The organism is Nocardia sp. NPDC049149, from assembly GCF_043197455.1.
Taxonomy (GTDB): domain Bacteria; phylum Actinomycetota; class Actinomycetes; order Mycobacteriales; family Mycobacteriaceae; genus Nocardia.
In genome coordinates, this window is sequence record NZ_JBICTD010000003.1 from 1 (window position 1) to 55,393 (window position 55,393).

General features: G+C 67.2%; 55 protein-coding genes and 1 other RNA gene (1 of these 56 cut by a window edge). 27 read left to right on the forward strand and 29 right to left on the reverse strand.

The genetic code is table 11. The features are described 5' to 3' along the window. Window positions 1-163 precede the first annotated feature (163 nt). The gene (gene glnA / locus ACGFNJ_RS10905; RefSeq protein WP_393445951.1) at window positions 164-1,600 is read right to left on the reverse strand and encodes a type I glutamate--ammonia ligase; all 1,437 of its coding nucleotides are present in this window, start codon (window positions 1,598-1,600) and stop codon (window positions 164-166) included. 287 nt (window positions 1,601-1,887) lie between these two features. Here glnA and ACGFNJ_RS10910 point away from each other — a divergent pair, with 287 nt between their 5' ends. Then, on the forward strand, window positions 1,888-2,343 hold the full coding sequence (locus ACGFNJ_RS10910; protein WP_393445953.1) for an RDD family protein: 456 nt from the start codon (window positions 1,888-1,890) through the stop codon (window positions 2,341-2,343). Window positions 2,344-2,369: 26 nt separating this feature from the next. Beyond that, a complete protein-coding gene (locus tag ACGFNJ_RS10915) occupies window positions 2,370-2,738 on the forward strand; it encodes a YrdB family protein (protein ID WP_393445955.1) in 369 nt (122 codons plus the stop codon). A gap of 235 nt (window positions 2,739-2,973) precedes the next feature. Here the strand turns inward: ACGFNJ_RS10915 and ACGFNJ_RS10920 are convergent, their stop codons facing one another. Together ACGFNJ_RS10920 and ACGFNJ_RS10925 are read right to left on the reverse strand one after the other, a co-directional pair. Continuing rightward, window positions 2,974-3,708 (reverse strand): DUF4191 domain-containing protein, encoded by a 735-nt coding sequence (locus tag ACGFNJ_RS10920; RefSeq protein WP_393445957.1) that lies wholly within the window; start codon window positions 3,706-3,708, stop codon window positions 2,974-2,976. 76 nt (window positions 3,709-3,784) lie between these two features. Continuing rightward, window positions 3,785-4,234: a hypothetical protein gene (locus ACGFNJ_RS10925; RefSeq protein WP_393445959.1), complete on the reverse strand. Its 450-nt coding sequence runs from the start codon at window positions 4,232-4,234 to the stop codon at window positions 3,785-3,787. Between the two features lie 449 nt (window positions 4,235-4,683). On the opposite strand from ACGFNJ_RS10925, the gene ACGFNJ_RS10930 reads away from it, so the two are divergent. Both ACGFNJ_RS10930 and ACGFNJ_RS10935 read left to right on the forward strand, forming a co-directional pair. After that, window positions 4,684-5,400, forward strand: a complete 717-nt coding sequence (locus ACGFNJ_RS10930; protein WP_393445961.1) for a DUF2334 domain-containing protein — start codon at window positions 4,684-4,686, stop codon at window positions 5,398-5,400. Between the two features lie 46 nt (window positions 5,401-5,446). Further along, window positions 5,447-6,562 carry a glycosyltransferase gene (locus ACGFNJ_RS10935; RefSeq protein WP_393445963.1) on the forward strand — a complete coding sequence of 372 codons (1,116 nt, stop codon included), beginning with the start codon at window positions 5,447-5,449 and terminating at the stop codon, window positions 6,560-6,562. 598 nt (window positions 6,563-7,160) lie between these two features. On the opposite strand, the gene ACGFNJ_RS10940 is transcribed toward ACGFNJ_RS10935, so the two are convergent. Next, window positions 7,161-8,105: a DMT family transporter gene (locus ACGFNJ_RS10940; RefSeq protein WP_393445965.1), complete on the reverse strand. Its 945-nt coding sequence runs from the start codon at window positions 8,103-8,105 to the stop codon at window positions 7,161-7,163. Between the two features lie 561 nt (window positions 8,106-8,666). Between ACGFNJ_RS10940 and ACGFNJ_RS10945 the strand changes: the two genes are divergently transcribed. Together ACGFNJ_RS10945 and ACGFNJ_RS10950 are read left to right on the forward strand one after the other, a co-directional pair. After that, window positions 8,667-10,043: a M20/M25/M40 family metallo-hydrolase gene (locus ACGFNJ_RS10945; RefSeq protein WP_393445967.1), complete on the forward strand. Its 1,377-nt coding sequence runs from the start codon at window positions 8,667-8,669 to the stop codon at window positions 10,041-10,043. Beyond that, entirely contained in the window at window positions 10,040-10,930 is an 891-nt protein-coding gene (locus ACGFNJ_RS10950) for an alpha/beta hydrolase (protein WP_393445969.1), read from the forward strand. The genes ACGFNJ_RS10945 and ACGFNJ_RS10950 overlap by 4 nt, the downstream gene beginning before the upstream one ends. A 3-nt stretch (window positions 10,931-10,933) precedes the next feature. On the opposite strand, the gene ACGFNJ_RS10955 is transcribed toward ACGFNJ_RS10950, so the two are convergent. The 4 genes from ACGFNJ_RS10955 to ACGFNJ_RS10970 form a co-directional block, all read right to left on the reverse strand. Further along, complete coding sequence (locus ACGFNJ_RS10955) at window positions 10,934-12,382, reverse strand: metallopeptidase (protein ID WP_393445971.1); 1,449 nt, start codon at window positions 12,380-12,382, stop codon at window positions 10,934-10,936. Between the two features lie 170 nt (window positions 12,383-12,552). Further along, complete coding sequence (locus ACGFNJ_RS10960; RefSeq protein WP_393445973.1) at window positions 12,553-13,497, reverse strand: endonuclease/exonuclease/phosphatase family protein; 945 nt, start codon at window positions 13,495-13,497, stop codon at window positions 12,553-12,555. A 489-nt stretch (window positions 13,498-13,986) separates the two neighbouring features. Continuing rightward, on the reverse strand, window positions 13,987-14,676 hold the full coding sequence (locus tag ACGFNJ_RS10965) for a cysteine hydrolase family protein (protein WP_393445975.1): 690 nt from the start codon (window positions 14,674-14,676) through the stop codon (window positions 13,987-13,989). A gap of 9 nt (window positions 14,677-14,685) precedes the next feature. After that, complete coding sequence (locus ACGFNJ_RS10970; protein ID WP_150408215.1) at window positions 14,686-15,012, reverse strand: hypothetical protein; 327 nt, start codon at window positions 15,010-15,012, stop codon at window positions 14,686-14,688. Window positions 15,013-15,120: 108 nt separating this feature from the next. Between ACGFNJ_RS10970 and ACGFNJ_RS10975 the strand changes: the two genes are divergently transcribed. Next, complete coding sequence (locus ACGFNJ_RS10975) at window positions 15,121-15,465, forward strand: winged helix-turn-helix transcriptional regulator (protein ID WP_393445978.1); 345 nt, start codon at window positions 15,121-15,123, stop codon at window positions 15,463-15,465. A 56-nt stretch (window positions 15,466-15,521) separates the two neighbouring features. Here the strand turns inward: ACGFNJ_RS10975 and ACGFNJ_RS10980 are convergent, their stop codons facing one another. The 3 genes from ACGFNJ_RS10980 to ACGFNJ_RS10990 all read right to left on the reverse strand — a co-directional run bounded on the left by ACGFNJ_RS10980 (window position 15,522) and on the right by ACGFNJ_RS10990 (window position 21,581). Then, window positions 15,522-18,533: a bifunctional [glutamine synthetase] adenylyltransferase/[glutamine synthetase]-adenylyl-L-tyrosine phosphorylase gene (locus ACGFNJ_RS10980; RefSeq protein WP_393445980.1), complete on the reverse strand. Its 3,012-nt coding sequence runs from the start codon at window positions 18,531-18,533 to the stop codon at window positions 15,522-15,524. A gap of 76 nt (window positions 18,534-18,609) precedes the next feature. After that, entirely contained in the window at window positions 18,610-19,950 is a 1,341-nt protein-coding gene (locus ACGFNJ_RS10985) for a glutamine synthetase family protein (RefSeq protein ID WP_069165852.1), read from the reverse strand. 95 nt (window positions 19,951-20,045) lie between these two features. Continuing rightward, on the reverse strand, window positions 20,046-21,581 hold the full coding sequence (locus tag ACGFNJ_RS10990) for an alpha/beta hydrolase (protein ID WP_393445982.1): 1,536 nt from the start codon (window positions 21,579-21,581) through the stop codon (window positions 20,046-20,048). Window positions 21,582-21,776: 195 nt separating this feature from the next. Between ACGFNJ_RS10990 and panB the strand changes: the two genes are divergently transcribed. Then, entirely contained in the window at window positions 21,777-22,631 is an 855-nt protein-coding gene (gene panB / locus ACGFNJ_RS10995; protein WP_393447792.1) for a 3-methyl-2-oxobutanoate hydroxymethyltransferase, read from the forward strand. A gap of 20 nt (window positions 22,632-22,651) precedes the next feature. Beyond that, window positions 22,652-23,512, forward strand: coding sequence for a phosphotransferase (locus ACGFNJ_RS11000; protein ID WP_393445984.1), 861 nt, complete (start codon window positions 22,652-22,654; stop codon window positions 23,510-23,512). Between the two features lie 146 nt (window positions 23,513-23,658). Here the strand turns inward: ACGFNJ_RS11000 and ACGFNJ_RS11005 are convergent, their stop codons facing one another. Further along, complete coding sequence (locus ACGFNJ_RS11005; RefSeq protein WP_393445986.1) at window positions 23,659-23,865, reverse strand: hypothetical protein; 207 nt, start codon at window positions 23,863-23,865, stop codon at window positions 23,659-23,661. Between ACGFNJ_RS11005 and ACGFNJ_RS11010 the strand changes: the two genes are divergently transcribed. Genes ACGFNJ_RS11010 through ACGFNJ_RS11020 form a run of 3 tightly spaced genes read left to right on the forward strand, consistent with a single transcriptional unit; the run spans window position 23,864 to window position 25,958 of the window. After that, entirely contained in the window at window positions 23,864-24,094 is a 231-nt protein-coding gene (locus ACGFNJ_RS11010; protein WP_393445988.1) for a hypothetical protein, read from the forward strand. The genes ACGFNJ_RS11005 and ACGFNJ_RS11010 overlap by 2 nt on opposite strands. A 17-nt stretch (window positions 24,095-24,111) precedes the next feature. Continuing rightward, window positions 24,112-25,074 (forward strand): prolyl aminopeptidase, encoded by a 963-nt coding sequence (pip, locus tag ACGFNJ_RS11015; protein ID WP_393445990.1) that lies wholly within the window; start codon window positions 24,112-24,114, stop codon window positions 25,072-25,074. A 2-nt stretch (window positions 25,075-25,076) separates the two neighbouring features. Next, a complete protein-coding gene (locus ACGFNJ_RS11020; protein WP_393445992.1) occupies window positions 25,077-25,958 on the forward strand; it encodes a CHAD domain-containing protein in 882 nt (293 codons plus the stop codon). 92 nt (window positions 25,959-26,050) lie between these two features. Here the strand turns inward: ACGFNJ_RS11020 and ACGFNJ_RS11025 are convergent, their stop codons facing one another. After that, window positions 26,051-27,484 (reverse strand): RNB domain-containing ribonuclease, encoded by a 1,434-nt coding sequence (locus tag ACGFNJ_RS11025; protein WP_393445994.1) that lies wholly within the window; start codon window positions 27,482-27,484, stop codon window positions 26,051-26,053. A 16-nt stretch (window positions 27,485-27,500) separates the two neighbouring features. After that, entirely contained in the window at window positions 27,501-27,830 is a 330-nt protein-coding gene (locus ACGFNJ_RS11030; RefSeq protein WP_393445996.1) for a hypothetical protein, read from the reverse strand. Window positions 27,831-28,263: 433 nt separating this feature from the next. Between ACGFNJ_RS11030 and ACGFNJ_RS11035 the strand changes: the two genes are divergently transcribed. After that, window positions 28,264-28,644, forward strand: a complete 381-nt coding sequence (locus ACGFNJ_RS11035; RefSeq protein WP_393445998.1) for a hypothetical protein — start codon at window positions 28,264-28,266, stop codon at window positions 28,642-28,644. Window positions 28,645-28,840: 196 nt separating this feature from the next. On the opposite strand, the gene ACGFNJ_RS11040 is transcribed toward ACGFNJ_RS11035, so the two are convergent. The 3 genes from ACGFNJ_RS11040 to rnpB all read right to left on the reverse strand — a co-directional run bounded on the left by ACGFNJ_RS11040 (window position 28,841) and on the right by rnpB (window position 30,993). Next, window positions 28,841-29,713 (reverse strand): slipin family protein, encoded by an 873-nt coding sequence (locus ACGFNJ_RS11040; RefSeq protein WP_393446000.1) that lies wholly within the window; start codon window positions 29,711-29,713, stop codon window positions 28,841-28,843. Window positions 29,714-29,892: 179 nt separating this feature from the next. Beyond that, on the reverse strand, window positions 29,893-30,324 hold the full coding sequence (locus ACGFNJ_RS11045; RefSeq protein ID WP_393446002.1) for a hypothetical protein: 432 nt from the start codon (window positions 30,322-30,324) through the stop codon (window positions 29,893-29,895). A 253-nt stretch (window positions 30,325-30,577) separates the two neighbouring features. Continuing rightward, window positions 30,578-30,993, reverse strand: an RNA gene (rnpB, locus tag ACGFNJ_RS11050) — RNase P RNA component class A. 76 nt (window positions 30,994-31,069) lie between these two features. Here rnpB and ACGFNJ_RS11055 point away from each other — a divergent pair. Together ACGFNJ_RS11055 and ACGFNJ_RS11060 are read left to right on the forward strand one after the other, a co-directional pair. Further along, window positions 31,070-31,957: an alpha/beta hydrolase gene (locus tag ACGFNJ_RS11055; RefSeq protein WP_393446004.1), complete on the forward strand. Its 888-nt coding sequence runs from the start codon at window positions 31,070-31,072 to the stop codon at window positions 31,955-31,957. Window positions 31,958-32,025: 68 nt separating this feature from the next. Next, window positions 32,026-32,541, forward strand: a complete 516-nt coding sequence (locus ACGFNJ_RS11060; protein WP_393446006.1) for a TrmH family RNA methyltransferase — start codon at window positions 32,026-32,028, stop codon at window positions 32,539-32,541. 832 nt (window positions 32,542-33,373) lie between these two features. On the opposite strand, the gene ACGFNJ_RS11065 is transcribed toward ACGFNJ_RS11060, so the two are convergent. Further along, window positions 33,374-33,994, reverse strand: a complete 621-nt coding sequence (locus ACGFNJ_RS11065) for a TetR/AcrR family transcriptional regulator (protein WP_393446008.1) — start codon at window positions 33,992-33,994, stop codon at window positions 33,374-33,376. A gap of 40 nt (window positions 33,995-34,034) precedes the next feature. On the opposite strand from ACGFNJ_RS11065, the gene ACGFNJ_RS11070 reads away from it, so the two are divergent. The 7 genes from ACGFNJ_RS11070 (at window position 34,035) to ACGFNJ_RS11100 (ending at window position 38,366) form a co-directional block, all read left to right on the forward strand. Next, window positions 34,035-34,769, forward strand: coding sequence for a hypothetical protein (locus ACGFNJ_RS11070; RefSeq protein WP_393446010.1), 735 nt, complete (start codon window positions 34,035-34,037; stop codon window positions 34,767-34,769). A 167-nt stretch (window positions 34,770-34,936) separates the two neighbouring features. Further along, on the forward strand, window positions 34,937-35,344 hold the full coding sequence (locus ACGFNJ_RS11075) for a hypothetical protein (RefSeq protein WP_393446012.1): 408 nt from the start codon (window positions 34,937-34,939) through the stop codon (window positions 35,342-35,344). Between the two features lie 104 nt (window positions 35,345-35,448). Further along, the gene (locus tag ACGFNJ_RS11080) at window positions 35,449-35,778 is read left to right on the forward strand and encodes a PadR family transcriptional regulator (protein ID WP_393446014.1); all 330 of its coding nucleotides are present in this window, start codon (window positions 35,449-35,451) and stop codon (window positions 35,776-35,778) included. A gap of 2 nt (window positions 35,779-35,780) precedes the next feature. Then, a complete protein-coding gene (locus tag ACGFNJ_RS11085; protein ID WP_393446016.1) occupies window positions 35,781-36,143 on the forward strand; it encodes a DUF1048 domain-containing protein in 363 nt (120 codons plus the stop codon). Window positions 36,144-36,152: 9 nt separating this feature from the next. Continuing rightward, the gene (locus ACGFNJ_RS11090; protein WP_393446018.1) at window positions 36,153-36,956 is read left to right on the forward strand and encodes an ABC transporter ATP-binding protein; all 804 of its coding nucleotides are present in this window, start codon (window positions 36,153-36,155) and stop codon (window positions 36,954-36,956) included. Further along, complete coding sequence (locus ACGFNJ_RS11095) at window positions 36,953-37,714, forward strand: ABC transporter permease (RefSeq protein ID WP_393446020.1); 762 nt, start codon at window positions 36,953-36,955, stop codon at window positions 37,712-37,714. The genes ACGFNJ_RS11090 and ACGFNJ_RS11095 overlap by 4 nt, the downstream gene beginning before the upstream one ends. 79 nt (window positions 37,715-37,793) lie before the next feature. Continuing rightward, the gene (locus ACGFNJ_RS11100; protein WP_393446022.1) at window positions 37,794-38,366 is read left to right on the forward strand and encodes an NUDIX hydrolase; all 573 of its coding nucleotides are present in this window, start codon (window positions 37,794-37,796) and stop codon (window positions 38,364-38,366) included. A 99-nt stretch (window positions 38,367-38,465) separates the two neighbouring features. Here the strand turns inward: ACGFNJ_RS11100 and ACGFNJ_RS11105 are convergent, their stop codons facing one another. Both ACGFNJ_RS11105 and ACGFNJ_RS11110 read right to left on the reverse strand, forming a co-directional pair. After that, entirely contained in the window at window positions 38,466-39,689 is a 1,224-nt protein-coding gene (locus tag ACGFNJ_RS11105) for a hypothetical protein (RefSeq protein WP_393446024.1), read from the reverse strand. Between the two features lie 220 nt (window positions 39,690-39,909). Continuing rightward, window positions 39,910-40,398 carry a GNAT family N-acetyltransferase gene (locus ACGFNJ_RS11110; protein WP_393446026.1) on the reverse strand — a complete coding sequence of 163 codons (489 nt, stop codon included), beginning with the start codon at window positions 40,396-40,398 and terminating at the stop codon, window positions 39,910-39,912. A gap of 250 nt (window positions 40,399-40,648) precedes the next feature. Between ACGFNJ_RS11110 and ACGFNJ_RS11115 the strand changes: the two genes are divergently transcribed. Next, complete coding sequence (locus tag ACGFNJ_RS11115; RefSeq protein ID WP_393446028.1) at window positions 40,649-41,983, forward strand: DoxX family protein; 1,335 nt, start codon at window positions 40,649-40,651, stop codon at window positions 41,981-41,983. A 122-nt stretch (window positions 41,984-42,105) separates the two neighbouring features. On the opposite strand, the gene ACGFNJ_RS11120 is transcribed toward ACGFNJ_RS11115, so the two are convergent. From ACGFNJ_RS11120 to ACGFNJ_RS11135, 4 genes are all read right to left on the reverse strand, one after another. After that, a complete protein-coding gene (locus ACGFNJ_RS11120) occupies window positions 42,106-42,810 on the reverse strand; it encodes a S1 family peptidase (protein ID WP_393446030.1) in 705 nt (234 codons plus the stop codon). Between the two features lie 518 nt (window positions 42,811-43,328). Then, window positions 43,329-44,468: a bifunctional RNase H/acid phosphatase gene (locus ACGFNJ_RS11125; protein WP_393446032.1), complete on the reverse strand. Its 1,140-nt coding sequence runs from the start codon at window positions 44,466-44,468 to the stop codon at window positions 43,329-43,331. A 34-nt stretch (window positions 44,469-44,502) separates the two neighbouring features. Continuing rightward, window positions 44,503-45,240 (reverse strand): zinc ribbon domain-containing protein, encoded by a 738-nt coding sequence (locus ACGFNJ_RS11130; protein WP_393446034.1) that lies wholly within the window; start codon window positions 45,238-45,240, stop codon window positions 44,503-44,505. Window positions 45,241-45,346: 106 nt separating this feature from the next. Next, the gene (locus ACGFNJ_RS11135; RefSeq protein WP_393446036.1) at window positions 45,347-45,988 is read right to left on the reverse strand and encodes a hypothetical protein; all 642 of its coding nucleotides are present in this window, start codon (window positions 45,986-45,988) and stop codon (window positions 45,347-45,349) included. 138 nt (window positions 45,989-46,126) lie between these two features. Between ACGFNJ_RS11135 and ACGFNJ_RS11140 the strand changes: the two genes are divergently transcribed. Beyond that, on the forward strand, window positions 46,127-46,420 hold the full coding sequence (locus tag ACGFNJ_RS11140; RefSeq protein WP_393446038.1) for a hypothetical protein: 294 nt from the start codon (window positions 46,127-46,129) through the stop codon (window positions 46,418-46,420). Window positions 46,421-46,508: 88 nt separating this feature from the next. Here the strand turns inward: ACGFNJ_RS11140 and ACGFNJ_RS11145 are convergent, their stop codons facing one another. Together ACGFNJ_RS11145 and cobC are read right to left on the reverse strand one after the other, a co-directional pair. Beyond that, a complete protein-coding gene (locus tag ACGFNJ_RS11145) occupies window positions 46,509-47,630 on the reverse strand; it encodes a Nif3-like dinuclear metal center hexameric protein (protein WP_393446040.1) in 1,122 nt (373 codons plus the stop codon). Between the two features lie 349 nt (window positions 47,631-47,979). Next, the gene (gene cobC / locus ACGFNJ_RS11150; protein ID WP_393446042.1) at window positions 47,980-49,020 is read right to left on the reverse strand and encodes an Rv2231c family pyridoxal phosphate-dependent protein CobC; all 1,041 of its coding nucleotides are present in this window, start codon (window positions 49,018-49,020) and stop codon (window positions 47,980-47,982) included. A 294-nt stretch (window positions 49,021-49,314) separates the two neighbouring features. Between cobC and ACGFNJ_RS11155 the strand changes: the two genes are divergently transcribed. Continuing rightward, window positions 49,315-49,833: a low molecular weight protein-tyrosine-phosphatase gene (locus ACGFNJ_RS11155; RefSeq protein ID WP_393446044.1), complete on the forward strand. Its 519-nt coding sequence runs from the start codon at window positions 49,315-49,317 to the stop codon at window positions 49,831-49,833. Beyond that, window positions 49,833-50,699, forward strand: a complete 867-nt coding sequence (locus ACGFNJ_RS11160) for an SURF1 family protein (protein ID WP_393447794.1) — start codon at window positions 49,833-49,835, stop codon at window positions 50,697-50,699. The genes ACGFNJ_RS11155 and ACGFNJ_RS11160 overlap by 1 nt, the downstream gene beginning before the upstream one ends. A 185-nt stretch (window positions 50,700-50,884) precedes the next feature. Here the strand turns inward: ACGFNJ_RS11160 and ACGFNJ_RS11165 are convergent, their stop codons facing one another. Continuing rightward, complete coding sequence (locus tag ACGFNJ_RS11165) at window positions 50,885-51,823, reverse strand: cobalamin biosynthesis protein (RefSeq protein WP_393446046.1); 939 nt, start codon at window positions 51,821-51,823, stop codon at window positions 50,885-50,887. A gap of 232 nt (window positions 51,824-52,055) precedes the next feature. On the opposite strand from ACGFNJ_RS11165, the gene sigJ reads away from it, so the two are divergent. Next, window positions 52,056-53,018, forward strand: coding sequence for an RNA polymerase sigma factor SigJ (gene sigJ / locus ACGFNJ_RS11170; RefSeq protein ID WP_393446048.1), 963 nt, complete (start codon window positions 52,056-52,058; stop codon window positions 53,016-53,018). A 398-nt stretch (window positions 53,019-53,416) separates the two neighbouring features. Here sigJ and ald read toward each other — a convergent pair whose 3' ends face one another. Further along, entirely contained in the window at window positions 53,417-54,532 is a 1,116-nt protein-coding gene (ald, locus tag ACGFNJ_RS11175) for an alanine dehydrogenase (protein WP_393446050.1), read from the reverse strand. Window positions 54,533-54,731: 199 nt separating this feature from the next. Beyond that, a protein-coding gene (locus tag ACGFNJ_RS11180) for an MBL fold metallo-hydrolase (RefSeq protein ID WP_393446052.1) crosses the window boundary here: on the reverse strand, window positions 54,732-55,393 show its 3' portion. Its footprint extends 109 nt past the window's final position; only the last 662 of its 771 coding nucleotides appear in the window; its start codon lies off the right edge, out of view; its stop codon occupies window positions 54,732-54,734.

Here is a 55,393-nt window from a genome sequence, read left to right on the forward strand (position 1 = left end):
CGTTGAACGCCTTCGACATCACCTTCGACGGTCGACTCACCGCCGGACGGAGATAACCCAACCAACCCGAGCTACACCGTTAACTGGACAGACCCCACCGAACGGCCAACGGCCCACCCGCGATTCGCGGATGGGCCGTTGAACGACACTGTGTACGAACGACTTACACGTCGAAGTAGAGCTCGAATTCGTACGGGTGCGGACGCAGGTTCACCGGGGCGATTTCCTGCTCACGCTTGATGTTGATCCAGGTCTCGATCAGGTCGTCGGTGAAGACGTTGCCTTCGGTCAGGTAGTCGTGATCCTGCTCGAGGCGGTCGATGACCGTGGCGAGGCTGGTCGGCGCCTGCGGGATGTTCTTGGCCTCCTCCGGCGGGAGCTCGTAGAGGTCCTTGTCGACGGGGGCAAGCGGCTCGATCTTGTTCTTGATGCCGTCCAGGCCGGCCATCATCATGGCGGCGAAGGCCAGGTACGGGTTGCCCGAGGAGTCCGGCGCGCGGAACTCGATGCGCTTGGCCTTCGGGTTGTTGCCGGTGACCGGGATGCGCACGGCCGCAGAGCGGTTGCGCTGCGAGTACACCAGGTTGATCGGCGCCTCGTAGCCGGGAACCAGACGGTGGTAGGAGTTCACGGTCGGGTTGGTGAACGCCAGCAGCGACGGCGCGTGGTGCAGGATGCCGCCGATGTAGTGCCGCGCCAGATCCGAGAGACCGCCGTAGCCCGCCTCGTCGTGGAACAGCGGCTTGCCGTCCTTCCACAGCGACTGGTGCACGTGCATGCCCGAGCCGTTGTCACCGAAGAGCGGCTTCGGCATGAAGGTGACGGTCTTGCCGTCGGCCCACGCGGTGTTCTTCACGATGTACTTGAAGAGCTGCAGGTCGTCGGCCGCACCGAGCAGGGTGTTGAACTTGTAGTTGATCTCGGCCTGACCGGCGGTGCCGACCTCGTGGTGGCCGCGCTCGAGTTCGAAGCCCGCGTTCTGCAGGTTGGTCGCGATCGTGTCGCGCAGGTCGACGTAGTGGTCGTACGGCGCGACGGGGAAGTAACCACCCTTGTTGCGCACCTTGTAACCACGGTTCAGGGTGCCGTCGGGGTTGGTCTTGGCACCGGTGTTCCAGGAACCGGAAACCGACTCGATCTCGTAGAACGCGCCGTTCATCTTCGAGTCGTAGCGGATCGAGTCGAAGATGTAGAACTCCGCCTCGGCGCCGAAGTACGCGGTGTCGGCGATGCCGGTCGAGCGCAGGTACTCCTCCGCCTTGCGGGCGATGTTGCGCGGGTCGCGGCTGTAGGCCTCCCGCGTGAACGGGTCGTGCACGAAGAAGTTGAGGTTCAGCGTCTTGGCCGCGCGGAACGGGTCGAGGCGCGCGGTGCTGAAGTCGGGCAGCAGCAGCATGTCCGACTCGTCGATCGACTGGAAGCCACGGACGGAGGAGCCGTCGAACGCTAGCCCTTCCTCAGCGAGGTCGGTGGTGAATGCCTTCGCCGGGATCGAAAAGTGCTGCTGCACACCGGGAAGATCGCTGAAGCGGATGTCGACATATTCGACCTCCTCGTCGGCGAGATATTTGATGACCTCGTCGGCCGTGCTGAACGTCACTTGTTCTCCTTACGGATCGGTTCCCAGCCAGTGTCGATTGCTGGCCTTTTCGAGCAACCTGCAAACAGTCGCTACGCGCGGGTTCGTCGCGTCCAGACGCTATGGACGCGGTGTTTCCCCGCAGTCAAGGTTGTGTTTCGCCAGTGTTACACGTGCCGGTGAAGAGGTGAGGAGTCCCACCTGGTCTCCTACGACATGCTAATCCTGCCATCCGACCTGGGACGCGCCGACGTGAACTCCCCTTATGCGGTGCCGGGTAGTGGATCGGCCGCCCTTATTGTGGGGTCATGGCACGCATGACGGGATCGTGGCTCTCCGGCCCTTCGGAGGGTTCCGGCGATCAGGCAAACCCCGAGTTCCCCGGCGCACTATTGGGTCTGCCGAAGTCCGGTGCCGGGTCGCTGGCCGGGATGATGCGCCGGATCGCCGCGCTGTTCGTCGACTGGATGATCGCGCTCGGTATTTCCGCGGTGATCACGCGCAGCGCCTCCTCGTCCACTTTGACGTTGCTGATCTGGTTTGTGATCGGCGTTGCGGCGGTGACGCTGTTCGGGTTCACGCCCGGTCAGTATTTCCTGCGGCTGCGCACCGTCCGGATCGATGCGCCGGTGCCGGTGGGCATCGTGCGAGCGCTGGCCAGGCAGGCACTGCTGGTTTTCGTGGTGCCCGCGCTGTTCACCGACAGCGACGGCCGCGGCATGCACGATCGCGCGACCGGCACCGCACTAGTCCATTCCCGCTGACGGCCCTGGCGGTTACGCTCCGCCAGGTGTCACTCAATCCGGCGATGCTCGCGATCCGGTTCCTGCTCGAGCTCGCCGCCATTACTTCCTTCGGTGTCTACGGCTGGCGTGCCTTCGATTCGCCGTGGAAGTTCCTGCTTGTCGCCGTGTTGCCGCTGATAACGGCGGCACTCTGGGGCACCTTCGCGGTGCCGGACGACCCGAGTCGCAGCGGTGCGGCGCCTGTCTCGGTGCCTGGCGCGGTCCGTCTCGCACTCGAGCTCGCGATCCTCTTCGGCGGCACCGCGGCGCTCTGGGCGGCGGGTCTGCCGAGGTTGGCCCTCATCTCCACCGCGATCCTCATCGCCTACCACGCCCTCGCCTACGACCGCCCGCTCTGGCTACTTCGCGCCTAACCAAGATCACCTGACCTCGTCGAGTGGGAACTGACGGCGGAGCGCTCTCGGGCCGATGCCGCCACCAGTTCCCACTCGACGCCACGACTCGGTCTGGCTGGAATGCCTGACCAAGATCAAGGGGTGCTGGTGCAGGCGCGCTCTCGGCCGATGCCTACACCAGTACCCTCTCGATGCCGCGACCACTACGCGAAAGGCCCGCACCAGGTGGCGCGGGCCTTCGGGTTTGTCCAGCTCAGCGGCGGCGGATGGTCCGCTGGACGCCGCGCATCTTGGCGCCCGCAGGCATCGGCCCCTTCGGCATGGCCGGGCCGGTGCGCGAGCTGAGCGCGGTCAACCTGCCCTCGATGAGGTCCATGCGCTTGGTGTCGATGTTGCGGGGCAGCTTGGTGAGGTAGCGCTGCAGTTCCTTCAGCGGCACCTGGCCGTCGTCGTTGCCGATGACGACGTCGTAGATCGGGGTGTCGCCGATCAGTCGCGCGGTGCGCTTCTTCTCCTGCGCGAGCAGCGATTTCACGCGCTGCGGGGAACCCTCGGCGACCAGCACCACACCGGGCAGGCCGATCACCCGGTGCACCGCGTCGAGCTGGGTGGTCGCGGCAATGCCGTTGGTCACCCGCCACTTGCCCTGCAGGTTGTCCAGCACCCAGGCCGCGGCGCCGGCCTGTCCCTCGGCCTTGCCGTAGACGCTCTTCTGCACTCGGCGACCGAAGATGATGAACGCGCCCAATGCGCCGAGCACGACGCCAAGCGGTACCAGGAACCAGGTCAACCCGAAGATCAAGCCGATGACCAGGAAGACGGCAGTGCTGCCGAGCAAGGCGCCGATCATCAACGGCAGCAGCAGCTTGTCTTCCTTGCGCTGCATCTGGAACGCCTGCCAGAGCTGCTGCCTGCGCTCTTTCGACTGCTGCTTGCGGGCCGCCTTCGCGGCGGCCTTCGCTTCCTTGGTGGGCTTACCTGCTGCCATGCCACTCAGGATAGTGCCAACGTGCTGGCTGTTCTGCCACGGGACCTCGGGGATGGCGGTCGGCGGGACGGGTAAGTCAATTCAAGCCGCGACGGGCGATCGAGCCGAGCACGGTGAGATCCAGATCACCGGAGGCTTCGGTCCATCCCATCGCGCGTAACTCCACCGGCGTCTCGACCCCGAGCGCGTCGCGGAAGCCGATGGCCACCGAGCGGGCGAATTCGATCAGGCTGCCCGGGGAGATCGGCCAGAACATCGTTCTGGTCCAATTGTCGACTTCGCGCCGCAGCAGCGGCTCATTCCAGCCGAGGTCACGTAATTCCTGCGCGGCGGCATCCGGAATCGGTTGCGACAGATAATGATTGCCTGCCAGCTCGGCGGATAATTTGATGTCGTATTGCATGAACTGGACATATCGGTTGCCGGGCGCCGCAATGATCAACGTCGCTCGCGAAGGTAGCTCCGACAGACATTGGGCCAGCGCTTGAACGAACTGTTCCCAGTCCGCGGTCACCGGCTCACTCATACTTCCCCCGGGCACTCGCACTGGCCCGATCATACGCCGACGTGCCTCGCACACCACGCGAATCATGTTGTAGCCCCGAATGCTTCGCGGTGACCATAGCGAAACCGAATGGCCTATTTGCGCACTGGAGCGACGCGCGATTTCGTTGGGCCGCGGTCGGCCTCGCACCATCCGCCGGTGCAGTGCCGTGGTCCGTCGTCCCGGAACCTTGCCCGTACGAGCTCGACGCCACCCGTCCGGCGGCATCGTCGCGGCACCCCGTCGTGCAAGGCGGCTGGACCGTGGTCGCCGTCGATGACATCGGCGGCGACGTTATCGGCGCTGCTCCCTCCGCTGCCCGCGCAGCTGCGGAACCCAGCCGCGTCGATCCGTCGGATACCGGCACCGTGTTGTTCAGCTGGTGGCAACCGGGCGGTGTTAGTTTGCGGTGCGTGTGTGCGCGGTTGGTGGTGAGCGTCCATGACGTCGCACCTGCGAGTGCGGACGAGACGGCACAGTGGTGTTCCGACGCCGATGGGTTCGGGATCCCGGTGTCGCTACTGGTCATACCTGGCCCGTGGCGCGGCGCTTCGCTGGCCGATCGACCGGACTACGCGAGTTTGCTACGGGAGCGGCGCGCCGGGGGTGACGAAATCATGGTGCATGGGTGGTCGCATCGGGCCGGGCCCGAAGGGAGCTGGCCGCGTCGAACGCTCGGCCGTGCGGTGGCGCGCGGCGCCGCCGAATTCGCCGCACTCGACGCCGCCGAGGCCGCCGTCAAACTGCGGGCCGCCACCGCGGTCATGACCGAATCCGGGCTTTCCACCACCGGTTTCACGCCGCCGGGCTGGCTGGCTTCGCCCGCGTCGGAACAGGCTCTGCGCGCCGCGGGCTTCTCGCACACCACCGATCACTTCGGCGCGAAGGATCTGCGCACCGGCCGCAGGCACCGCGGTTTCGCGCTCTCGCACCGCCCTGGCGGCGGCTGGTCCGAACGGTTCGGCGCCGCCATGTTCGTCACCATGGCGCGCCGCAACGCCGCAAGCGGCGGCCTGGTCCGGCTCGCCTTGCACCCCGACGACCTGCATCGCCCCGGCCTGCGCGACGCCACCCTCCGCGCGATCGACGCAGTGCTCAGCGCGGGCGCGCGCGCCACCACCTACGCCGAACTGGTCGAGGTCGCCTGATGCGCACGAGCACCCGCTCAGCGACGGTCGAAGCGGTGGTCCACTAGTGCGCATCGTGCAGATCGCGAACTTCTACACCCCGGCGTCGGGTGGCTTGCGCACCTGCGTCGACGAGATCGGCCGCGGCTATCTCGCGGCCGGGCACGAGCGGGTGCTCGTGGTGCCGGGACCGGCCGACGACGACGAGCAGACGCCGTCCGGACGCCGGATCACCGTGCACAGTCCCAAGTTCGGTGCGGGCGGCTATCACGTGCTCACCTCCCGGCGCACCCGCGCCGTCCTCGACCGGCTGCGGCCCGACGTGCTCGAGTGCAGCGACAAGCTGAGCGTCCGGTGGCTCGCGCCGTGGGCGCGCGGCACGGGTGTGCCGCTGGTGTTGTTCTCGCACGAACGCATCGACGCGATCCTGCGCAGTCGAGTGCCACCCGGCTTCCCGCTGACCACGGCCGCCGACCTGGCCAACCGCAGGCTCTGTGTTCGTGCCGAAAAGGTCGTCGTCACCTCGAGTTTCGCGACCGCGGAGTTCGCGCGGATCGGCGCGACCAACGTGCGCCGGGTCCCGCTCGGTGTCGATCTGACCACCTTCCGCCCGACCGAGCACCTCGCCGAAACACCCTCGGACGAGCTCGTGCGCCTGGTGATGGTGAGCAGGCTGTCGAGGGAGAAACGCGCCGAACGCGCGATCGAGGCGGTGCGCGTGCTGACCGAATCCGGCCTGCGCTGCGAACTCTCCGTCATCGGCGACGGCCCGTTGCGGCCACGCCTGCAACGGCTCGCCGCAGGCCTCCCCATCGTTTTCCACGGCCACATGACCGACCGCACCACCATGGCCGACCTGGTCGCCGCCGCCGACATCGCCGTATTCCCCTCCCCCGCTGAAACATTCGGCCTCGCCGTGCTGGAAGCGCTCGCCTGCGGCACCCCGGTCGTCGTCCCCGACGCAGGCGCCGCAGGCGAACTCGTCGACGCCCCCGGCTCCGGCTTCGTCTCCGACGGCTCCCCGCACGGCCTGGCCGACGGCGTCCGCGCCCTGCTCTCCGTACCCGCTCCGCAACGCCGCCACGCCGCCCGCTCCGCCGCCGAACGCTTCCCCTGGTCCGCGACCGTCGCAGGCATGCTCGCCCTCTACGCCGACTACGACTCCCCCGCCCGCACCGCCTGACCACACCACCGTCGGATGTTCAACGCCGACAACGGATCCCGAGCAGATCAGACGTTGGACTGCAGCACTGCCGCTCGATGTCAGCTGACACTGATCGCTCGGCACGCGATTTGCCGACGAGCAGGCACCCGATGCCGGATCGAGGTCGACCTGCCCACGCTCGGTTGCGAGACAACCACCGACACAGGGCATTCGGCGCGGACTCAGGAGTCCACCACGCGCTCAATTGTGAAACAACCGCTGAAGCCGGCACCGGGCTCGGCCCGTCCTGAACGTCCACGCCCACCACCTCCTCGAAACCCGCTCCGTCCTAGGCAAACTCATCCTCCACCCCTCCAACAGCGCATATCCGCCCCCCGGGCGCACTCCAGACCCGCACGACCGCCCAACGAGTGGCACATGGCTGCGGCAAAGTGCGAGTAGCCCACACAGTGGTGTGCCACTCGTCGCCGAATCCCTCCCGCGACGGCAGGCTGATCGTGGGTACGGGACGACCACTGGCACCGGCGTATTCGGCGCGGGCTCGAGAGCTCACGACGTGCTCGATTGTGAAACAACCGCTGGAGCCGGTACCGGACTCGGGCCGTCCTGAACGTGGTTACGGAACAGTCTCTGGCACTGGCGTATTCGGCGCGGGCTCGAGTGTGTGGTCTCGTTCGTCGTGCAGGGTGGGGGAATTCGCGAGGAGGGCAACGCCGGTGATGACCAGGGCGGCGGCGAGGACGAGCAGGGCGGGCTGTGGGCGAATGGTGACCGCGAAGAGGGTGAGGCCTGCCGCGTAGCTGAGGACGGGGTCGGTGATCGTCATGGCGGTGAGCGCGGTGGGCAGTGAACCGCGGGCGTACGCCTCCTGGGTGAGCAGGCCGCCGATGACGGTCGAGATCGGGATGCCGAGCAGCGCCCAGCTGAGCGCGGGCAGCGCGGTGGTGGCGATGACGACCAGCACCGCGGTGGTAGAGAAGCAGCAGCCTGCCGCGACCGCGACCAGCGCCGAACGCAGTTGAGTGGAGCGGGCCAGCCGCGACGCGGCGATCAGCACGATGATCGTCGCGAAAACGCAGGCACCGACGCCGGGCAGCAGTTGCGGTCGCAGATCCGCGTGCCCTGGTGCGCTCTGCCCGACGAGCAGGATCAATCCGCCGCACACGAAAACGGTGCCAGCCCAATCCCGCCGGAGCAGCGCCCGCTTGCGCCGCGCCGCCGCGATCGGCAACGCGAACAGCAGTTGCACCACGAGCAGCGCCTGCACCACCGCGATCGCACCCAACCGCAACGCGACCGCATGCACAACGAACCCGGCCACATTGGCGCCTTGCCCGGCCAGCCAGCGGCGATCGGCGATCAGCCGCCGAGCGATTCCCACGATCATCAGGAACCTGCTCTGCCCGTCATCCACCGCGGCTTGCCGCGCGGCACCCTGCTGCAGCGCCGCCGACACCGCGAACAACAGCGCGGCCAGCAGCGCAAGGGTCACAGTTCCCACCGCGAGCGCGTCAATCGGTGCACTGCCAAGCACGTCGACGGCATCCGGCATACCGCTCATGCTGTCGTCCCGTGGTGAACACCGGGTGGCATCCGCCCGGCGACTCGGCAACACCTAGACCCTCGTGTCCCTTTCCCACGCCGGTCACTCGAGCGGACTGCCCAAGCAAAACTTCCTCGCTGCCGCCTCGTTAGTAGGGCGAGGGTCCGAGTCATCGGCCACACTCGGCGTCGGCGGCATCATGCTCACAACCGGCCCCGAGTTCGACCTCGTCGAGAACGCCGCGCTGCCCCTCGGCACCGCCTGCTCGCCCGGCGACTCGGCAACAGCGAGATCCGTACGTCCCTTCCAATGCGGTCACTCGAGTCGACGGACGCCCCAGCAACTCCGTCGCTGCCCACCTGCTCGGCGAGGATTCGCCGCGGGCCACTTGGATCGGCGTGCGCGTCGTGAACACCGTCCACGCGACTGGCCGGAAGGTCCCGGCCGAACACCGCCGAGTCATGTCTGCACTACCAACACCGCTGTGAACTGGCGAAACAGGCAGCCGATCACGTCTGCTCCCGACATGCTGGACAATGCGACGGTGTCCATGAATTTGCCGAACCGCACCGGTGACCGATGACGCAACCGGTCGACGATCTCACCGCTGAGCGCCTCGCCGCCGCATTGCGCTGCGTGACCATATCCTCCGACGTTCCGGACGAGGTCGAGGACGCAGCGTTCACCCAACTGTCCGCGCACCTCGAGCAATCTTTCCCGCTGGTGCACGCCGCGCTCGACCTCGAACGGTTCGGACACAGCAGGCTCTACCGGTGGCGGGGTGCCGAACCGGACCGGGTCGCGGCGATCCTGCTCGCGCATCAGGATGTGGTGCCGGTGGACGACCCGCAGCGCTGGACGCATCCGCCGTTCGCGGGCGTGGTCGATGACGAATTCATCTGGGGCCGTGGCGCGATCGACGACAAGAGCAGGGTGCTCGCCATCCTGGAGGCGGTCGAGGCGGCGCTCACCGCCGGAATCCGCCCGCAGCACACCATCTTTCTGGCGTTCGGCCACGACGAGGAGGTGTTCGGCGACACCGGCGCGGTCCGGATGGCGCAGCACCTGCGCGAGCGCGGCGTGCGCGCCGACCTGCTGCTCGACGAGGGCGGCGTGATCACCGAGGGGGTCGTCGACGGGATCGAGCAGCCGGTGGCCACGGTCATGCTCGGCGAAAAGGGTTATGCGACGGTGCGATTGTCGGTCAGCGAGGTCGGCGGGCATTCGTCCATGCCGGGCAAGCAGACGGCGGTGGGCCGGATCGCCCGCGCGGTGAGCAGGCTCCAGGATCATCCGATGCCGTTGCGGATGACGCCGGTGACGGCAGACATGCTGTCCAGGGTGCGCGCGGCACTGCCGACGGCCCGCCGCGGTTTGCTCGGCCTCGCAGGCCTCGCGGCGCCGCTGATCACCAGGATGATGGCGGCCCAGCCGCAGACCGAGGCGCTGGTGCGCACCACCACCGCCCCCACCGTGATCCGCGGCGGGGTGAAGGCGAACGTGTTGCCCCAGCACGCCGAGGCCCTCGTCAACTTCCGCATCCTGCCAGGTGACTCGATCGCCACCGTCCTGGAGCACTGCCGGAAGGTGGTGCGCGACAAGGGCGTTCGGATCGAAACCGAAGGCATGTGTTCGGAGCCGACGGCGCACCCACGGACCGGCCCGATGTTCGACATGATCGCGGACATCGCGCGGGCCGTCGTTCCCGGCATCGCGGTCACCACCGGCATCGTGCCCGGCGCCACCGACTCCAGGCACTATCACGATCTGGCCGCAACCCGGTGCAACTTTGCGCCGATCGTGGTCGGCGAACGCGATATCGCCTCGATCCACGGAACCGACGAGCGGCTCTCCCGGGTCAACTACGCTCGACTCATCGAGTTCAACCGCCGGCTGATCGCCGAGTTGGCGCACTCGACGAACAGTGCACCGCAAACTTCAGGAGCCGATGCATGACCGCTGAACCCGATGCCACCGAACCCGGCACCGGAGGCGCCGAGCCGACCGCCGTGTCGATCACCGAGAAGGCCGGTCGTTTCGACGGCGTCGGCAGCGGGATCGCCTGGCGCGCATGGCTGCCCGATACCCCCGCGCGTGCCGTCATCGTCCTCGTGCACGGTGTCGGCGAGCACTCCGGCCGCTACGCCCACGTGGGCAATCGCCTCGCCACCGACGGATTCGCCGTCTACGCGCTCGACCACATCGGCCACGGCAAATCCGCGGGCGGCAACGCCAACATCGGCTCGATCGACGGCGCCGCCGACAATGTGGCTGGCATGCTCGACATCGCGACCCGCGAACATCCCGGCGTGCCCCGATTCCTCGTCGCCCACTCGATGGGCAGCCTCATCGTGCTGCACCTGGCCACCCGAGCACCACTCGACGTCACCGGCGTTGTGGTGTCCGCACCGCCACTGGACATCGCGATCGGCAACGCGGTGCAACGCGCACTCGCCCCGATTCTGACCAAGCTCACCCCGAATCTCGGTGTGCTGGCTATTGATCCGGAGCTGATCAGCCGCGACCCCGCCGTCGTTCGCGCCTACGTGAACGACCCGCTGGTGCATCACGGCAAGCTCCCCGCCAGGACCGGCACCGAGATCCTGCACACCAGCTACCTGGTGAAGGATCGCCTCGACAAGCTCACCGTGCCGCTGCTGGTGCTGCAGGGCACCGCCGACCGCCTTGTCGCACCGTCTGGAGCTGACATCATCGAGCAGCGTGCCGCGTCCACCGATCTGACTGTGCACCGTTACGACGGCCTCTACCACGAGGTCTTCAACGAGCCGGAGCAGGACAAGGTGATCGGCGACGTCATCGAGTGGTTGGAAGCGCACCTGTAGCGCTTAGCGATACCGCGCCATGCACGCGTCCTCGCCGTCGAGCACGCCGGTGCGGAAGGCTTCGAGTCGTGCGAAGCCGCTCGGCACGACCTTGCCGTTCACGTCGGAGGCGGCGAGACCGTCGGCGAGCAGGCCCGATACGGCCTCGTCGAGGTCGCCCGCGGACAGGCGCGGGTCGCTACCAGGCTCGCTCAATCGGGTAGTGAACACCCCGGACAGACAAGCGGTGCGAAGCCCGGCTGTCTCCGCGCCGGTCACCGTCAGCTTGCGATCCTGTTGCACCGCAAGGACATACCGCGACACGAAGACGACGTACGCATTGTAGTCACCGTCCACCATGGCCGAGAGCGGGTCCTCGGCCTTGCTCATCGTCCCGGCGCGCTTGGCAAGGGCGGACACCTCGGTGCCGACCTTGTTCGCACTGGGGCAGTACGAAACAGGCTGCGTCGTAGTGGTATTCGGGCAGTTGCGCACCACTCCCGAGTAGTCGAGCTGCGGCGGGATCGTGGTCGGGAAGACGGTCGCCAACGCCTGGCTGACGCTGGTCAGCGATGCCACCGACACCGGGAGCTGCTCGTATTCCTCGCCGGGAACGAAAGTCTTCGGCAAGCCACCCCTGCGCTTCGAGATCTCCTGCCTGGTGATCTTCTTGCAGCCCTGCGCGCCGTCGGTGTAGCCGATCTGCACGGCCGTCACCCGCTCGAAGGCGGAACCGTGCGTGTTCTTCGGATCGTTCGGATCCTGATCCCTGATGGCGACGGTCGCGCCGAGCACCGCGTTGAGACCGTCGGTGGTGTTCAACGTGAAGTGCGCCGAATTCCCTTCTGCCACATGGCGCAAGAACACGCCAGCCAAACAGTCGGCCTGCTGTTCCAGCACCAGAGCCGGGGTGAAGAACCCGGCGAGCTTCGCCTGGCCCTGAATCGCGTGCCCGTACTCGTGTGCGAGCACCATCACGACCGCCATGTCGCCGAACTTCTTCGCCACGCTCGGCAACAACACCCCGCGGTCCCAGCCGATGGTGTGGTCGCCGCTGCAGTAGGCGGCGTTCACCACCTGGTAGGTGTCGACCTTGCAGAAGGTGATCGACTGCTCCTTGGGCGCGGCAGCGTCCCAGGACAGGAACCTGGTCACCGGCTTGAAGGTGCCGGGAAAGTTCTTGGGGTACTCGGTCGTCCAGAATTCCTGCACGTCGGAAATGGTGTTCAAAGCGAGCTTGTCGATGCGGCCGCCGTCACCGTTCTCCGCACTGAGCGGCGCGTCCGGCACGCCCTTGCGCGGACCATTCGGTCCGGAGGCGGTCATCGAACCGGCCAGCTCCCACTGGTTTTCGGTAGATCGCACGGTATCCGGCGCTGCCGCACGGTCTGCGGTGACCGCGGTGCAGCCGGTCAGCACGATCGCCGCCGCGCAGGTGAGCGCGCCGAACCAGCGCCGTCTCGTCGTCATCATCCACTCGTCTCCCCGAGTACCGCACCGCGCGCCTCCCGCGCGCAGTTGCTCGATGACCGACGCTGGTGCCGATCGGTGAGCGTTCTCATGGTAATCGCGGGCGACCGCGCCTGCGCATCACTTGTGATCGAGAACGGCAGGCGCGGTTACATTTCGGGCACGAAGCCTGTTCAGTTCAATCGCACGCGGGCCAGCAGCGCCCGATGATCCGATCCTGGCACCCGCAACGTGTGCAAATCCTCGGCCGTCGCGTCGGCGAGCAGCACATGGTCGATCCCGATGAAAGGGCCGGTGGGCCAGTCGTCGGGGAAGGTCGGCAGCAGGCCTGCCCCGACCTGATCGGCTGCGGTCTCGAACCGACCGTCCAGCAGTTCGCGGAACGCCGCATGGTCTCGAGTGGCATTGAAATCGGCGCCGACAATTGCCGGACCCTGTTGCGCGTCAAGGATTTCGCGGATCCTTCGCATCTCCACAAGCCAATTCGAGAAGCCGAACGGCGGCGGAATCGGATGAAAGGCGAACACCGCGATCGGCCCGCGCTCCGGATGCTCCATCGTCGCCGACACGTGTTCGAGAATGAACCCGTCGTATCTCTTGCCGTCCCGCAACGGATACCGGCTGTAGATCCCGGTCCCGCCGCCACCGTCGGGCGTCGGCCGCAGATACGAATAGGGCAGCTCGGCGGCGAGCCCCGACCCCGCCAACTTTTCTACCGCGGCATTCGTCAACTCCTGCACGGTCAATACGTCGACCCGGTTGTCCCGCACCTCCCGCACGACCGCGCCGGTATCCGCCCGCCCGAACAGCAAATTCGACTGCATCACCGTCAATTCGGGCCCGGTGGCCGCCCGCCCCTCCGGCACAAACGTCGGCACCAGCGTCCACAACACCACTCCCACCAGCACCCCGGCCACCCCCGCGCTCCGCCATCCGCGCGCGATCAGGAAGAACACCAGCCCCACCAACGCCCCGACCATCAAATACGACGCCCCCGACGCCAGCAGCACCAACGGCCGCTGCTGCCAAGCCACAAAATGCAGCACGATCCCGGCGGCACCCGCCAACAGCGCGCACCACCCCACCCCCAACAGAATCCGCTTCATCCACTTAGCCATACCGCCGAGCCTAGGTCCCGCCTGTGGAGAACTTGTGCCCCCACCGCGCAGATCCCGCACAGTCCCCACCGCCCACCCACGCCCAACGACCGCTCAGCCCTACATCGACGACAGAGGGGTGCCGACCGCCGTTGACGAGAGTCCATTGGTTGCTGGCTTCCTCGGCTCCACGGTCTCCTGTGAATTCGGCAGCCCAGAGTTTGCATCGGATAGCGTGGTGGCGTCGTCTGCCGTACCCGGCTGACCTCCGCAGTCGGGCGCGTGTTCTCTTGTCCCAGCCGGGTCACTTGGCTGTGCTCCCGTTTCGAGAACTTCAAGATCAAAGACGGAGGTTCAAGATCAAAGACGCCCAGCCGCGCACTTTCTGTCTTCCCGCACACGATTTCGCATGCGAAATCGTGTGCGGGAAGACAGAAAGTGCGCGGGAAGACAAGGGGTGTGCGGCTGCGGGGCGAATCCCGAGATGTCCTGCTCACAGGAGACCGTATGTCAAGTGGGGCTGCGGGTCCCGAGGGACGGCAGCGGGTCGACGGCTAGCGGGTCTCGGGTCATGAGGTCGGTCAGGGTCGTGGTGTCAGTGGTCAGGGTGCTTCCGGTGAATTCGAGAGTGGCACGCGATCTTTCGGCGGCTGCAGGGTGCCCTGCACCGCAGGCATCGGTGACGACGATCGGGAGGTAACCGAGGTCGAGGCTGTGCCGGACGGTGGGTTCGATGCCGACCTCCATCGCGATGCCCGCGATGGCGAACGTGTCGATTCCGCAGTCCCGCAAGGCAAAATCGAGCGGGGTTGCCGCGAACGCAGACATGGTGATCTTGTCGAAGACCACCTCGTCTGCGTTCGGACTCAGCTCGGGCACCAGCTGGTACTGCGGCGACCCCTGCGGAAAGCTGACCCGGAGCTCGGCCGGATCGTCCACGCGTTGCCACTGCATGGCGGTGCGCACCTGAGACACACCGGAGGCGGCGATGGGCAGTGACATGTGCCGGGTATAGAAGACCCGAAAACCGCTTTCCCGCGCGGCATCTCGCAATCGCACACACGCCTGCACGATCGCGTCGCCGTCCGGGATCTGCCGGACGATGCCGACCTGCATGTCGTAGATCAGCACCGCCATCCTGGTGGGATCGCAGGCGTCCTCGACGGTTTGCGGGATGCTGAGGCCGAAGGCGTTACGCATGCGACGACCTCACTTGGTCCGGTCGTAGGGCTCGGCGACATCGACCTTCGGATCCATCAGCGCCTCCAGCGGCAGCGGGGCCTGCACCGGGACATACGTCCACTCCAGGTAACCCGCCTTGGTGAGCGGGAAGTCGGCGACGTATTTCTGCGCTTCCTCGACGCTGTCCACCTCGAACACGATCACCACGCCCGGCTCGTCGGCCCTGGCGTAGTTCTCCCGCACGATGCCCGCCTTCCACAGCCGCCATACGTTGGCGACCTCCTCCGGCAGGTACGGGTTGATGGTCTCCAAGGTCACCCCGGGCTTGAAACGGTCGAAAACGATGACCTTCATAGGGTTTCGAACTCCATGTCTGCGGTAGGTACTGTTTGCCCCATCCATGGAATCGCGATGATTACAGTGTTACAAGAACGCACTTTTTGGTGAGTACGGAGGCGAGCAATGCTCGAGAAGCAGTTCCACTGCGCGGTCGAGGTGACCGTCGACCTCATCGGCGGCAAATGGAAGCCGGTGATCCTCGCCCACCTCAAGGAGGGCGTGCGCCGCTATGGCGAACTGCGCAGGCTGATGCCGACCACCAGTGAGAAGATGCTCGTCCAGCAGCTGCGCGAACTCGAAGGCGACGGGCTTGTCCGCCGCACGGCCTTCGACACCGTCCCGCCCCAGGTCGAATACGACCTGACCGAGGAGGGCTGGAGCCTCGTCCCTGTCCTCACCGCCCTCTACGAGTGGGGCGAAAAGCGTGCCGAGCGAACGGGTCTCACCTTCGCCGACGTGTCGCAATAACTCCAGACCGAGACCCGATCGCGGCGCGCCGCGAAATCCGCAGCGACTGTCCCGACTCACTCGCCGAAAACGCGCTCCACCACCGCTTTCGCCCGCCGCGTCACGCGCATGTAGTGGTCGAGGAACTCACTGCCGTCGTCATTGGGCCAGCCAGCGACCTTCGCCACCGCCGAAAGCAGCCTGCCCGGCCCGGGCAGCTGGTCGGCAGGCTTGCCACGCACCAACACCAGCGCATTGCGCGCCCGCGTCGCGGTCAACCACGCATCCCGCAGCAGCGCCACATCGGCCGCGTCGAGCAGTTTCGTCTGTTCGATGACGTCGAGCGACTCCAGCGTTGAGGTGTTGTGCAGCCCGAGCACATCGTGCGCGTGCCGCAACTGCATCAGCTGCACGGTCCACTCGATATCGGCGAGACCACCGCGCCCGAGCTTGGTGTGGGTCGCGGGATTGGCGCCACGAGGTAGTCGTTCGGCGTCGACTCTGGCTTTGATCCGCCGGATCTCGCGCACCGCCTCGGTCGACACCCCGCCCTGCGGATACCGCACCTTGTCGATGACATGCAGGAACCGCACGCCGAGCCCCTGATCACCCGCGACCTGGTGGGCTCGCAGCAGCGCCTGCACCTCCCACGGCTGCGCCCACTGCTCGTAGTACGCGGCGTAGGCGGCCAGCGTCCGGACCAGTGCGCCGTTGCGCCCCTCGGGCCGCAGTCCGGCGTCCACGTGCAGCGGCGGATCGGTGCTCGGCGCACCGAGCAGCTGCTGCACCCGGTCGGCGACGCTGATCGCCCACTTCACGGCCTTGGTCTCGTCCTCGCCCGGCCGCGGATCGCACACGAACAGTACGTCGGCGTCGGACCCGTAGCCGAGCTCCATCCCGCCGAGCCTGCCCATGCCGATCACCGCGAGGTCGGCGGGTGCAGGCGCGCCACGCTCGGCCTCGCTGGCCCGAATCACCGCCGCGAGTGAGGCTTCCAGCACCGCAACCCACACCGAGGACAGCGCGCGGCAGACCTGCCGCACCTCGAGCAGCCCGAGCAGATCCGCCGAGGCCACCCTGGCCAATTCGTGCCTGCGCAGCGAACGCGCCGCGGCCACCGCACGTTTCGGGTCGTCGTAGCGCGCCGCCGCCGTCATGATGCCGCGCGCGACGTCCTCGGGTTGCGGACTCAGCAGCAGCGGCCCGCCCGGTCCGTCCGCATACATGCGGATGGTGTCCGGCGCGTTGATCAGCAGATCCGGCAAGTACTCCGAGGACCCGAGCACGATCATCAGCCGATGCGCGATGGCACCCTCGTCGCGCAGTTCCCGCAGGAACCACGTCTGGTCGTTGAGCCCCTCCGACACTCGCCGGTACGCGAGCAGACCGGCGTCGGGATTGGGTGTGTCACCGAGCCATTCGAGCAGGGTCGGCAGCAGCAGCGCCTGAATCCGGCCCTTGCGCGACACACCACCGGTGAGCGCCTTGAGATGTCCGAGTGCATGTTCGGGCGCCTGATAACCCAGCGCCGCCAACTGCCGGATCGCCGCGTCGGGGCTCAACCGCAGCGCGTCCGGTTCGAGCTTGACCACCGATTCGAGCAGCGGCCGATAGAACAACTTGGCGTGTAACCGCCGCACCCGCACCGCATTACGGCGGATCTCGGTGCCGAGCACACCGACCGCGTCCTGCCTGCCGTCCGGCCGGATGTGCGCGGCACGGGCCAGCCAGCGCATCCCCTCCTCGTCGTCGGTGGCAGGCAGGGTGTGCGTGCGACGTAGACGCTGCAACTGCAGACGATGTTCGAGCAGTCGCAAAAACTCGTAGGACGCAGTGAGATTCGCGGCATCGTCGCGGCCGACATAGCCGCCAGCGGCCAACACGGTCAACGCCTCGACGGTGCCCTGCACGTGCAGCGACTCGTCCACCCTGCCGTGCACCAACTGCAGGAGCTGCACGGCGAATTCGACGTCACGCAGGCTGCCGTGCCCCAACTTCAGTTCGCGCTCACGCAGATCGGCGGGCACCAGGTCTTCCACCCGGCGCCGCATCGCCTGCACGTCGGCGACGAAGTCCGGCCGTTCGGAGGCGGTCCACACCATCGGCATCAGCGCGGCCCGGTATTGCTCGCCGAGCTCGAGGTCACCGGTCATCGGCCGGTTCTTCAGCAGCGCTTGGAATTCCCAGGTCCGCGCCCACCGCTTGTAGTAGGCGAGATGCGAATCGAGCGTGCGCACCAGCGCGCCCGCTTTGCCCTCCGGCCGCAGCGCCGCATCGACCTCGAAGTATGCCGCGCTGGCCACGCTCATCATCTCGGCGGCCAGCCGGGTCGCGGTGGCATCGGCAGGTTCCGCGACGAACACCACGTCGACGTCGCTGACGTAGTTCAGCTCGCGCGCGCCGCTCTTGCCCATGGCGATCACCGCGAGCCGCACCGGCACCGGCCCGTCTTTGCAGACCCGCGCCACAGCCACCGACAGCGCCGCGGTGAGCGCGGCATCGGCCAGGTCGGTGAGATGCCACCCGACCACCTGATACGCGAGCACTGGTTCGTTCTCGACAGTCGCCGCCAGATCGAGCGCCGCGAGCAGCATCAGTTGATCGCGATACCGCTTGCGCAGCAGCGCAACCACCTCGGGACCGGAAGCACCAGCCCGGAACAACATTGGACCCGCGTTTGGTCCCTCTTCCGGCACCGCATCGACCACCGACAGCAGATCAGCGATCAACTCGGCGCGTTCCGGCAATGCCTTGCGGCGCAGGATCTGCCACGCCGCCGGATCGGCGACGAGATGATCGGCGAACGCACTGGACGCGCCGAGCAACGCGAACAACCTGCCGCGCAACGACGTTTCCGCGCGGATCGCCGAATCCAATGCCGCCCACTCGGTTCCGAGCTGCTCCTGCAGCTTGATCAGCGTGTGCAGCGCGAGATCGGCGTCCGGTGCCCGCGACAGCGCCCAGAGCACCGGAATACTTTCGACGTTGTCCCAGCCCAATTGGTGCAACGAGGCAGCGGCGGACGGCTCGAGCAAACCGAGCCGACCGACGCCGGGCACCGCGGAGCGGGCAGTCGGGGGCCGGACCATGGTCTCAAATTACATGCTCTCGGCTAACACTTGATGTGCGCCGGAACGTAGGTTCGGTACCAGTACGGTGCCGACGTCAGAGTCCCAGGTATTCCTTCAGCTCGTACGGCGTCACCTGGCTGCGGTAGTCCGCCCATTCCCGGCGCTTGTTGCGCAGGAAGAAGTCGAACACATGCTCGCCGAGCGTCTCGGCGACCAGCTCGGACCGCTCCATCGCCTGCAGCGCCTCGTCGAGCGTGCCCGGCAGTTCGCGGAAGCCCATCGCGCGCCGCTCGGCCGCGGTCAACGACCACACGTCGTCCTCGGCCTCCGGCGGCAGCGTGTACCCCTTCTCGATGCCACGCAGACCGGCCGCCAACAGCACGGCGAAGGTCAGGTACGGGTTGCATGCCGAATCAGGGCTGCGGATCTCGACGCGGCGCGAGGACGACTTGTTCGGCGTGTACATCGGCACCCGAACGAGCGCGGACCGGTTCGACCGGCCCCACGAGGCCGCGGTCGGCGCCTCGCCACCGTGGATCAGCCGCTTGTAGGAGTTCACCCACTGGTTCGAAATCGCGCTGATCTCCGGCGCGTGCTCCAGGATGCCCGCGATGAACGCGCGCGCGGTCTCCGACAGGTTGATCGGGTCGTCCGGATCGTGGAAGGCGTTCGCCTCGCCCTCGAACAGGCTCATGTGCGTGTGCATCGCCGAGCCGGGGTACTGGGCGAACGGCTTGGGCATGAACGTCGCGCGCACGCCCTCGTCGATCGCCACCTCCTTGATGAGGTAGCGGAAGGTCATCACGTTGTCGGCCATGGACAGCGCGTCGGCGTAGCGCAGGTCGATCTCCTGCTGGCCCGGCGCGCCCTCGTGGTGGCTGAATTCCACCGAGATGCCCATCGATTCGAGCGCGTCGATGGCGTGGCGGCGGAAGTTCGGCGCCGAATCGTGCACGGCCTGATCGAAGAAGCCACCCGAGTCGGCCGGGGTCGGCTGCGAGCCGTCCTGCGGGCCGTTCTCCAGCAGGAAGAACTCGATCTCCGGGTGCACGTAGCAGCTGAAGCCGACGTCGGCCGCCTTGTTCAGCTGGCGGCGCAGCACGTGGCGCGGGTCGGCCCACGACGGCGAGCCGTCGGGCATCGTGATGTCGCAGAACATGCGGGCCGAGTGCTGGTGCCCCTTGCTGGTCGACCACGGCAGCACCTGGAACGTGGACGGATCCGGCCGCGCGACCATGTCGGCCTCCGACACCCTGGCGAAGCCTTCGATGGCAGAGCCGTCGAAGCCGATACCTTCCTCGAACGCACCCTCTAGCTCGGCGGGAGCGATGGCGACAGACTTCAGGTAACCCAAGACGTCGGTGAACCAGAGACGCACGAAGCGGATATCCCGCTCTTCGAGCGTCCGCAGCACGAATTCCTTCTGGCGATCCATGTCCGCGAGAGTAAGCACCCGGCGTTAAATCCGTGTTACATACACGCTGAGTGTGTTGTGCTTGTTGCGGGAAAAAGACATCACCGCCGCAATGTTCAGCAGGTGAGGCCGGATTCGGGCTCCTTAAGGTCGACGAAGTAGTCGATAACGGCCTGGTCGACGCACTTCGATCCACCCGACAACGCGATGGTGTGCCTGCTGCCCTTGTAGGTCACCAGGGCGGCGCCGAGCTGGTCGGCCAGGTCGACACCGGCCTGGTACGGCGTCGCCGGATCCTCGGTGGTGGAGACGACCACCGTCTTCGGCAGTCCGGCCACCGAAATCCGATGCGGCTCACTGGTGTTCGGCACCGGCCAGACCGTGCACTGGTCCAGCGGGGCGGCGCCGGTGCCGCGCCCGTCGTCGAGGAACGGTGCGGCCTTGCGGTATTCGGCGTCCTGCCTGCCGGTCAGCCCACGATCGGTGATGCGCGGATCGTCCACGCAGCGAATGGCGGTGAACGCGTCGGTGGTGTTGCTGTAGGTGCCGTCGTCGCGGCGGCCGTCGTAGAGGTCGGCCAGCTGCAGCAGCGTGTCACCGCGGCCGTCGCGCAGTTCGGAAAGGCCAAGGGTGAGCACCGGCCACAGATCGTTGGTGTAGAGCGCTTGCCGCACGCCGGTGAGCGCGTCGCCGTAGCCGAGCCCGCGCGGATCGGTGGTCGGCACCGGCCTGTCCCACAGCGGATTCACCAGCGCCCGGAAGCGCGACACCGCCTGCGTCTTGTCGGTGCCGAGCGGGCAGTCGTCCTTCTTCACGCAGTCCGCGACGTAGGCGTTGAACACCTTCTGGAATCCGGCCGCCTGCCGCAGCGACTCCTGCACCGGATCCTGCGAGGAGTCGATGGCGCCGTCGAGCACCAGCGCGCGCACGTGCGCGGGAAACTTCTCCGCATACGCCGAACCGATCTTGGTGCCGTACGAGTAGCCCAGGTAGGTGAGCTTCGCGTCGCCGAGCGCGGCGCGCAGCACGTCCAGGTCCTGCACCACCTCGCGGGTGCCGACCCTGGCCAGGAAGTCCTTGCCGGTGCGCGCGGCGCAGCGGTCTGCGTACTGCCGGTTCTCGTCCTCGGCCGCGGTGATGCCGGCAGGCGAGTTGTCCTTCGGCGGCTCCGCCCGCTCGGCATCCTGTTCCTGCGCGGTCTCGCAGACGATGGCCGGGGTCGAGGACCCGACACCGCGCGGGTCGAAACCGACGCGATCGAAGCGCTCGGCGAGCGCGGTCCGGTTGCCGAGCCCCGACATGGTCAGGCCCGACTCCCCCGGCCCGCCAGGGTTCATCAGCAGCGAGCCGATGCGCTTGCCGGTCGCTTTGATCCGAGACACCGCGATCTGGGCGGTCGGCCCGTCCGGCGCGGCATAGTCGACCGGAACGCTGATCCGCGCGCACTCGGCGTTGGGCGGGAAGCGGTCGTCCTTGGTGCCGAAGCCCGCGCAACCACCCCACTCGATGGTCTGGGAGTAGAACTTCGCCAGGTCGGCGGGCGGCGCAGGCATCGGTCCTTTCGGCTCGTCCTTGCCGACGGTGCAACCCGCCGCGACCAATGCCAGCGCCGTGACGATCAGCGCGCCGCGCCTACTCCGAACGAAAGCCATGCACCGATACTGGCAGTTCGCTGGCGCGATCGGGACAACGCACTGGTCACCAGGCGCCAACACGGCCGGTGATGTGACCAATCGCACCGCTCAGCGCCCTTAAACCGGGCCGGTGACAGGTGGGACACTGGACTCGTCAGACGAACCCGGGGACCCGGATGGGCCCCGAGGAGACACCAGACGAAAGGGACGATGATGTCCGTATCCGACTCGGAAACCCCTGCCTACGGCGCGGCGCCGAGCCAGCCCAAGAAGGCACGCAAGACCCGAGTGCAGCACCTGCAGCAAATGAAGGCCGACGGCGAGCGCTGGGCCATGCTCACCGCCTACGACTACTCCTCGGCCCGACTGTTCGAAGAAGCGGGCATCCCGGTGCTGCTGGTCGGCGATTCCGCGGCCAACGTGGTCTACGGCTACGACACCACGGTGCCGATCACCATCGACGAGCTCATTCCGCTGGTCCGCGGCGTGGTGCGCGGTGCACCGCACGCGCTGGTGGTCGCCGACCTGCCGTTCGGCACCTACGAGTCCTCGCCGCAGCAGGCGCTGGCCACCGCGACCCGGTTCATGAAGGAGGGCCAGGCGCACGCGGTGAAGCTGGAGGGCGGTGAGCGGGTCGCCGAGCAGATCGCGCTGATCACCTCGGCGGGCATTCCGGTGATGGCGCACATCGGGTTCACCCCGCAGAGCGTCAACACCCTCGGCGGCTTCCGCGTGCAGGGTCGCGGCGACGGCGCCGAGCAGCTCATCGCCGACGCCATCGCGGTGCAGGAGGCAGGCGCGTTCGCCGTGGTCATGGAGATGGTGCCAGCCGAGCTCGCCGGACAGGTCACCCGCAAGCTGACCATCCCCACCGTCGGCATCGGCGCAGGCGTGGAAACCGATGCGCAGGTGCTGGTTTGGCAGGACATGGCCGGCTACACCAGCGGCAAGACCGCCAAGTTCGTCAAGCGGTTCGGCAATGTCGGTGACGAACTGCGCACGGCCGCAGCCGCTTACGCCGACGAGGTGCGTCGAGGCACCTACCCCGGTCCCGAGCACAGCTTCTAGATCGACAGAGCGACACCTGGATGACTGGTCGAGCGGTGCACGCACCCGTTGCGCTGCTCGGCCAGCCGATCGCACCGCTGGTCGAGTGGGCGGCGAGCGTGCTGAAGGTGCGGGAGATCGAGATCACCGGCGCCCCAACGGAAACCCGGCGCCGCGCCTGGTCGCTGCTCGTGCGCATCCCGACCGAGGCCGGGCCGATGTGGGCCAAGGCGAATGCGCGCGCCTTCGCGCACGAAGGGCCGTTGCTAGAACTTCTTTCGCGACTATGCCCCGACAGTGTGCTGGAACCCCTTGCGGTGCAATCGGATCGCGGGTGGCTGCTCAGCCCGCACGGCGGCGAGACCGCGCGCAATACTGACGCGGAATGGTCCGGCCTGCTCCGCTCATATGTCGAACTCCAGCAATCGCTCGCCGCGCACATCGCCGAGCTGCGCGGCACCGGGACCCCCTACCTCCCGCCGGACCGCCTCGACACCGTCTACCGCCATTACGAGCCACGCATCCCCGGCCTCGGCGCCCGCATCCATGAGGCCGCCGCCGAGTTGGCCGCCTACGGCAGGCTCACCCTGGAACACAACGACGTGCACACCGACAACGTCTTTACGGGCGCGACCCCGGGCCACGGCCGCCTGTTCGACTGGGGTGACGCCGTGCTCACCCACCCGTTGCTCAGCCATCGCCTCCTGCGCGGCCCGCATCGCGACGCCTACCTCGCGCACTGGCGTCGCACCGCCACGATCGCCGACGCCGAGATCGCCCTCGCCGACCGCCTCGCCCCGCTCATCGCGCTCAACCCCTGGCGCACGATCGACACCTCCGCGCCCCGGTTCGCCCGCATCGTCGACGAGTTGCTCGACGAACTACGAGTCGCGTTCCAGTAGCCGGCCTCGCTCGAATCCCCGAGCTGACGAGGACGAAGATCGGGCGGCCCCGGTACCGGTAGTCCTCCCACTGAGAACGGTCGAACTTCGCAGATCGTGGCAGACTCGATGCGGACAATGACGACCCGAGCAGAGGTACCGATGCTTCACAGCCGTTGGATTTCCCGCAGCACCCTGGTCTTGGCAGGCGTTTGTGCCGCCGCCGCCCTCACCGCGTGTGGAAGCGAGTCGAACCCGGCGCCGACCGGCAGCTCGGGCTCGACCACCGCGTCCGCCACGAGCAAGCCGAGCAGCGCCCCCAAGCCGGCCACCCCCGAGATTTCCGACGCCGCGGCCGCGCAGCTGTGCGACATGATCCGCCCCGAGCTGTCGAACTGGCGGGTGCAGGGCCCGACGCTCGGCAAGATCGGCCTGAACGCGCTGGTGCACGAGTGGGCGCTGCGCAACGGCGGCATCAACGGCGCCGTGCTGTCCGACAAGCCCGTCATCGACCGCCTCACCACCAAGAGCTGCTCCGATGTTCGCCAGCAGGCGATCGAGGCGCTACAAATTTCCGACCTGGCCGCTGGCCTGGCGTTCTGAGAGGACACAACACACCGATGCGCACGCTCTACCCGGAGATCGAGCCCTACGACACCGGGATGCTCGATGTCGGCGACGGCCAGTCGATCTACTGGGAGGTCAGCGGCAATCCCGATGGCAAGCCCGTGGTCTTCCTGCACGGCGGCCCCGGCGGCGGCACCTCGCCCTATCACCGGCAGTTCTTCGACCCGGCGGCGTACCGGATCGTGCTGCTCGATCAGCGCGGCTGCGGGCAGTCCACTCCGCATATTGCCGAGGGCGCGAGCCTGGAGACCAACACCACCCAGCATCTGATCGCCGATATCGAGGCGCTGCGAACGCATCTCGGCATCGAACGCTGGCAGGTGTTCGGCGGCTCGTGGGGTTCGACGCTGGCGCTCGCCTACGCCGAAGCCAACCCGGAGCGGGTCACCGAGCTGGTGCTGCGCGGCATCTTCCTGTTGCGGCGCAGCGAAATCGACTGGTACTACAACGGCGCTGCCGGCTACGTGTACCCGGACGAGTGGGAGAAGTTCCTCGCGCCGGTGCCGGAGGCCGAGCGCGGCGAGGATCTCGTCGAGGTCTACCACCGTTTGCTGCACTCCGCCGACGAGCAGGTCGCGCTCGCGGCCGCCGTTGCCTGGTCCACCTGGGAGGGTGCGACGAGTTCACTGCTGCCGCAACCGGATCGGGTCGCCGAGACCGCGGAGCCCCGGTTCGCGCTCGCCTTCGCGCGGATCGAGAACCACTACTTCCGCAATGGGGGTTTCCTCGATGAGGGCCAGCTCCTGCGCGATATCGGTACGATTTCCCATATCCCAACGGTGATCGTCCAAGGCCGTCACGACATCGTCTGCCCCCCGGTGAGCGCCTGGGACCTGCACAAGGCATTGCCGAGTTCGGAACTGCACATCGTCGACGACGCAGGCCACGCGGCCAACGAACCTGGCACCACGCACCACCTGGTCGAAGCCACCGACCGATTCGCGAAAGCGGGATAACCATGACGGCCACAGCCGGAAGCGCACTCGTCACCGCACTGAGCGACGATGTCGACCGGCTGTTGGCCGCCGAACCCGAGGTACGTTCCGACGCACCGGATTCGGTGCATCAGATGCGGGTCGCCACCCGCAGGCTGCGCAGCGTGCTGCGGTCCTACCGTGGGCTGTTCCAGAAGGACCCGGTCAGGGCGATGGGTGAGGAGCTCAAGTGGCTGGCCGGTGTCCTCGGCGTCGCTCGTGACGCCGAGGTCATGGCCGACCGTTTCGAAAAGCTGCTCGCCAAACACGGTGCGCAGGGCGAGCATTCGGCCGAGGAACGCGCGGCCGTCACCGCAAGGCTGGTCACCGGCGAGCACGAGAAGTACGCCGCCGCCCACGCCGCCGTGTTGCTGGCGTTGGACAGCGAGCGCTATCGGCGGTTGCGCGAGCAGCTCACAGACTGGCGCAGCGACCCGCCGCTGCGTTCCTCGCGCGCGACAGTCCCTGCCGTGGACTTCTTCGGGGTGGTGCTGGAACGCGACCGCGATCGCGTCGAGGACCTGATCCGGCAGGAGACCACCGTCACCGCCACCGACCGAGTCGAACTGCTGCACGATATCCGCAAGAGCGCCAAACGATTACGGTATTCCTGCGAGGCCGCCGAACCCGCGCTCGGCGACGCGGCAGGCGAACTCGGCAAGAACGCGAAACGTCTGCAGACCGTGCTCGGCGACCATCGCGACGCCGTCGAATCGCAACACGCCATCTACGGCGTCGCCGCGGATGCCGGTGCGGCAGGCGAGGAAACCGGGCTCTACCGAGTGCTGGCCGGAGCCGAAGACCTTGCCGCGCGCCAAGCCCTCAGCGGCTATCCCGACGCCGCGGCAGCGTTGTCCGCTGGCTAACCCCGCAACCAGCCCGGGTACCACAGAGGTTCCGTACGGTTCACAGGGCTTGCAGAGCCTGTGAACCATATGGACGATCTGTGGAACCACCTTCAGGAGGGGTAGGTGAAGGTGATTTTGCGGGTGGTGGGGTCGGCGGAGAGGAGGCGGACTCGGACGGCCGCACCTTCGGGCGGCTCACCCATGCAGGGGCCGAGTACTGGTGGATCGGCGATGAAGATCTCCGCCGCGCGGGTGCCGTTGGCTTCCCGCACCACGACCGCATCGAACTCGGTGCCTGCGCGTTCCGCGAGCAGGGTCGATTCGGTGAGGTCGATGCAGGCGCGTTCGACCTTGCCTGCGATGGTGTCGCTGCGCCGCATGGTGTCGACCGCACCGGCCAGCCCGTCCGTAACCCACTGCGGCACTTCGGTTCCCGCGCATCTGGCCAGACAGATCTCGGTGGCGTAGCGGTCGACCAGCCGCCGCAGCGGCGCGGTGACATGCGCGTACGGTGCGCGAATCGCGCTGTGCTGCAAGCTGTCCGGCGTCGCCGCCACGGCGTCGCCGTTGACGACGGTGTAGGAAGCCCCACGCAACAGGCTGGTCGCCTCCGACATCAGGACAAGGGCGGCAGGCGTATTCGGATCCAATCCCGCCAGCATCTGCCCGACCGGCTGCGCCGCGGGCCACTCGACCCCCAACGCGGCGGCGGTGCGGCGCATGGACTCGATCGCCGACTCGGCGGGCGGCGGCATGGTGCGCAGCAACGCAGGCGCGCCTGCGTCGAGCATGATGCGGGCCGCGCACATTCCGGTCAGCAGCGAAACCTGCTCGTTCCAATCGTCGGCGGCGGTACGTGGTTCGACGATCAGTCGCCAATGTCCGTCGGACTGACCGTCACTGACGATGCTCTGCGCGGGCAGCCGCAAGCCGATGGCGCCGCGGGCGAGTCCGGCCTCGATGCGCCGCTTGCCGAATTCCGGCAGGGCCGCGATCGAAGGGTGCAGCGTGCCCGCGTCCGCGTCGGCTTGCACACCGGCATAGTCGAGCCTGGCGCGGGAAAGCACCAGCGCACGCTCCACCGAAAAGCTTTGTGGTTCCGCGTTTTCGTCGAGTTCGATGGTCCACAGCGCGGCTGGGCGGCGCTGCTCGGGCAGCAGGCTCGCGGTGCCTTCCGACAACACCGGCGGATGTAGCGGCACGGTGCCGTCGGGCAGATAGAAGGTCTGGCCCCTGGTGCCGGACTCCTTGGCCAGCTGGCCGTCGGGATCGATCACGGCGCCGACATCGGCGATGGCGTAATGCAGGAGGAACCCGGTGTCGGTGCGTTCGAGATGGAGGGCCTGGTCCAGATCCATCGCCCCCGGTGGGTCGATCGTCACGAACGGAATGTCGGTGCGATCGTTCCGGTCGCCCGCGAACGCGTCGGACGCGTCGCGGGCTTCCGCGGTGGCCTCGGCGGGATACGCCGAGGCCAAACCGAATTCGGAACGGATGGCGCCGAAATCAACCGGCGCCGAGACGATCCGCTGATGCAATTCCACGCTGTCGGTGCCAGACCTACTGCAGCGCCAGCATGGTGCCGTTCAACGAATCGAGCGGACCGTACACGGTGAAGGTGACTCGTCCACCGACCGCCGACGACACGGTCGCCGCGGCATCGAGCGCCTCACCGAACGACGGCGCGGAGGGGTGGGGCAGAGCGGCGATGGTGCGACCGAAGTGATTCTGGGCGACCCAGGCAGTGTCAGCAGAGCTGAGGTCGACCTGCACCCCACCCGGCAGCGGCGTCACCGCTACGGCACCGGCGGAGCCGGCGCCCAACATGGCGAAAACCGAAGCAGCCCCGGCGATCAACGCGCCGGCGACCAGTGAGCGAACAATCCGCATATGAGTTGAGACCTGCTTTCCCGCATTCGAAGTGTGAAGGGCTCGTCGCGCCCAGCAACGGGCCGTGCCAACGGCACCTACTTTATGACGTCGATCACGGTCCGGCCAGCTCCCGCGAAGATCGGCATGGCGGATGCTCGAACGCGGACCTACGGTCGACATCGCTGCTAACGTAGCCCGCCGGGGCGTGTCCCGCATTCGCTCCACTCATTGCCGAAATGTCCTGTACGTCGACAATTGGGAGTTTTTCCGCTATGTCAACACTCTTGTTCGACTACCTGCTTCCGCTGATCGGAGCAGACCAGGCCGCGTATTGGGCGCACATCTTGGTCATCTCGCCGGTCTGACGCCACAAGCCTTCTGCCACAACATGTCGCCTCCCGTTCACCTGACGGGAGGCGACTTTGGTTCCGGGCCGCTAGCATCCCGCTCCGTGATCAGAACTACCGCCGCCTTCGCGGCCAGCGCTACCCTCTGTGCCCTGCTGCTCACCGGCTGCGGGGATGATAAAGCCACCAGTGCCACCCCCTCCTCCGCAGTGCCTTCGGCCAAGGCGAACGTCGACAGCCAAGTCGTCGACAACGTGAAGGCCAGCGCGTACGTCGTCAACTTCAAGGGCGCGTTCCCGAAGCTCGCCGACGGCAAGGACGACACGAAGATCGCCTCCATCCTCAGCGACTCGTGCAAGGACATCAAGGCGAACAAGCCGGAGAGCGACGTCGTCAGCAACATCGTCAAGCACGCCTCCGGCAAGGTCGAGGCGACCAAGGAAGAGGCGATGGCCCTCTACCAGATGGCGAAGATGATGTGCTGAGCTAGCGCTGTTTCAACCACGGCAGATAGCCGGGCAGGTATTTCAGCAGGTAAGCGATCGCGATCATGCTGATGATGGCGATCACGGGGATGAGCACGGACATCGGCTCTGTCCTTACGTTGTACTACCGATGCGGGACGCACGGCGCCACCCGAAAGGGGCGCACTCCGTACCGTATCGGTATACGCCGATCGCGCTAGGCGCGTGGGCTGTTTCCGTCGTCTCCACCGAGTTGCGACCGACCGGGTTCGAGATCTTTGACAGCGGATGGCTCTGACACCGCGGGCTGTGCCGGCTTCGCGAGCGGCGGCGTGCTGCGCTCCAGGAAGCGAAGCAACTCCACCGGGAACGGCAGCACCAGGGTCGAATTCTTCTCCGCCGCAACCTGTACGACGGTCTCCAGCAAACGCAGCTGCAGCGCCGCAGGCGATTCCGACATCTGCGCGCCTGCCTGCGCGAGCATGTGCGAGGCCTGCAGTTCGCCCTCCGCGGAAATGACGCGGGCCCGTCGTTCGCGTTCGGCCTCGGCCTGCCGCGACATCGAGCGTTTCAGCGAATCCGGCAGTGCCACATCCTTGATCTCCACCCGGTCGATGTGGACGCCCCAGCCGAGGGCAGGACTGTCGATCATGATCTCCAGGCCCTTGTTCAGCTCCTCCCGGTTGGACAACAGGCTGTCCAGGTCACTCTTGCCGATGATCGAGCGCAACGAGGTCTGCGCCACCTGGCCGACGGCGAACAGATAGTTCTGCACCTCCACCACCGCGAGCACCGGGTCGATCACCCGGAAGTACACGACCGCGTCCACCCGCACCGTCACGTTGTCGCGGGTGATGCCCTCCTGGGCGGGCACCGGCATGGTGACGATCTGTGTCGATACCTTGGTCATCCGGTCGACGAACGGAATCAGCATGCGCAGCCCGGGTTCTCGCGTAGCGACCACTTTGCCGAACCGGAAGATCAGCCCCTTCTCGTACTGCGCGACCACTCGCGCACTCGCGGCGGTGAGCGCCCCACCGATCACCGCGCCCGCACCGATAATGCTGCTGAGCACCACCAGAATGTCCATCGTCGGCCCCGAATCGCGCCCGCATGCAACAGGAGCGGGCGCCTGGGCGCTCCGGCCCCGCGGCTACCTCCATCATGGCACCGCTCGGTCGGATACGGGCCGAAAGAAGGGCCCGCCCCGACCAGGTGTCAGGGATGAGCCCTTCGATGTCTCGTTCCGGGATGGCCAAGGCGGCGAAGCTATTTGAGGGTCAGCCTGCGGACGGCGGTACCGCCCTCGATGGTCTCCTTGCCACCGGCAACCAGAGATACGGCCACCCGCACCTGCTCGCCGGCGGCAGGGGTGAACGGCTCGGCATCGGCGATCTTGCCTGCGGTGAGAAGTTCGGTGTGCGGCTTCGCATCACACGTCGCCTTCGTGTTCGCGCCGAGGGTGCGCTCGCCCGCGGCCCCCTCACCGACGCCGCGCACGAACATTACGAGTTTCACCTCCTTGCTGACCGGATCACACTTGTAGGTCACCGACACCGCGACTTCGGCGCCTTTCAGCGCAGCCTCCGCAGCGATGTCGACAGTGCCGGGGGTGACGGGTACGGGATCAGCGTTGGCGACACCGACGCAGGCCAAGACGGCCAACGCTGTTGCGGAAGCAAAGGAACCCGCACGGCGCATGGTGTGAACGTTGATGACGATCTCCTTGTAGTCGAACCTGCGGCCACTCCGAATCGGACACACCGCACAAACATCGGCCGACAATGTACCGGCCTCGCGTGAATTTCCGGGCGGCCAATTGCCCGGCGAGAGTGTCGATCTCGACACGTCGGTGGTGGTGCGAGGTTGCCAGGAGGATGCGGTCCTGGTAGACGGCGGGTGCCGGCGGGCGGGTACGTGCCGGGACGGCAGCCGGCGGAATCGGCAAGCAGGGCGGACGAGTTGGCCTGTAAGCCGGATCCTGTCCCCGGTTCGCACCGGGGGGCGACCATCCATCTGGACACACCGTTGCCGGGTGCCTCGAGCGGTCCACCCGCAGGCTCGGGCGAGCAGCCCTCGAACACCTGCGCAGCCGCACCGCGAGCGATGCGACCTTCGACCTTGCTCCGGGCGGGGTTTACCTAGCCGCCCCGGTCACCCGGGGCGCTGGTGCGCTCTTACCGCACCGTTTCACCCTCACCACACGATCCCGAGAGATCGTGGGCGGTCTGTTTTCTGTGGCACTGTCCCGCGGGTCACCCCGGGTTGCCGTTAGCAACCGCCCTGCTCTGTGGAGTCCGGACTTTCCTCGGCGCCGGGCAGTGACACAAGCGTGCCCGTTCCCGATGCCGCGGTCGCCCGGCCAACTCGTCCGCACTGCCAGACTACTGACTACCCCACACTCCACCAGGGTGCGGGTGCCGGGAACACGGTACGGTTGCGTGCCATGGAACGTGTCGAGGTCGGTTTCCCCTCCGGAAGCGAGCAGTGTGCCGCCTGGCTCTACCGCCCGGACGGCCAGCCGAAGCCGCGCCCGCTCGTCGTCATGGGACACGGTCTCGGCGCCAACAGGGAGATGGGGCTCGACCGGTACGCCCGGCGTTTCGTCGCCGCGGGCATGGCGGTGCTCGTCTTCGACTACCGGCATTTCGGTGCGAGCCAAGGCGAGCCACGGCAGCTGATCCGGATCAGCAGGCAGCGCGAGGACTGGCGTTCGGCCATTGCGTTCGCGCGCACCATCCGTGGTGTCGACGCGACCCGGATCGCGCTGTGGGGCACCTCGTTCGGCGGCGGCCACGTGCTGTCGGTGGCGCCAGACGACGATTATCTCGCCGCCGTTGTCGCGCAGGTGCCGTTCACCAGCGGCCTGGCCTGTGCGTTGGCGAAGGGTCCGATCAGCATGACCAAGGTCACCGCGATCGCCGCCACCGATCTGCTCATCGGGCCGCTGCGGCGCAAGCCTGTCGGCATCCGGTTAGCGGGCCGTAAACGGGCCGCATCGTTGATGAGCGCCGCCGATGTGCCGGAAGGCAACGGCAGGCTCGCCGAGGAAAGCGAAACCTACAAGCCGAAGGTCGCTGCCCGCGTAGCACTCTCGGCACTGTTCGACGCACCGGGCAAACGCGCGAAAGCACTGAAGATGCCGGTCATGTACGCACTCTGCGACGACGACTCGATCACCCCCGTCAAATCCGCGCTCCGCGCCGCAGGCCGCACCAAACACGCCGTCGTAAAACGCTACCCCGCCGGACATTTCGACATCTACTTCGACGAGGTCTTCGAAAAAGCCGTCTACGACCAAACCGAATTCCTGGTCTCGGTACTCCGCCCCTGAACGCAGGCACGTAGTATCGATTCGATGAACACTATTCTGCCTACCGGGAAGGCTATTCCCGTTCGTTCATGACGGCCGCGCGGGTGAAGTCCCGTGCCGAGTTGCGCCGCGAACGTCGGCGGCGGGCCCATGGGTGTTGGGATCACCTGCTTATTGCGCCGCTCTGGCCCAAGCACGGCGTTAATCTCGGGACGCTGCTGCGGACCTGCGATGCTGTCGGTGCTTGCATGGTGGTGCCGCGGCGGCCGTGGATCCCCGATGCCCTCGCGCACGGCAACACTCTTCGAAAACCTCAGTGCGTCCACTGGATTCAGGGGCGGCCCGAACACTGGCTCGAACGCCAGCGCACCAATTCCGCCATCGTCGGCGTGGAACTCACCGACGAATCCATCCGCTTGGCCGACCTCCCCACCGCCCAACGCCGCACCGTCATAGTCCTGGGTCACGAAACCACCGGCATCCCGCCGGAAGGACTCGAACTCCTCGACGTAGCCGTAGAAATCCCGATGATCGGCACCGGCAACAGCCTCAACGTAGCCGTAGCCGGCTCCCTCGTCCTCTACAAAATCGCCGGATTATGCTGACCCACAACCACTCTCAAGCTACATCCGCAAGGAACAACGACCTATGCGACCGCACATACGCGCAGTCCGCAGGGGACCTGCTTGGGTACCCTCCTTCGCGACAGCGGCCATGGCACGTTCTTCGTCGAAGGTGAACCGGTCGCCGACCCGACCGACCGTGCTGGCCCAGATACATCCGCCGCCCGGGAACGCGCAATCGAGGTACCGATGGAAAGGGGAACCGCCCTGACGATGCAGCTACTCACCGCTGATGAATTCGGCAGCCAAGGGTTTGCACCGGATTAGCGTGGTGGCGACGCCTGCCGTACCCGGCTGACCTCCGCAGTCGCTCACGCGTTCTCTCGTTCCAGACCGGGTTGCTTGGCTCCCGTTTTAGAGAACTTCAAGATCAAAGACAGAGATTCAAGATCAAAGACGTTCAGCCGCACACCTTTTGAGTTCCCGCACACGATTTTGCATGCCAGATCGTGTGCGGGAAGACAGAAGGTGTGCTGCTGCGGCGGTTTTCAAGATCGGAGGCTTCGGATTCGCACTCGTTCTGGGGATTCGCACTGGTTCTAGGCTGCTAGAAGGGGTGCGAATCCGCAGACGGGGTGCGGATTTCGGCGTTGGGCGGGGCAGGCCGCGTTTGCCTGCCTCAGGGAGGCCTGCGATCCCGATATGTGGGATCAGAGGGGTGGTTTCGTGCCGAGGGGGAACTGGTGCAGGTGGCTTCGCGAGTAGCCTCCGCCACCAGTGCCCACTCGATCGCGAAGCTGCCCAGTTGATCTCACATGTCGGGATTGTCGGCGGCCCAAGGCGGCAGGATTCGGGCCGCAGGGCGAACGAGGGGTTAGTTGAGGAGTTCGCGGACTAGGAGATTGGTCCACCATTGTTCGACTCGCACTGGGGACCAACCTCGTTCGAGGGTGAGTTCGGTGTACACGTCGATGTTGCAGATTGCGGCGTAGATGTCGAGTGCTGTGGCCATGTCCAGGTCGGTGCGTAGTGCACCGGCCGGCCAGGCGGCCAAGACTTGGTGGTGGGCGTTGTCGGCGCGGGCGCGGGCGTCGCGATAGGTCTGGGCCAGTTCGGGTTCCGTGCGGCCTGCTTCGCGGAGCAGCGCGATGATGTCACCCGCGCGCTCGAACAACCTGCGGTCGTAGCCGACCATGGCTGCCAGTTGCCGTGCGGGATTTGCTGTTTCGAGTTCGGCGAGCAGGCGAGGCAGGTCGGCGGACAGGTCGGCGGCGTCGATCAGTGCGGTGGTCAGGCCGGTCTTGTTGCCGTACGCGGCGTAGACCGTCGGCACCGAGACGCCCGCCTCCCGCGCCACGTCACGGACCGTGGTGGCGGCCCAACCCTTGGCGACGAACAACGCGAGGGCAGCGTTGGCGATTTCCGAGCTCGTCTGCTGCGCCTGCGCGGTGCGGCGCAGCGAGTCGTAGCGGCGACGCGCCGGTTCGTCGGGCATGGGGGTTCCCCTTTCGGTTTACGCTACTTATATTCAATATATGATCGATAAGACAGAGCATAGAACAGCTAGCCAAGCACACCTCGACACCTGGTCGTTCACGCGCATCGGCGGATTCGCCGCGCTCGGCTTCGCCCTGATCATCGTGGGCGCCAACCTGATCATCGCGCCTGCGGGCATGCCCGTGGTCGGCGCCGACATCGACGAGGTCAACACGTTCTTCACCACGAAATCCGGTCTCGCCGAACTCTCCGCGGCCTTCACCCCGATAGCATTCGCGTGCGCCATCGTGTTCGCCGCCGCAGCCGTGGCAACCCTCTGGCCGCGGGAACGAGCCACCGGCTCGGCCTGGTCGCTGATCGGCTTCGCAGGCATGATCCTGCAGACCGCCACCTTCGTCGGCGTCATCGCCGCCCGGCTCGCCCTCAGCTCGACCACCGAGCACAGCGCCGCCGCCACCGCCGGACTCTGGGCACAGCACAACGCACTGTTCTCCCTCAACAGCACCTTCCTCCCCCTCGTCATGGTCGGCTTCTCGATCGGCGGATACCGCACCGGCGTCATCCGGCGCTGGCACGCCGTTCTCGGATTGGTCAGCGCCGCAGGCCAATTCGTCGCCGCCGTGCTCACCCCACTGATCATCGACCATGCGAGCCCGCTCGCCCTCATCAGCTTCGTCGCCTGGCTGCTGTGGGTCGTCTGGATCGTCGCCTACGGACTGGTCCTGCTTCGCGTGCCATCCACCGACCCCGCGGTCCAGCCCGTCTCCGCGTAAAGCATTCAGCGCCACCGAGGTCGGGAACATCTGCACCAACGCAGATTTCACCGACGGCGGTGGCGTTGCGCGTATCAGCGAACGCATCAGATCCGTATCAGGTCGGTGTCAGCGCGGCTGGCGACAGTGTTCCTGTCAGAAAGACAACGAACACAGGAGCACACACCATGTCCATCACCCTCACCGACCAGGACAAGACCACCCTGCGGACCGCCGCCTACGGCGCCGTATCGCTGCTGTCCGCCGCCGACGCCGCAGGCAAGCCGCACAAGATTGCCGCCGCGGGCACCATCGCACTGTCCTCCGCAACCGGCGTGATCGGGCATGTGCTCGCCGCGAAGTCGAAGGACATCCACCTGCAGGGCAAGTCCGTCGCCGAACTCGCCGACCAGGTGCTGCCCGCCTTGACCGCGGCCATGAAACTGCTCGAGCAGCAGGATCCGGCAGAGGCCGACAACTTCCGCGGGACCATCCTCGTCGCCATCGACGCGGCCGGTAGCCCGCACAAGGGTCAGCCGACTCCGACCATGACCGAGATGGCCCGCAAGATCACCGGAGCCCTCGACGCCGCCTGATGGGCTGGCGCACAGCATTTCTGGTCGCCACGGGTACCCTCAGCCCCACTATTCAGTGCTACTATCTACCAGTAGTCAGTAACACTGAATAGGACGGAGGATCCGTGGGCAAACAGATGACGGAGATGCTCAAGGGCACGTTGGAGGGCATCGTCCTTGCGGTACTGGCCGGCCGTTCCGCATACGGCTACGAGATCACGGCATGGCTGCGCGAGCAGGGATTTTCAGACATCGCCGAAGGCACCATTTACGCCCTACTCGTCCGGATCGAGAAGTGGGGCCTCGTCGATGTGGAGAAGGTTCCGTCGGAGAAGGGACCACCACGCAAGGTGTACTCCCTCAACGCACAGGGCCAGGCCCATCTCGACGAGTTCTGGAGGACATGGAGCTTCCTCTCGGAACGGCTCGAACAGCTCCACAAGGGAGGCAAATAGTCATGGCAACAAAGTGGATCGAAATGGTCACCGGGTCATTCGAGGGCAAGAAGCGCTGGCGACAGTACAAGGCGCGCACGAAACAACTTCCGGAGAACTACCGGACCGCTGCGGAGGCGGTGGAGCGGTACTTGATGTTCTTCGGGCGGGTAGACGATGACGCGATGACGATGTTCGACGACCTGATCGACCTGTTCGAACAGAGCGCGGCGGACGAAACCCCGATCCGCGAGCTCTTCGGCGAAAACCCCGTCGAGTTCGTCGAAGACTTCCTGCGCAATTACGAGGCGGGCAGTTGGATCGTCCGGGAGCAAGACCGGCTGAACAGCGCCATCGATCGCGCCGCAGGCGAAATACAAAGGTAGGGAACCTCAATGACGACCCAGCAAGTCCCAGCGATCCAGGTGCGAGGTCTGCAGAAGTCCTACAAAGACCTGGAAGTGTTGCGCGGCGTGGATTTCGATGTGGCGCAGGGCAGTATCTTCGCGCTGCTCGGCTCCAACGGAGCGGGCAAGACCACTCTCGTGCGTATCCTGGCCACGCTACTGAAGGCCGACGGCGGTACGGCCAGCGTCAACGGCTTCGATGTCGCGTCCCAGGCGGCACAGGTGCGCGAATCCTTCAGCCTCACCGGACAATTCGCCGCTGTCGACGAAATCCTCAGCGGGCGAGAGAATCTCGTGCTGATCGCGAAGTTGCGGCGCGTCGAGCAGCCGCGCGCAGTCGCGGATGACCTGCTCGAACGGTTCGCACTGACCGACGCGGCGACACGGAAAGTGGCGACGTATTCGGGTGGTATGCGTCGCCGTCTCGACATCGCGATGAGCCTCATCGGCGATCCGCCGGTCATCTTCCTGGACGAGCCGACCACCGGGCTGGACCCGCAGGCGCGGATCGAGGTGTGGCAAGCCGTCAAAACCCTTGCCGCGCACGGCACCACGGTGCTGCTCACGACGCAGTATCTGGAAGAAGCCGAACAACTCGCCGACCGGATCGCGATCCTGCACACCGGCCGGATCGTCGTGAACGGCACCCTCGCCGAGCTCAAGCAACTCCTCCCGCCAGCCAAGGTCGAATACGTCGAGAAGCAGCCGACCCTCGAGGAAGTCTTCCTCGCCATCGTCGGCGACACCGGCGGCGACCGCGCGACGGCGGGCACGATCAAGGAACAACCATGACCACACACTTCTTCGGCGACACCGCCATCCTGCTCGGCCGATCCCTGCGCCACATCACCCGCAGCATGGACACCATCATCACGACCGCGGTCATGCCGATCGCCTTCATGTTGCTATTCGTCTACGTGTTCGGCGGCGCGATCAACACCGGGTCGGAGTCGTACGTGAACTACCTCCTGCCCGGCATCCTGCTCATCACCATCGCATCGGGCATCGCCTACACCGCATTCCGGCTCTTCCAGGACATGCAGGGCGGCATCTTCGAGCGATTCCAGTCGATGCCGATCGCGCGCTCGTCGGTGCTGTGGGCGCACGTGCTGACCTCGCTCGTTGCCAACCTGGTCTCGATCGTGGTCGTCGTGCTCGTCGCCTTGATCATGGGCTTCCGCTCCAGCGCCGGAATCGGCGCCTGGCTCGCGGTCGCAGGCATCCTGATTCTGGTCACGCTCGCGTTGACCTGGATCGCCGTCATCCCGGGTCTCACCGCGAAATCCGTGGACGGCGCGAGCGCGTTCTCCTACCCGCTCATCTTCCTGCCGTTCATCAGTTCGGCATTCGTACCCACCGGCAGCATGCCGGGACCGGTCCGCGCGTTCGCCGAAAACCAGCCGGCGACGTCCATCGTCAACGCCCTCCGTGCCCTGCTCACCGAAGCACCCGTCGGCAACGACGTCTGGATCGGCCTCGCCTGGTGCCTCGGCATCCTCGCGGTCGCGTACTTCTTCGCCATGAACACCTACCGACGCAAGATCACCTAGCTCCGGCGTGATCGTGTTGCTGCGACCCTGATCAGCGCGAAATGCGTTCTTGTCGGTGCCCGCAGCTACAGTCCCGGCCATGAATTCTGCGACCGCCGTCGTCGCCGAGATCGTGGGCGGGATTGCGCCGTTCGATGAGGTCGAGCGCACGCACATCGAGGAAGCGCTGGCGTGGTTGGCGTCGACCGACGATGTGTTCCGGCGGGTCAAACCGGCCACGCCGCACCGACATCTGGTCTGCTACGCCGTCGTCGTCGACCCGGAGGCGCGGGCCGTGCTGCTCGGCAGGCACCGGCTTGCCGAACTGTGGCTGCCGACCGGCGGGCACGTCGACCCCGGCGAGCACCCGCTCGAGACGGCGCGGCGGGAAGCCGCCGAAGAACTCGGCATTCGGGCCGAATTCACTGTCGTCGGGAACGACCCTCTGTTCCTCACAATCACGCCGGTCACCGATCACGGCGGCAGCCACGAGGACGTCAGCCTCTGGTACCTGATCCGCGGCAGCCGCACCCAGCTCTACACCCTGGACCCTGGCGAGTTCAGTGCCGAACGATGGTGGGATATCGACAGATACGCGGTTCCCGAATCCGATCCGCACTTCGCCCGCTTTCTCACGAAGTTGGAATCCGCGCTCGCCCGAGCATCGAGCTAGCCGTCGGGCGCAGCCGCCTGGGCGCGCAACAAAGATCTGTCGCCGAACCCTGAGTAACCAAGCAACCGGCCCCCGCGAAGCAGCGGAGGCCGGATCCGCTCAGCGCCTGCGCACCCGCCACAGAATGAACACGATCAGCGCGGCGACGGCCGCGGCGAGCAACGGCTGTTGGCGGACGATCTCGACGAGTGAACGTTCTTGTTCTGTAACGGATTCGGAGGTCGATGCGGCGACGCGGCCGGTCGCGGCACGAGCCTTCTCCTGTGCCACATTGGTGCGCTCCACGGCCTTCTCGATCGCCTCGGCCGCCTTTTCCCTTGCCACCGTGGTCTTTTCGTCGACCCGCTGCTGTGCCGCTGCGGTCGCGGCTTCCGCGTCGCGAAGTGCCTCAGCGGCGTTCGCTTGCGCCCTACGGGCCAACTCGGCGGCCTTTTCCTCCGCCTCCCTGGCGATCTCGGCAGCCCTGTCCTCCGCCTCCCTGGCGATCTCGGCAGCCCTGTCCTCCGCCTGGTCGGGCGTATCGGCGGCCTTTTCCTCAGCCTCCCCGGCAATCTCGGCAGCCCTGTCCCCCGCCTGATCGGGCGTATCGGCGGCCTTGTCTTCGGTCCGCTCGGCGGCACCCTCCGGCTCCTCCACAGCCTCCGTCTCCGCCGCGCCGTCCGTCTCCGCCGCGCCGTCCGTCTCCGCCGCGCCGTCCGTCTCCGCCGCGCCGTCCGTCTCCACCGCGCCGTCGTCCGCCACGCCTTCCGCCTCCCCTGCGCCGTCGGCGACCTTCGCGGCGGATTGGCTGCCCTCATCGGACACTCTCTCCGCGCCCGACGGTCCGTCTGCGGCCTGGTCGCCAGCAGGCGCCTTCACCCGATCCGCAGTCTTCTTTGCGGGGCGGGCAGCGTCAGCTTTCTCAGCAACGTTCGCTTCGTCAGAGCTTGCGGCATCGGCTGTCGGCTGATTCTCCGACGCAGCCACGTTGTCCTGGCTCGTCACTTCGACGGGCGTGACCTCCGGCTCGGCGACGTCCTCCGGTGCGTGGTTCACGGCACCGATGGACTCGACCTCAGCAGCTTTGGCCTTGCTTGCCGCGTTGGCTTTGGCCTCGGACTTGCCTGCGACGGCGCTCTTCCCGTTCCCCTTGCGCGCGCCATCGGCGGCCTTGCCCTTCACCCCGCCGCGCGCCTCAGCAGCAGCTTTGTCCGCTGCCTTGCGGCGCGCTTGCAGAGACTGTGCCGTCGCACGACGTTTCGCCTGTGCCGCCTTGCGCCTGGCCTCGTCGGCGGCTTCTTGGAATTTGTCGGTTTCCGGCTCCGGTGGGTTTGCTTCACTCATCGTCGTTCTCCATGCGCTGCGGGGTGCTCTGTCGTGCGTTGCCGCGCTGTCGTTTTCGTCAGCTCCAGCAGACGTGGCGTTGGTGTCGCACGGTCCGCCATGGGCGTTGCCACCACGATTCTGCCGCGTCGCGACGGGTCCTGGCACGGCATTGTCCGGCGCGAGTCCGGCGCTTCGCCCAGCCAGCCTGCCGATTACCCGGCGGCAGCGCACCAAAACTTCAGAGCTCGTGCACCATCTCGTGCTCGATCCGCGACTCGTCGGGCCGGACCAGGCCGCTCACGCCGGTCCGCACGAATCCGTTGCGCAGGTACAGCCGTTCGGCAACGGTGTTCCCGTCCGCGACCTCCAGACGAACCACCGCATGCCCGCCCGCCGCAGCCAAGTCGAGGACGGCGCGGACGAGCAGATCGGCAACGCCGGTGCCGCGCGCCTCCGGCGCCACCCACATCGAAATCAGATGCATCCCACCATGTTCGGGATCAGCCATCCCACCGATGGTGCCGAGCTCGACACCATCGGCCTCGGCAACAAACTGCGCCCGGCCGGTCAACATGCCCCGCCAATCCTGCTCGGTGCGCCCCTGCGCCTCCGCCAGTGTCGCCCCGAAGAACTGCGGCGCGTCGGTCAGCGACCGCAGCCGCAACCGCCGGAACACTGCCCAGTCCTCAGCGGTCAGCAGCCTGATGTTGATCGTCGATAAGCCCACCCGTGATGAATACCGGCAGGACAGAGCGGACGCAATTGGTTTACCGGCAGGGTTCGGATGACGGGTCGTACCCCTCAGGGAGTAGCGAGCGCCAAGGGCTTCGCCCCCTAACGGGGTAGCAAACATTCAGGGGCTTCCTGGAGGCGGAGCACCGGGTCGGTCTCCTAGCGTCCTTCGCAGTTACTACGGGAAAGGGATATGCGTGGGCGCAGTCGTGACAGCAAGGGATTCTCCGACGAAACAACCGGCCATGGAACCGCCGGAGCAGGCGGGTTGGAACCCATTCGCCCGCATCGCCTTCCGCTTCTGCTTCGTGTATTTCGGCCTGTACTGCGTCATCCAGCCGATGTTCGTGCTTGTCCTACTCGGTGGGATGGCCTTCCAGCTGCCGACGGACCTGCTCATGTGGCAGCACACAGCGCTCGGGCCCGGCTTGGCGTGGGTGGGGCGCACAGTTTTCGGTGTCGACGCCGCGTGGCACAGCAGTGGCAGTGGCGATCAGACCATCGACTGGGTGCTGGAGTTCTGCCTGCTGGTTTTCGCCGTGGTCGTGACCGCCGCGTGGACCGCACTGGACCGCCGTCGCGCCGATTACCAGCGGCTGGCCGGCTGGTTCCTGCTGTTCCTCAGGCTGAGCGTGGCCGGGCAGATGCTGTTCTACGGGTTCGCCAAGGCGATTCCGACGCAGATGTTCGAACCCGGGTTGTCGACGCTGCTCCAGCCGTACGGCAACCTGGCGCCCTTTGCGGTGCTGTGGAATCAGGTCGGCTCGTCGCAGCCGTATGAGATCCTGCTCGGCTGCGCGGAGATACTCGGCGGGCTGCTCCTGCTCGTTCCGCGGACCGCGATCCTCGGCGCGATGTTGAGCCTGGTGAGCATGGCGCAGGTGTTCGTGCTGCACATGACCTTCGACGTGAACGTGAAGCTCCATTCCGCGCATCTGATGCTGATGGGCCTGGTATTGCTTGCGCCGCACGCGAAGCGGCTGACCGAGGCGCTGGTGCTCGATCGGCAGCCGGGCCCTGCCACCGTGCCTGACCCGTTCCGTACGCCGCGCTCGCACCGGATCGCGGCACTGGTGCAGGTCGCCCTCGCTCTGTGGATCAGCGGAAGCTTGGCGTTCTTTCAGTGGGACGGCTGGCGGCAGTACGGTTCGGGTCGGCCGAAGCCACCGCTGTACGGAATCTGGACGGTACAGGAGTTCACCCGCGACGGGCAGCCGCTTCCACCACTGCTGACCGACGAGAATCGCTGGCAGCGAATAGTTTTCGACTATCCAGGCATCATGGAATACCAGCGGATGGACGGCACGCTGGTACCTGCGGCGCTACAGGTCGACACCCGAGCCCACCGTCTCGAGTTGCAGACCGCACCGGCGCCGGTGACGCTGCGCCCGGTGCGGCCACAGCAGCAGCCGATATCAGTGGGCGCGTTCATATTCCAGCAACCCGCGCCGGATCGGCTACGCCTGGAAGGCGAATTCAACGGCCATCCGGTCACCGTGACCCTCGAACGGTTCGATGCCGACACGTTCCCGCAGCGTAGCCGCGGATTCCACTGGGTCCAGGACTACGGCGTCTCCTGACTCGACTGTCCCCAGCAACGCGGCAAGCAGCCGATCGAATTCTGCTACCCACTAAACGAATTCACCGCGGCCGCCCACAAAACAGTGGCGACCGCGGTGAGTTCCTGACCCGAGGTGCTGGATCAGATGGGCTGGAAGCCGGCGCCGACACCACCCTGGGCGTTGATCGCGGCCAGGATCAGGTCGATCGGCTGGAAGAAGGCGGGCGAGTGCACGGGGTTGGCCGCCGTGGTGCACGGCAGGTCGAACCCGATCGGGCCGAGCCCGGTGAGCCTGCCCTGATTCATCCCGACCAGCCGGTCACCGACCACCACCGGGCCGCCGGAATCGCCTGGCTTGGAGCAGTATTGGTTGATGCTGGTGCCGTCGAGCATGCCCCACACGACGCCACAGTCGGTGCCGGTGGTGCGGCCGCTCGAGCACACGGTCGCGCCGGGGCCCGGCGCGGCGCCGAAGCCCGCGATGGTGGTCGGGCCGATGCTGCGGACCGGGGTGACCCTGGCCGGATCGAGTTCCAGAACCGCGTAGTCCAGCGTCTTGGCGTCGTCGGAGAACGCGACCTTGCCGATCACGCCCGCCTGCGGGGTGTGCTCCGCGATCAGCTTGGCGCCGGTGGGCGCGCAGTGACCTGCGGTGATGCCGACGAGCCTGCCCGCGTTGTCGTGGCCGATCGTGGTCAGCGAGCACGCGGAGTTGTTGTCGAAGACGATGCCGGAGCTGCCGCCGAGCACCGCGCTCGGCGCCGCCGACGCGGTACCCGCGCCGCTGACGACCGCCGTCGCGATGGCGGCCGCCGCAAGGGCCATGGTTCTGAATCTCTTTGCCACATCTCTCCTTATCGAAAAAACTGCGTGGTGGCGAACCACCGTGCGCACCGCATCAGGGAGGGGAACCGCCCCCCGACGGAATCTGCGGACCTTCCGCAGGAAGAAAACGCCTGTTCTGAGGAATCTCATCAACGCTGGTTACCTCTTGGCTAACTCAGCATTGACGGGAGGCGCCGGATCCACAACACACCTGTGTTCCGCACCACAATGGGCGCGCGATGCGACCTGAGCCACAGCAAATCCGCTCGGCTCTGAAAAGTCTTCGCCCGAAACAACTTTCATCCTCAACCCACCCGAGTCCCAGCCGAATTCACTGCACGACGAGACTCAACCGTTATACACGCACCGCACTGTTCAACCACAACTCAATCGAAAAATCCCAGGTGGCAGACCACGCCGGTCCCACATGGTGACCGACCGAGGTGACCATTGCCGAGCATCCGGCGACAGCGAGATGAACAGCGCCGGTCGACTCAGCGACGGCAGAAGACGTTGGAACGGCGTGGAATTCGCTGCCGCTACAGATACGAGGTGTCGTTGACCAGCCGCACGGAGGACCCGCCGTCCGGATAGAACTCCGCGATCGACAGCGACGCCAGATCCAGATGCAGGCGGTACAGCAGCGACGGGCCGACCCCGAGCGCCAGCTGCAGCAGCGTCTTGATCGGGGTGACATGGCTGACCAGCACCAGGTTGGCTCCGGGATACAGCCCGACCAAGTCGCGGCGCACCGCGTCGACTCGTGCGCGTACCTGGTCGAAGCTCTCGCCGCCTGGCGCGGGCAGCGATGGGTCGCCGAGCCAGCGGGCGTGCAGCTCAGGGTCGCGCTCGGCCGCCTCGCGGAACGTCAGGCCTTCCCAGTCGCCGAAATCGGTCTCGATGAGTCCGTCGAGAACGGTGACCGGTGCGTCGAGCGCGCCGGCCGCGGCGTCGGCGGTGTCCCTGGCCCGGCTCAGCGGCGAGGTCAGGACCGCAGCGATATCGCCTTTGGCCGCAAGCATTTTCGCGGCACGAGCGGCCTGTTCGCGGCCGAGCTCGGTCAGCGGCGGGTTCCCCCTGCCCGAATACCGGCGCTGCACAGAGAGTTCGGTCTGCCCGTGGCGCAGCAGGAGCAATCGAGTGGGGCGGCCGGTGGCGCCGGTCCAGCCGGGAGCGGGCTGGGCGGCGACCGCAGAGGGCGCCTGGTCGACCGGAACACTCGGCGATGTCGTCGCAGTTTCGCGAGCGGTGCGCACCTCGTCGAGCAACGTCCCGTCGTCCATCGCCTCGTTCGCCAGCCGGTCGGCATGCGAATTCTGGTTACGCGGAATCCAGGTGAAGCTCACCCTCTCGAAGCCGGCGACCAGCCTGCGGGCCCGGTCGGCGAGCGGAATCATGGCCTCGTGCTTGACCTTCCACCGGCCGGACATCTGCTCGACGACCAGCTTGGAATCCATCCGCACCGCGACGACCTGAGCCCCGAGCTCGGCGGCTGCCTCCAAACCTGCGATGAGACCACGGTATTCGGCGACATTGTTGGTGGCGATGCCGATGAACTCGCGGCGCTCGGCAAGCACCCGCACATGATCGGCGGCATAGACGGCGGCGCCGTAACCTGCCGGGCCGGGGTTACCCCGCGACCCGCCGTCGGCCTCGACGATCACCTCGCGTTCGGTCACCGCGACCGCCACCTGCGCACGCGCTCAACCGAATTCACAGCCCCGATTCCTTGGTGCGCACGAGGATCGCGCCACACTCCGGGCAGCGCACGACCAGGTCCGGCGCGGTCTTCGCGATCCTGGCGATCTCGCCTCGGTCCAGCTCGATCCGGCATGCGCCGCAGCGCCGCGCCTGCAGCAGGGCCGCGCCCGCGCCGTGCTGGGCGCGCTGGCGATCGTAGATCGCCAGCAGGTCGGCGGGGAACAGCGAGATCAGTTTCGACCGATCACTGTCGCAACGACCCTGTGCCACAGTGAGATCCGCGAGAGCCTCGTCTCGCTGGCGCTCCGCGTCGGCGAGTTCCTGCTCGGTCTTGCTCAGCCGGGCGCCCGCGTGCTGATGATCGTCGGCGGAGGCTTCGCGCCGCTCCATCACCTCGAGCAGTTCGTCCTCGAGCACCGAGCGCCTGCGCTCCAGGCTGCCCAGCTCGTGCTGGATCTCCGAAAGCTGTTTGGCGTTCACCGTTCCCGCGGTGAGCATGCCCTTGTCGCGCTCTTCGCGCTTGCGGACGGCATCGACTTCACCCTCCAGCTTGCGGATGTCGCGGTCGAGGTCGTCCAACACGATCTCCACCGCGACGGCAGCATCCTTGTGTGCGTTGCGCTCGGCCTCCAGCCTGGCCACCTCCTGCTGTTCGGGCAGCACGGTGCGGCGGTGCGCGATCCGCGTCAGCTCGGCGTCGACAGCGGCGAGCTGTAGCAGCTTGGCCTGGATCGGTGGTTCGACATTCAACGCGGACAAACTCCTGAACACTATGGACGGGTCGGTGTTCAACCGTACCCCGCCGACCCACCCGCGCGGTCGGACGCCGCACCAATGGGTGCCGAGTGGTCCAGGATCAGGCGGGCGCGCGGGTCTTGATCGCGTCCCTGGAGATGAAGACGTCGTATTCGCCGGGCACGGCGATCACCGCGTTGCCGTAGGCGGAGCGCACGAACGGCTCCGTCCACCAGCGGCCCTCCCGCATGTCGTTGAAGAAGTCCTCGTCGCCGTCGTTGAGGAAGATCTGGTTCTGCTTGGTGGCGACGCCGTCCAGGCGCTGGCCGTACAGCCTGCTGATCTTGTATCCGGAGTGGAAGCCGAGCGCGTTCACCCAGGGTTCCAGCTCGACCAGGCCTGCCTGCAGCACCCACATGTCGCCTTCGACCTGATAGGTGAGGCGCTGCTCGTCGTGCTGGTCGTCGCCGTAGAGCGTGAGGTCGATGTCGAGCAGGTGCTGCTGGCCGGGCACCGGCTTGGCCACCACGTGTGCCGCCTTGATTTCCCCGGTCAATCCGAGATAGGTCTGCATCAGCGTGGCGATCCAGAGCAGCACTACCGCCACGAGTAGGACAACGAGCCCGCTGGCCCCGCGCGCTATCAACGCGCGCAGCCCGACCCGGCGCATCAGCACCAGCCCGGAGATCAGCAGCGCGACACCGACCAGAATGAGCAAGATCAACCCGACTTGAATGAAGCCGAAGTTCACCGGGAAATTCATGCGGTAGTTGTACCCCCGAGAAGCCGGACGACTCGCGCAAACCACGCGCGTCACAGACCAATCCAGCAGACACGCCCCGACACGCCGGGACGGCGGTAGTGTCGGTTGGACCTCAGTTCGATTCTTCGGGAGTTTTCCATGCTGATCCTGGGTTGGCGCCGATACGTGCAGCGACTGGCCATGCTCACCCTGGTGTGCGGAAACTGCGGCAACCCGGCCGCCCACACCCTCCAGAAGGTGGTCACCAAGTTCACCGTCTTCTTCGTCCCGCTCTTCCCGCTGAGCACCAAACACACACTGCAATGCACCTGGTGCGGCACCGAATCGAACGTGCCCCCGCAACATGCTGGCGAACTCCTCGCCCGCGCCCAGTCCGAGCAACCGGCCGCCCGCACCGGCTCCCCGTGGCCCGGGCAACCGCCTCGCATATAGCGAACAGCGCCTCATGGCCGAGCGCGGCCGTCGCAACCGCAGCGAGCCGCGCAGCACGCCCCCAACAATGGTGCCCCGAAAACCGTTGTCAGCTCGGCGCGCTGACCGTCCACGGGTCGGTGCGCAGGGTCGAGACGCGGGTCTCCAGATCGGGGAGGTCGGTCCGGACGATTCGCTCCGCCTGTGCGCACCAAGGGAATTCGGTGGCCCAGTGGGCGGCATCGATCAGCGCGGGGCCGCCGCGACGGAGGTGTTCGTCGACCGGATGGTGGCGCAGATCGGCGGTGACGTAGGCGTCGACGCCCCGGCGGGCGGCGGCGTTCAGGTACGAGTCGCCGGAGCCACCGCACACGGCGACCGTGTAGACGGTGCGGTCCGGGTCGCCTGCGGCGCGAACGCCCCACGCGGTCGGCGGCAATGCGGCGGCGACGCGATCGGTGAAGGCGCGCAACGATTCCGGCGCGGCCAGGGTGCCGACGCGACCGATGCCGAGCGACGATGGCAGCAGCGCGCGTTCGGTGATGTGGTACGCCGGGTCCTCGTACGGGTGGGCCGCACGTAACGCGGCGAGGATGGCGGCCCGGGCGGCGGGCGGCGCGACCACCTCGAGGCGCTCCTCGTCGATGTGCTGGAGTTCGCCCAGCGCGCCGACCGCCGGATTCGCCTGCGACATCGGCCGGAATTGGCCGACGGCGGGGACCCGGAGCGCACAATCCCGGTAGTCGCCGCTGCCGCCGGCACCGGCGGCGAACAAGGCGGCGAGCACGGCATCGGCATGCGCACGCGGCACCTGAACCACCCAGTTGTCTACTGGGGATTCGGGTTTCGCATCCAACGGACCGGTCACGGTCAGTCCGAGCGCCGCCGCCAAGGCGTCCGAGACGCCGGGGTCGGCGGAATCCGCGTTGGTGTGCGCGGTGAACAAGGCGCATCCGGAACGGATAAGCCGATGCAGCAGTGCGCCTTTCGGGGTGTCCGCGGCAACGGTGTCGACGCCGCGCAGCAGCAGCGGATGGTGCACCACCAGCGCCTGCGCCCGCCAGCCGATCGCCTCGTCGACCACCGCGGCCGTCGCGTCCACCGCGAACAGCACCCGGCTGACCTCGTCGGCAGGATCACCGGCCACCAGCCCCACCGAATCCCACGATTCGGCCAGCCTCGGCGGATACGCCGCGTCGAGCACCCCGATGAGATCAGCCAGCGTGGTCATCGTCGACCCTCCTCAATGCCAATACTGCTCTGTCGCAATGCCTTTCCAGCATGCTGGCCGCAACCGCCAAACCGCTCGCGGCAGCGATCGCCCTGGCGGAGCCTGCTGCACAGCCTGCACCCGGCACCCGTCATTTCCTGTCGATCGAGCCACGGCGCGGACCCGGCCAGCGGCCAACACCCCGCCCTCGACGCCGTCCACTCAGCCAGAACATTCACCGCAACGATCGCACCCACGGGGTCGGATACGCGGCCTGCACCGGGCACCTCTCGTTTCCCGTCGGTCGGGCCGCGCCCGGATGCCTCCGGATTGTGCAGGCCACCAGCGCAGCTCACTCGTCCGACAGTTGTCACCACAGATCCGCCGATCGAATTGCGGAGATCAGTTGGTCCACCCCGAGGGCGTCGCGCACCGCGACGCGCAAATAGTTCGGCCCGAGACCAGGGAACGTGTCGGCACGACGGACAGCGATGCCCTTGTCTGCCAAGTGCTTTCGAAGCAGCTCACCGTCGGGGACCCGGATCAGCAGGAACGGCCCCTCGGCCGGAGTGTGGACCTCAATGCCGAGTTCGACCAGCCGGACGATCATGTCGGCGCGTTGCGCGGCGATCACCAGCGCCTGCTGCTCAGCTTCGGCCACTGCGGCGGCCGCCGCAGTGGCCGCAATCGCCTCCAACTGCAGCGTGCCCAAAGGCCAGTGGGCGCGACCGTGATTCAGCCGCGCCAGCAGTTGGGGCGCGCCGAGGAAGTAGCCACAGCGCAGGCCGGCGAGCGCCCAGGTCTTGGTGAGACTGCGCAAAACCAGGATGTCCGGCGCCGCATATCCGGCGAGCGACTCCGGCTCCCCCGGCACCGCATCGGCAAAAGCTTCGTCCACCACGATGATTCGACCCGGTGCCCGCAACGCACGAATGGTCTCAGCCGGGTGCAGTACAGACGTCGGGTTGGTCGGGTTGCCGAGCACAACCAGATCCGCTTCGGCGGGAACCGCAGCCGGGTCCAGCGTGTACGGCGACTCGAGCACCACCCGCGCTACCTCGACCCCCGCCTCGCGCAACGCCAACTCCGGCTCGGTGAACGACGGATGGAGCACCGCCGCCAGCCGCGACCCCAGTCGAGGCAGCATCGCGAACCCCTCGGCCGCCCCGCCGAGCAACAACACCTCGTCCGGGTTCCGCCCGTGCCGGTCCGCGACCGCCCCCCGCGCCGCCGCCTCGTCCTCCGCACTCGGATACCGCCCGAGCTCGTCCAGCCGCCCCGCCAACCGCCGCCGCAACCACTCCGGCGGCGCACTCCCCTGCACATTCACCGCGAAATCGAGCATGCCGGGACGCACCTCCACGTCACCGTGGTGACGCAGTTTCGCGCGGTCGACGCTGCCCTCGGACACGAGTGCACAGCCTACGTGGGTCCCCACCCCGCCCCCGCAGCAACGACACACCACCGTCCCGGGTCACCTCCACCGCAAACTCGCCCCCGGAATTCACGAGTGGCACACCATGGAGAGCTCTTCTCGCGTTTTGCCGCAGCCATGTACCACTCGTGGCGGAGCAGCAGGCCGCGGCCGCCGCCCGTCGTCACCGCGGGGCCGTGTTGCGGGTGGATCCCGCCGACCTCCAGGCGGGTCGTTCTCGATCGTCGCGAGCGGGACCCTCCGTGGCAGCGCTTGCGGCGACCGGCAAGAATGGCTGTCGTGGGTGAGCTGCACGTGTCGTTCGTCTGTACCGGCAACATTTGTCGTTCGCCGATGGCCGAGAAGATCTTCGCCGCGCATCTGGTGCGTGCGGGACTCGCGGATCGGGTGCGCGTGAGCAGTGCGGGCACCGGTTCCTGGCATGTCGGGGACGAGGCCGATTCGCGCACGAACGCGACCCTGGTCAAGTACGGGTATCCGACCGGGCATGCCGCGGCCACCTTCGGTGACCCGCATCGGGACGCCGACCTGGTGATCGCCCTCGATACCTCGCACGAGCGGGAACTGGCGCGGCGCGGTGTGCCGTTGGAGCGGCGCAGGTTGCTGCGTAGTTTCGACGAGGACGCGGACGGTCCCGACGTGCCCGACCCGTATTACGGCGACATGGCCGACTTCGAACTGGTCCGTGATCAGATCGAGGCGGCGGTGCCCGGTCTGCTCGACTGGGTGCGCGACGCGCTCGCCGACAAGTCCGCGCCACCCGACCCGGTTCTCGACGGACACGCATGATGCGACGGCTGACGTTTCTGCTCCGCCCGAGCTGGGTGATCCTGGCGGTGCTCGTCGTCGCCTTCGCCTACCTGTGTTTCACGGTGCTCGCGCCATGGCAGCTCGGCAAGAACACCTCCACGTCACACCGCAACCAGCTGATCGCCGATTCGGTGCGCGCCGACCCGGTCGACGTCACCACGGTGCTCAACGGCCCGAGCGACACCCACACCGAATGGCGCAAGGTCACCGCCTCGGGCAGCTACCTGCCGGATTCGACGGTGTTGGTCCGGCTGCGGCACCTCGACGGCGCCCCCGGATATTCCGTGCTCGGCACGTTCCGGCTGGACGACGGCCGCCTGCTGCTGATCGACCGCGGGCTGGTGGCAGCGGTCGATGGCTCGCGCCCGCCGCAGATCGCGGAACCGCCCACCGGGCCGCAGCGGCTCGAGGCGCGCGTCAGGATGTCCGAAGGTGTCACGCCCGGCAAAGACCCGTCCGTCCAGGACGGCTACCGGCAGGTGTATTCCATCGACACCAACCAGGAGGCCGGCTTCCTGCAGCAGCCTCTCACCCCGATCCCCACCGGCGACCGCCCCGGCTACCTCCAGCTCGACGATAAACAACCCGGCGCCTTCACCCCCACTCCGCTCCCGCAACTCGACGCGGGCCCGTACCTCTCCTACGGCCTGCAATGGCTGGCCTTCGGCATCATGGCCCCGCTCGGCCTCGGCTACTTCGTCTACGCCGAGATCCGCGAGCGCCGCAAGGAAAAGGCAAGCAGCCCAACCACACCCACCGCACCGGTGGCGACGCCAACCCCGGCTCCGGCAGCCCCGACAACCGAAGCCCGCCTGGCAGACCGCTACGGCCGCGGCCGCGACTGACCCAGGACGCTCGCATACACGCTGACGAACAGCGACCCAACCCGATCGCCCCCGAACAGCCGCCCCGGCGTGTGAAAAGGTCGGCATCACGCTGGCATGGCGGGATGTTCGTCGATGAAGAAGTGACCGCGGAGGCGCACCGTCCCGACGTCCGTTAGCAGAGTGCGAGAGCCACGCGTGGCGACTCAGTTGGCTTGCCACCGAAAGCGATTGCGGGCCAGCGACCACAGCGCCACCACCGCGACCGAGGCGAGTTGCACTGCCTCCGACATCCGCACTGCGCGTTGAAGATCGCCGATCGCCGGGGCCGGTCCCGTGCCGAGCGTGGGACGCAGCTCGGTGCCGTGGCGGTACTCGGTGACACCGCCGAGGGTGACACCGAGCGCGCCCGCCATGGACGCTTCGACCACACCGGCGTTGGGGCTCGGGTGTTTTGCCGCATCGTGCCGCCACGCACGGAAGGCGGCTGCGGGTCGGCCACCGATCAAAGGGGCGAGGGCGACAGTGAGCAGGCCGGCGAGCCGGGCCGGGAGGAGATTGGCGACGTCGTCGACACGTGCTGCGGCCCAGCCGAAGTTGCGGTACCGCGCATTGCGATACCCGATCATCGCGTCGAGGGTGTTGATCGCTCGGTAGCCCAACAGGCCTGGCACACCGGCGATCCCGCCCCACACCAGCGGAGCCACCGTCGCGTCCGAGGTGTTCTCGGCGATGGATTCCACTGCGGCGCGGGCCAATCCGTCCGCATCGAGCGCCTCGGGGTCGCGGCCGCACAGCGAAGGCAGCAGCGCACGCGCGGCCGCTAGATCACCTGCCTCCAACTGGTCGGCCATGTCCCGGCCGACCCGCGCGAGGCTGTGTCCGCCGAGCACCGTCCAGGTGGCGAGCGCCGTCACGGGCCAGCCACCCCGCCGAACCCCGAGCCCGAGCCCGACCACCGCCCCCACCAGCAGCACCTCGTGCGCCACCCCGGCTGCGCGCCGATCCGCATACGTCACCGATTCGAGCGCGCCTGCCGCCGAACCGAATCCGGCCACCGGATGCCACCGCCGCGGGTCACCGAACGCCCGGTCCAGCGCGAACCCGAGCAGCACACCGACTGCGGTGGAAGTCCCCTTCTGCACCCGGCGAGAGTAACCGACCCGGCTCAGAACCGGACACCACCGAGAGCGCTCGCCGATTCCGAGGGGCGATCATGCGTTGCCGGAAGGGTTCGTGACCAAGAACTCGCCGAGGACAGGCATCGGGCGGTGCCGCGTGGTCGGCGTGTCACACTCTGAAGTCCTGCGTCGTCAACCAGGTGACGTACCAATGGACTCGCCCCGCCGGGGCGCAACAACCGAACGGCGAAACAGCGTGACTTCCGAACAGCCTTCCCCTCAGGAACCCCTCGACCAGGCCGAATTGGCCAGGCGGTTCGAGGAGCACCGGTCGTATCTGCGCAGGCTCGCCTACAGCACGCTCGGCAGCCTGACCGACGCCGACGACGTCGTGCAGGAGGCGTGGCTGCGGCTGCAGCGCCAGCACGAGGCGGGTACCGCGGGCGAGATCGAGAACCTGCGCGCCTGGCTCAGCACTGTCGTCGGCCGTTTGGCGCTCGATCAGCTCGGGTCGGCCCGCGCCCGCCGGGAACAGTATGTCGGCGAATGGCTGCCGGAACCGGAGGTCACCAGCTGGGACGACCCCGCCGACCGGATCACCCAGGACGAACGGGTCACCACCGCGCTGCTGGTCGTGCTGGAATCCCTCTCGCCTGCCGAGCGCACCGCGTTCGTCTTGCAGGACGTGTTCGGGATGAGCGGACCCGAGGTCGCCGAGGTGGTCGGCCGTACGCCTGCGGCGGTGCGCCAGCTCGCGTCCCGCGCCCGCAAGCGCGTCGAGGATGGCACCCCGCGCTTCCCTGCCTCACCGGACGAACAGGAAAAGGTCGTCTCCGCTTTCGCGGTCGCATGGCGGTCCGGTGATCTGAGTGCGCTGCTCGGTGTGCTCGACGCGAACGTCAGCCTCACCGCCGACGGCGGCGGCAAGGTTCCCGCGATCCGGCAGCCGGTGCACGGCGCCGAGCTCATCGCGAAGATGCTGCTCGGTTGGTACCACGCACCGTCCGCCGCGAACGGGTGGGGTCGCGCGGTGCTCGTCAACGGCGCGCCCGGCCTGGTCGTCTTCGACGGCAACCACACCGGCGTCTTCTCCTTCACCATCGACGACGGCCGCATCGTCGCGATCAACGTCGTCCGCAACCCCGACAAGCTGCACGACCTCCCCACCACCGGCGAGCCGGACTGGTACCTGGGCGCAGGCCGCACCGACGACGAGTAGCTCAACGCCTGAGTCGGCCGCACATCCTCCGACGATGTGCGGCCGACTCGCGTGCCTCGACCGAACCAGCCCGGCAGGCCCTGTGAGTCCAGGCTCCGCGCAAGACTGCGGCCCCAGCACGCCAAATCCGCACCCCTTCCGAGGATCCGCACCCACTGCGGGCGCCCACAGACGGTGCGGATCCCTAGAGAGGGCGCGGATTTCGGCGGTATGCGTCGGAGTCGGCCGACTCGCGCCCCTCAACCGCCCGGCCCGCCCGGCCCGCCCGGCCTCCGCGCCAGAGTGCGGCCCAGCATGCCCACATCCGCACCCCTTCTGGCGATCCGCACTCACTGCGGGCGCCCACAGACGGTGCGGATCCCTAGAGAGGGTGCGGACTTCGGCGGTGTGCGTCGGGGTCAGCCTGCGATGCCTACTGGGTGGGGTGTCGTGTATCCGTGTGCCGCAGCTACTTCCGACGACAGCAGGCTGCCCGCGTCGGCGGTGAGGCCCTGCGCGAGATCGGGGTGGGTGGCGCATGCTTCGCGCCAGCCGACGGCGGCGATGGTGCGGACGTACGGCAAGGTGGCGTTCGTGAGGGCGACGGTGGCGGTGTGCGGCACCGCGCCCGGCATGTTCGCGACACAGTAGAAGAGCGAATCGTGCACGCGGTAGGTGGGATTCGCGTGGGTGGTCGGGTGCGAACCGGCGAAGCAGCCGCCCTGGTCGATGGCGATGTCGACGAGCACCGACCCGGGCCGCATGCCGGCGACCAGCTCGTCGGACACCAGTTTCGGTGCCCGCGCACCGGGTACCAGCACCGAGCCGATGACGAGATCGGCTGTGGGAACGACGCGTTGGATCTCGGCGGCATTCGACGCGACGGTGGTGACCCGGCTGCCGAAGCGGGCATCCAGTTCGCGCAGCCGATGCAAGTTGGTGTCCAGCACGGTAACTCGCGCACCCATCCCGGCGGCGACGGCGGCGGCATTGGTTCCGGCGACCCCGCCGCCGAGCACCACCACCTCGACCGGCTGCACGCCGGGCACCCCGCCGAGCAGCAGGCCCGCACCACCTAACGGCGCCATCAGATGGTAGGCGCCCACTTGGGCGCCGAGCTTGCCCGCGACCTCGCTCATCGGCGCGAGCAGCGGCAGCGAACCGTCTGCCGCACGCACGGTTTCGTAGGCGATGGCGGTGATGCCGGACCGCAGGATGGCGTCGGTGCATTCGCGGGACGCGGCGAGATGCAGGTACGTGAACAGCACCTGCCCGCGCCGCAGCAGCGAGTATTCCTCGGCGATCGGCTCTTTCACCTTCAACACCAGTTCGGCGTCCCCCCACACCTGGTCGGCCGCGGCGACCACCTTCGCCCCGACGGCGACGTAGTCGGCGTCCGTGAATCCGGACCCGACTCCCGCCTCCGCCTCGATCAGCACCTGATGTCCATGCGCGGCCAGCTCCCCGGCACCCGCCGGTGTCAGCGCCACCCGGAATTCTTGTTCCTTGACCTCCCGTGGAACTCCGATCCTCATACCGCCATCGTGGACCCCGCACCATGGTCTCGCCACGAACGACGCGCGGGTGACACATGATGATCACGAGACGCCGCGCCGACCGCAGGTTTTCTGCGCATGTTGATCAGTCCACCAGCACACCTACCGGGCGGTTTCATGATCAACGGGAATCGGTGGCGGCACCACGCCGCCCCTGGTCCCGTCGATCTCGGCCCGGCTAGACGGTGACCTCGGTGCCGAGGGGCGGGATCCGCAACTGGCCACGGCGTCCGCCGTATTCGAACACCCGCTCCAGCCGCTCGAGGGTCTCGCTGAAGTGCGCCCATCCCTCGCCGTGCACCGGAACGATCACCGCATCGCCGAGCAACTCGGCGGCCTGCAGCGCGGTGTTCGCGTTCAAGGTGACGTCGGTGTCGCCGAAGCGGCCGATGTTCGCGGCGCCGACGAACAGCACGGCGATGTCGATCCGGCCGATCCGCTCGACGATCTGCCCGACCAGTTCGACGGACGCGTTGTCACCGGAGACGTACACGGTCGGCTGCCCATCGGCCTGCAACACGAACCCGGTGACGATCCCGCTGAGCGGTTCGCACCCCTCCGGCCCGTGCAGCGCGGGCACCGCGGTCACCCGGATGCCGTCGATCGTGACGGTCTCCCAATTCTCCAGTCCCTGAACACCATCGATACGCTCGGCGGCGCCCGGCGTGGACAGCACCGTCGGCACCGTCTTCAGGAATTCCCGACCGCTGTTGTCCAGGTTGTCGGCGTGCTCGTCGTGCGAGAGCAGCACGATGTCGACCGCACCGACCTCGGCCGCCGACACCGCAGGACCGACGAGCTTGTGCAGGGTGATCGGACCGGGGTAGTCGCCAGGCTCGT

Bases quoted from the DNA above. Each gene is read 5' to 3' on its own strand.
- ACGFNJ_RS10910 (WP_393445953.1), top strand. From the start codon at position 1,888: ATGGCACGCATGACGGGATCGTGGCTCTCCGGCCCTTCGGAGGGTTCC.
- ACGFNJ_RS10920 (WP_393445957.1), bottom strand. From the start codon at position 3,708: ATGGCAGCAGGTAAGCCCACCAAGGAAGCGAAGGCCGCCGCGAAGGCG.
- ACGFNJ_RS10925 (WP_393445959.1), bottom strand. From the start codon at position 4,234: ATGAGTGAGCCGGTGACCGCGGACTGGGAACAGTTCGTTCAAGCGCTG.
- ACGFNJ_RS10940 (WP_393445965.1), bottom strand. From the start codon at position 8,105: ATGAGCGGTATGCCGGATGCCGTCGACGTGCTTGGCAGTGCACCGATT.
- ACGFNJ_RS10945 (WP_393445967.1), top strand. From the start codon at position 8,667: ATGACGCAACCGGTCGACGATCTCACCGCTGAGCGCCTCGCCGCCGCA.
- ACGFNJ_RS10950 (WP_393445969.1), top strand. From the start codon at position 10,040: ATGACCGCTGAACCCGATGCCACCGAACCCGGCACCGGAGGCGCCGAG.
- ACGFNJ_RS10955 (WP_393445971.1), bottom strand. From the start codon at position 12,382: ATGATGACGACGAGACGGCGCTGGTTCGGCGCGCTCACCTGCGCGGCG.
- ACGFNJ_RS10960 (WP_393445973.1), bottom strand. From the start codon at position 13,497: ATGGCTAAGTGGATGAAGCGGATTCTGTTGGGGGTGGGGTGGTGCGCG.
- ACGFNJ_RS10965 (WP_393445975.1), bottom strand. From the start codon at position 14,676: ATGCGTAACGCCTTCGGCCTCAGCATCCCGCAAACCGTCGAGGACGCC.
- ACGFNJ_RS10970 (WP_150408215.1), bottom strand. From the start codon at position 15,012: ATGAAGGTCATCGTTTTCGACCGTTTCAAGCCCGGGGTGACCTTGGAG.
- ACGFNJ_RS10975 (WP_393445978.1), top strand. From the start codon at position 15,121: ATGCTCGAGAAGCAGTTCCACTGCGCGGTCGAGGTGACCGTCGACCTC.
- ACGFNJ_RS10980 (WP_393445980.1), bottom strand. From the start codon at position 18,533: ATGGTCCGGCCCCCGACTGCCCGCTCCGCGGTGCCCGGCGTCGGTCGG.
- ACGFNJ_RS10985 (WP_069165852.1), bottom strand. From the start codon at position 19,950: ATGGATCGCCAGAAGGAATTCGTGCTGCGGACGCTCGAAGAGCGGGAT.
- ACGFNJ_RS10990 (WP_393445982.1), bottom strand. From the start codon at position 21,581: ATGGCTTTCGTTCGGAGTAGGCGCGGCGCGCTGATCGTCACGGCGCTG.
- panB (WP_393447792.1), top strand. From the start codon at position 21,777: ATGTCCGTATCCGACTCGGAAACCCCTGCCTACGGCGCGGCGCCGAGC.
- ACGFNJ_RS11000 (WP_393445984.1), top strand. From the start codon at position 22,652: ATGACTGGTCGAGCGGTGCACGCACCCGTTGCGCTGCTCGGCCAGCCG.
- ACGFNJ_RS11010 (WP_393445988.1), top strand. From the start codon at position 23,864: ATGATCCGCCCCGAGCTGTCGAACTGGCGGGTGCAGGGCCCGACGCTC.
- ACGFNJ_RS11005 (WP_393445986.1), bottom strand. From the start codon at position 23,865: ATGTCGCACAGCTGCGCGGCCGCGGCGTCGGAAATCTCGGGGGTGGCC.
- pip (WP_393445990.1), top strand. From the start codon at position 24,112: ATGCGCACGCTCTACCCGGAGATCGAGCCCTACGACACCGGGATGCTC.
- ACGFNJ_RS11020 (WP_393445992.1), top strand. From the start codon at position 25,077: ATGACGGCCACAGCCGGAAGCGCACTCGTCACCGCACTGAGCGACGAT.
- ACGFNJ_RS11030 (WP_393445996.1), bottom strand. From the start codon at position 27,830: ATGCGGATTGTTCGCTCACTGGTCGCCGGCGCGTTGATCGCCGGGGCT.
- ACGFNJ_RS11040 (WP_393446000.1), bottom strand. From the start codon at position 29,713: ATGGACATTCTGGTGGTGCTCAGCAGCATTATCGGTGCGGGCGCGGTG.
- ACGFNJ_RS11045 (WP_393446002.1), bottom strand. From the start codon at position 30,324: ATGCGCCGTGCGGGTTCCTTTGCTTCCGCAACAGCGTTGGCCGTCTTG.
- ACGFNJ_RS11055 (WP_393446004.1), top strand. From the start codon at position 31,070: ATGGAACGTGTCGAGGTCGGTTTCCCCTCCGGAAGCGAGCAGTGTGCC.
- ACGFNJ_RS11060 (WP_393446006.1), top strand. From the start codon at position 32,026: ATGACGGCCGCGCGGGTGAAGTCCCGTGCCGAGTTGCGCCGCGAACGT.
- ACGFNJ_RS11065 (WP_393446008.1), bottom strand. From the start codon at position 33,994: ATGCCCGACGAACCGGCGCGTCGCCGCTACGACTCGCTGCGCCGCACC.
- ACGFNJ_RS11070 (WP_393446010.1), top strand. From the start codon at position 34,035: ATGATCGATAAGACAGAGCATAGAACAGCTAGCCAAGCACACCTCGAC.
- ACGFNJ_RS11075 (WP_393446012.1), top strand. From the start codon at position 34,937: ATGTCCATCACCCTCACCGACCAGGACAAGACCACCCTGCGGACCGCC.
- ACGFNJ_RS11085 (WP_393446016.1), top strand. From the start codon at position 35,781: ATGGCAACAAAGTGGATCGAAATGGTCACCGGGTCATTCGAGGGCAAG.
- ACGFNJ_RS11090 (WP_393446018.1), top strand. From the start codon at position 36,153: ATGACGACCCAGCAAGTCCCAGCGATCCAGGTGCGAGGTCTGCAGAAG.
- ACGFNJ_RS11095 (WP_393446020.1), top strand. From the start codon at position 36,953: ATGACCACACACTTCTTCGGCGACACCGCCATCCTGCTCGGCCGATCC.
- ACGFNJ_RS11100 (WP_393446022.1), top strand. From the start codon at position 37,794: ATGAATTCTGCGACCGCCGTCGTCGCCGAGATCGTGGGCGGGATTGCG.
- ACGFNJ_RS11105 (WP_393446024.1), bottom strand. From the start codon at position 39,689: ATGAGTGAAGCAAACCCACCGGAGCCGGAAACCGACAAATTCCAAGAA.
- ACGFNJ_RS11115 (WP_393446028.1), top strand. From the start codon at position 40,649: ATGGAACCGCCGGAGCAGGCGGGTTGGAACCCATTCGCCCGCATCGCC.
- ACGFNJ_RS11135 (WP_393446036.1), bottom strand. From the start codon at position 45,988: ATGAATTTCCCGGTGAACTTCGGCTTCATTCAAGTCGGGTTGATCTTG.
- ACGFNJ_RS11140 (WP_393446038.1), top strand. From the start codon at position 46,127: ATGCTGATCCTGGGTTGGCGCCGATACGTGCAGCGACTGGCCATGCTC.
- ACGFNJ_RS11145 (WP_393446040.1), bottom strand. From the start codon at position 47,630: ATGACCACGCTGGCTGATCTCATCGGGGTGCTCGACGCGGCGTATCCG.
- ACGFNJ_RS11155 (WP_393446044.1), top strand. From the start codon at position 49,315: ATGGCTGTCGTGGGTGAGCTGCACGTGTCGTTCGTCTGTACCGGCAAC.
- ACGFNJ_RS11160 (WP_393447794.1), top strand. From the start codon at position 49,833: ATGCGACGGCTGACGTTTCTGCTCCGCCCGAGCTGGGTGATCCTGGCG.
- ald (WP_393446050.1), bottom strand. From the start codon at position 54,532: ATGAGGATCGGAGTTCCACGGGAGGTCAAGGAACAAGAATTCCGGGTG.